This window comes from Haloarcula sp. Atlit-7R, from assembly GCF_003666065.1.
Lineage (GTDB): Archaea > Halobacteriota > Halobacteria > Halobacteriales > Haloarculaceae > Haloarcula > Haloarcula taiwanensis.
Genome location: NZ_QXIK01000001.1, coordinates 605,905 through 657,510 on the forward strand (window position 1 = coordinate 605,905; position 51,606 = coordinate 657,510).

The 51,606-nt window shown below is 61.6% G+C and carries 70 protein-coding genes and 1 tRNA gene (2 of these 71 cut by a window edge); 31 read left to right on the plus strand and 40 right to left on the minus strand.

Annotated elements, in window-relative coordinates:
• The 5 genes from D3D01_RS03145 to D3D01_RS03165 form a co-directional block, all read left to right on the plus strand.
• Window positions 1-379: the final stretch of an ABC transporter ATP-binding protein gene (locus tag D3D01_RS03145; protein WP_121511200.1), read on the plus strand. It extends 959 nt beyond the left edge of the window; only the last 379 of its 1,338 coding nucleotides appear in the window; its start codon lies beyond the left edge, outside the window; its stop codon occupies window positions 377-379.
• The gene (locus D3D01_RS03150) at window positions 372-779 is read left to right on the plus strand and encodes a hypothetical protein (protein ID WP_121511201.1); all 408 of its coding nucleotides are present in this window, start codon (window positions 372-374) and stop codon (window positions 777-779) included. The genes D3D01_RS03145 and D3D01_RS03150 overlap by 8 nt, the downstream gene beginning before the upstream one ends.
• 37 nt (window positions 780-816) lie before the next feature.
• The gene (locus tag D3D01_RS03155; RefSeq protein WP_121511202.1) at window positions 817-1,341 is read left to right on the plus strand and encodes a hypothetical protein; all 525 of its coding nucleotides are present in this window, start codon (window positions 817-819) and stop codon (window positions 1,339-1,341) included.
• A 149-nt stretch (window positions 1,342-1,490) separates the two neighbouring features.
• Window positions 1,491-1,575, plus strand: a tRNA-Leu gene (locus D3D01_RS03160).
• Window positions 1,576-1,860: 285 nt separating this feature from the next.
• Window positions 1,861-2,373: a DUF5813 family protein gene (locus D3D01_RS03165; protein WP_121511203.1), complete on the plus strand. Its 513-nt coding sequence runs from the start codon at window positions 1,861-1,863 to the stop codon at window positions 2,371-2,373.
• 40 nt (window positions 2,374-2,413) lie between these two features.
• On the opposite strand, the gene D3D01_RS03170 is transcribed toward D3D01_RS03165, so the two are convergent.
• Together D3D01_RS03170 and D3D01_RS03175 are read right to left on the minus strand one after the other, a co-directional pair.
• Window positions 2,414-2,644: an Lrp/AsnC family transcriptional regulator gene (locus D3D01_RS03170; RefSeq protein WP_121511204.1), complete on the minus strand. Its 231-nt coding sequence runs from the start codon at window positions 2,642-2,644 to the stop codon at window positions 2,414-2,416.
• 2 nt (window positions 2,645-2,646) lie between these two features.
• Complete coding sequence (locus D3D01_RS03175; protein ID WP_101349259.1) at window positions 2,647-3,333, minus strand: TrkA family potassium uptake protein; 687 nt, start codon at window positions 3,331-3,333, stop codon at window positions 2,647-2,649.
• A gap of 140 nt (window positions 3,334-3,473) precedes the next feature.
• Here D3D01_RS03175 and D3D01_RS03180 point away from each other — a divergent pair, with 140 nt between their 5' ends.
• Window positions 3,474-3,704 (plus strand): Lrp/AsnC family transcriptional regulator, encoded by a 231-nt coding sequence (locus D3D01_RS03180; protein WP_121511205.1) that lies wholly within the window; start codon window positions 3,474-3,476, stop codon window positions 3,702-3,704.
• Window positions 3,705-3,756: 52 nt separating this feature from the next.
• Window positions 3,757-4,077, plus strand: a complete 321-nt coding sequence (locus tag D3D01_RS03185) for a hypothetical protein (RefSeq protein ID WP_121511206.1) — start codon at window positions 3,757-3,759, stop codon at window positions 4,075-4,077.
• On the opposite strand, the gene tmk is transcribed toward D3D01_RS03185, so the two are convergent.
• Window positions 4,074-4,661 (minus strand): dTMP kinase, encoded by a 588-nt coding sequence (tmk, locus tag D3D01_RS03190; RefSeq protein WP_121511207.1) that lies wholly within the window; start codon window positions 4,659-4,661, stop codon window positions 4,074-4,076. The genes D3D01_RS03185 and tmk overlap by 4 nt on opposite strands.
• Before the next feature lie 140 nt (window positions 4,662-4,801).
• On the opposite strand from tmk, the gene D3D01_RS03195 reads away from it, so the two are divergent.
• From D3D01_RS03195 to cofG, 7 genes are all read left to right on the plus strand, one after another.
• A complete protein-coding gene (locus D3D01_RS03195) occupies window positions 4,802-5,725 on the plus strand; it encodes a complex I NDUFA9 subunit family protein (RefSeq protein ID WP_101349255.1) in 924 nt (307 codons plus the stop codon).
• A gap of 113 nt (window positions 5,726-5,838) precedes the next feature.
• The gene (locus tag D3D01_RS03200; protein WP_005536054.1) at window positions 5,839-7,020 is read left to right on the plus strand and encodes a tubulin/FtsZ family protein; all 1,182 of its coding nucleotides are present in this window, start codon (window positions 5,839-5,841) and stop codon (window positions 7,018-7,020) included.
• Window positions 6,998-7,774, plus strand: coding sequence for a hypothetical protein (locus D3D01_RS03205; protein ID WP_121511208.1), 777 nt, complete (start codon window positions 6,998-7,000; stop codon window positions 7,772-7,774). Before D3D01_RS03200 ends, D3D01_RS03205 begins: the two co-directional genes overlap by 23 nt.
• Window positions 7,774-8,400 (plus strand): 2-phospho-L-lactate guanylyltransferase, encoded by a 627-nt coding sequence (gene cofC, locus D3D01_RS03210; protein ID WP_121511209.1) that lies wholly within the window; start codon window positions 7,774-7,776, stop codon window positions 8,398-8,400. Before D3D01_RS03205 ends, cofC begins: the two co-directional genes overlap by 1 nt.
• A gap of 82 nt (window positions 8,401-8,482) precedes the next feature.
• A complete protein-coding gene (gene htr1 / locus D3D01_RS03215; RefSeq protein WP_121511210.1) occupies window positions 8,483-10,069 on the plus strand; it encodes a sensory rhodopsin I transducer Htr1 in 1,587 nt (528 codons plus the stop codon).
• Entirely contained in the window at window positions 10,069-10,779 is a 711-nt protein-coding gene (sop1, locus tag D3D01_RS03220) for a sensory rhodopsin I (RefSeq protein WP_121511211.1), read from the plus strand. Before htr1 ends, sop1 begins: the two co-directional genes overlap by 1 nt.
• A gap of 188 nt (window positions 10,780-10,967) precedes the next feature.
• A complete protein-coding gene (cofG, locus tag D3D01_RS03225; RefSeq protein ID WP_121511212.1) occupies window positions 10,968-12,074 on the plus strand; it encodes a 7,8-didemethyl-8-hydroxy-5-deazariboflavin synthase subunit CofG in 1,107 nt (368 codons plus the stop codon).
• Window positions 12,075-12,276: 202 nt separating this feature from the next.
• Here cofG and cofH read toward each other — a convergent pair whose 3' ends face one another.
• Both cofH and D3D01_RS03235 read right to left on the minus strand, forming a co-directional pair.
• Complete coding sequence (gene cofH, locus D3D01_RS03230; protein WP_121511213.1) at window positions 12,277-13,629, minus strand: 7,8-didemethyl-8-hydroxy-5-deazariboflavin synthase subunit CofH; 1,353 nt, start codon at window positions 13,627-13,629, stop codon at window positions 12,277-12,279.
• A gap of 114 nt (window positions 13,630-13,743) precedes the next feature.
• Window positions 13,744-14,760, minus strand: a complete 1,017-nt coding sequence (locus D3D01_RS03235) for a sodium:calcium antiporter (protein WP_121511214.1) — start codon at window positions 14,758-14,760, stop codon at window positions 13,744-13,746.
• 152 nt (window positions 14,761-14,912) lie between these two features.
• Between D3D01_RS03235 and D3D01_RS03240 the strand changes: the two genes are divergently transcribed.
• Window positions 14,913-15,947 carry a phosphoribosylaminoimidazolesuccinocarboxamide synthase gene (locus D3D01_RS03240; RefSeq protein ID WP_121511215.1) on the plus strand — a complete coding sequence of 345 codons (1,035 nt, stop codon included), beginning with the start codon at window positions 14,913-14,915 and terminating at the stop codon, window positions 15,945-15,947.
• 24 nt (window positions 15,948-15,971) lie between these two features.
• Here the strand turns inward: D3D01_RS03240 and D3D01_RS03245 are convergent, their stop codons facing one another.
• Window positions 15,972-16,955: a formyltetrahydrofolate deformylase gene (locus tag D3D01_RS03245; RefSeq protein WP_101349246.1), complete on the minus strand. Its 984-nt coding sequence runs from the start codon at window positions 16,953-16,955 to the stop codon at window positions 15,972-15,974.
• Window positions 16,956-17,075: 120 nt separating this feature from the next.
• On the opposite strand from D3D01_RS03245, the gene D3D01_RS03250 reads away from it, so the two are divergent.
• The 8 genes from D3D01_RS03250 (at window position 17,076) to D3D01_RS03285 (ending at window position 23,364) form a co-directional block, all read left to right on the plus strand.
• The gene (locus tag D3D01_RS03250; RefSeq protein WP_121511216.1) at window positions 17,076-17,951 is read left to right on the plus strand and encodes a GAF domain-containing protein; all 876 of its coding nucleotides are present in this window, start codon (window positions 17,076-17,078) and stop codon (window positions 17,949-17,951) included.
• Window positions 17,951-18,616 carry a hypothetical protein gene (locus D3D01_RS03255; RefSeq protein WP_121511217.1) on the plus strand — a complete coding sequence of 222 codons (666 nt, stop codon included), beginning with the start codon at window positions 17,951-17,953 and terminating at the stop codon, window positions 18,614-18,616. The genes D3D01_RS03250 and D3D01_RS03255 overlap by 1 nt, the downstream gene beginning before the upstream one ends.
• A gap of 50 nt (window positions 18,617-18,666) precedes the next feature.
• A complete protein-coding gene (gene purS, locus D3D01_RS03260) occupies window positions 18,667-18,921 on the plus strand; it encodes a phosphoribosylformylglycinamidine synthase subunit PurS (RefSeq protein ID WP_121511218.1) in 255 nt (84 codons plus the stop codon).
• A gap of 52 nt (window positions 18,922-18,973) precedes the next feature.
• On the plus strand, window positions 18,974-19,651 hold the full coding sequence (gene purQ, locus D3D01_RS03265; RefSeq protein ID WP_101351395.1) for a phosphoribosylformylglycinamidine synthase I: 678 nt from the start codon (window positions 18,974-18,976) through the stop codon (window positions 19,649-19,651).
• 456 nt (window positions 19,652-20,107) lie between these two features.
• On the plus strand, window positions 20,108-21,067 hold the full coding sequence (locus D3D01_RS03270) for a substrate-binding domain-containing protein (protein ID WP_101349242.1): 960 nt from the start codon (window positions 20,108-20,110) through the stop codon (window positions 21,065-21,067).
• Window positions 21,068-21,099: 32 nt separating this feature from the next.
• Window positions 21,100-21,786 (plus strand): ABC transporter permease, encoded by a 687-nt coding sequence (locus D3D01_RS03275; RefSeq protein ID WP_101349241.1) that lies wholly within the window; start codon window positions 21,100-21,102, stop codon window positions 21,784-21,786.
• Entirely contained in the window at window positions 21,786-22,550 is a 765-nt protein-coding gene (locus tag D3D01_RS03280) for an amino acid ABC transporter ATP-binding protein (RefSeq protein WP_121511219.1), read from the plus strand. Before D3D01_RS03275 ends, D3D01_RS03280 begins: the two co-directional genes overlap by 1 nt.
• A gap of 85 nt (window positions 22,551-22,635) precedes the next feature.
• A complete protein-coding gene (locus D3D01_RS03285) occupies window positions 22,636-23,364 on the plus strand; it encodes a TOBE domain-containing protein (RefSeq protein WP_101349239.1) in 729 nt (242 codons plus the stop codon).
• Between the two features lie 32 nt (window positions 23,365-23,396).
• Here D3D01_RS03285 and D3D01_RS23960 read toward each other — a convergent pair whose 3' ends face one another.
• From D3D01_RS23960 to arcS, 4 genes are all read right to left on the minus strand, one after another.
• A complete protein-coding gene (locus D3D01_RS23960) occupies window positions 23,397-23,558 on the minus strand; it encodes a hypothetical protein (protein WP_198560215.1) in 162 nt (53 codons plus the stop codon).
• Window positions 23,559-23,635: 77 nt separating this feature from the next.
• The gene (locus tag D3D01_RS03290) at window positions 23,636-24,712 is read right to left on the minus strand and encodes an archaeosine biosynthesis radical SAM protein RaSEA (RefSeq protein ID WP_101349238.1); all 1,077 of its coding nucleotides are present in this window, start codon (window positions 24,710-24,712) and stop codon (window positions 23,636-23,638) included.
• A gap of 38 nt (window positions 24,713-24,750) precedes the next feature.
• On the minus strand, window positions 24,751-25,158 hold the full coding sequence (locus tag D3D01_RS03295) for a VanZ family protein (RefSeq protein ID WP_121511220.1): 408 nt from the start codon (window positions 25,156-25,158) through the stop codon (window positions 24,751-24,753).
• A gap of 73 nt (window positions 25,159-25,231) precedes the next feature.
• On the minus strand, window positions 25,232-27,019 hold the full coding sequence (gene arcS / locus D3D01_RS03300) for an archaeosine synthase subunit alpha (protein ID WP_121511221.1): 1,788 nt from the start codon (window positions 27,017-27,019) through the stop codon (window positions 25,232-25,234).
• Between the two features lie 357 nt (window positions 27,020-27,376).
• Between arcS and D3D01_RS03305 the strand changes: the two genes are divergently transcribed.
• Together D3D01_RS03305 and D3D01_RS03310 are read left to right on the plus strand one after the other, a co-directional pair.
• A complete protein-coding gene (locus D3D01_RS03305; RefSeq protein WP_199725366.1) occupies window positions 27,377-28,522 on the plus strand; it encodes an alginate lyase family protein in 1,146 nt (381 codons plus the stop codon).
• A 75-nt stretch (window positions 28,523-28,597) separates the two neighbouring features.
• A complete protein-coding gene (locus tag D3D01_RS03310) occupies window positions 28,598-29,473 on the plus strand; it encodes an NAD(P)-dependent oxidoreductase (RefSeq protein WP_121511223.1) in 876 nt (291 codons plus the stop codon).
• A 12-nt stretch (window positions 29,474-29,485) separates the two neighbouring features.
• On the opposite strand, the gene tgtA is transcribed toward D3D01_RS03310, so the two are convergent.
• The 3 genes from tgtA to D3D01_RS03325 form a co-directional block, all read right to left on the minus strand.
• Window positions 29,486-30,958: a tRNA guanosine(15) transglycosylase TgtA gene (gene tgtA / locus D3D01_RS03315; RefSeq protein WP_121511224.1), complete on the minus strand. Its 1,473-nt coding sequence runs from the start codon at window positions 30,956-30,958 to the stop codon at window positions 29,486-29,488.
• A 119-nt stretch (window positions 30,959-31,077) separates the two neighbouring features.
• Window positions 31,078-31,335: a hypothetical protein gene (locus D3D01_RS03320; RefSeq protein WP_101349232.1), complete on the minus strand. Its 258-nt coding sequence runs from the start codon at window positions 31,333-31,335 to the stop codon at window positions 31,078-31,080.
• A 44-nt stretch (window positions 31,336-31,379) separates the two neighbouring features.
• Window positions 31,380-31,925, minus strand: coding sequence for an NUDIX hydrolase (locus D3D01_RS03325; protein ID WP_101349231.1), 546 nt, complete (start codon window positions 31,923-31,925; stop codon window positions 31,380-31,382).
• Window positions 31,926-32,018: 93 nt separating this feature from the next.
• Here D3D01_RS03325 and D3D01_RS24775 point away from each other — a divergent pair, with 93 nt between their 5' ends.
• Window positions 32,019-32,144 carry a hypothetical protein gene (locus D3D01_RS24775; protein WP_255410414.1) on the plus strand — a complete coding sequence of 42 codons (126 nt, stop codon included), beginning with the start codon at window positions 32,019-32,021 and terminating at the stop codon, window positions 32,142-32,144.
• A 15-nt stretch (window positions 32,145-32,159) separates the two neighbouring features.
• Here the strand turns inward: D3D01_RS24775 and D3D01_RS03330 are convergent, their stop codons facing one another.
• Both D3D01_RS03330 and trmY read right to left on the minus strand, forming a co-directional pair.
• On the minus strand, window positions 32,160-34,244 hold the full coding sequence (locus tag D3D01_RS03330) for a hypothetical protein (RefSeq protein WP_199725367.1): 2,085 nt from the start codon (window positions 34,242-34,244) through the stop codon (window positions 32,160-32,162).
• Between the two features lie 126 nt (window positions 34,245-34,370).
• Window positions 34,371-34,967: a tRNA (pseudouridine(54)-N(1))-methyltransferase TrmY gene (gene trmY / locus D3D01_RS03335; protein WP_121511226.1), complete on the minus strand. Its 597-nt coding sequence runs from the start codon at window positions 34,965-34,967 to the stop codon at window positions 34,371-34,373.
• 148 nt (window positions 34,968-35,115) lie between these two features.
• Between trmY and D3D01_RS03340 the strand changes: the two genes are divergently transcribed.
• The 3 genes from D3D01_RS03340 to D3D01_RS03350 all read left to right on the plus strand — a co-directional run bounded on the left by D3D01_RS03340 (window position 35,116) and on the right by D3D01_RS03350 (window position 37,933).
• Complete coding sequence (locus D3D01_RS03340; RefSeq protein ID WP_121511227.1) at window positions 35,116-35,580, plus strand: nucleoside deaminase; 465 nt, start codon at window positions 35,116-35,118, stop codon at window positions 35,578-35,580.
• A gap of 63 nt (window positions 35,581-35,643) precedes the next feature.
• Window positions 35,644-36,060 carry a cyclic nucleotide-binding/CBS domain-containing protein gene (locus D3D01_RS03345; RefSeq protein WP_121511228.1) on the plus strand — a complete coding sequence of 139 codons (417 nt, stop codon included), beginning with the start codon at window positions 35,644-35,646 and terminating at the stop codon, window positions 36,058-36,060.
• Window positions 36,061-36,412: 352 nt separating this feature from the next.
• On the plus strand, window positions 36,413-37,933 hold the full coding sequence (locus tag D3D01_RS03350; RefSeq protein ID WP_121511229.1) for a hypothetical protein: 1,521 nt from the start codon (window positions 36,413-36,415) through the stop codon (window positions 37,931-37,933).
• 275 nt (window positions 37,934-38,208) lie between these two features.
• Here the strand turns inward: D3D01_RS03350 and D3D01_RS03355 are convergent, their stop codons facing one another.
• From D3D01_RS03355 to D3D01_RS03370, 4 genes are all read right to left on the minus strand, one after another.
• Complete coding sequence (locus D3D01_RS03355; RefSeq protein ID WP_064287542.1) at window positions 38,209-39,279, minus strand: tyrosine-type recombinase/integrase; 1,071 nt, start codon at window positions 39,277-39,279, stop codon at window positions 38,209-38,211.
• A complete protein-coding gene (locus D3D01_RS03360; RefSeq protein ID WP_004964236.1) occupies window positions 39,276-39,506 on the minus strand; it encodes a hypothetical protein in 231 nt (76 codons plus the stop codon). The genes D3D01_RS03355 and D3D01_RS03360 overlap by 4 nt, the downstream gene beginning before the upstream one ends.
• Window positions 39,499-39,825, minus strand: coding sequence for a hypothetical protein (locus tag D3D01_RS03365; protein WP_121511231.1), 327 nt, complete (start codon window positions 39,823-39,825; stop codon window positions 39,499-39,501). Before D3D01_RS03365 ends, D3D01_RS03360 begins: the two co-directional genes overlap by 8 nt.
• Window positions 39,826-39,908: 83 nt before the next feature.
• Entirely contained in the window at window positions 39,909-40,124 is a 216-nt protein-coding gene (locus tag D3D01_RS03370) for a ribbon-helix-helix protein, CopG family (RefSeq protein WP_255410415.1), read from the minus strand.
• 120 nt (window positions 40,125-40,244) lie between these two features.
• Here D3D01_RS03370 and D3D01_RS03375 point away from each other — a divergent pair, with 120 nt between their 5' ends.
• Window positions 40,245-40,562, plus strand: a complete 318-nt coding sequence (locus D3D01_RS03375; RefSeq protein ID WP_121511232.1) for a MarR family transcriptional regulator — start codon at window positions 40,245-40,247, stop codon at window positions 40,560-40,562.
• 3 nt (window positions 40,563-40,565) lie between these two features.
• Window positions 40,566-40,913 carry a hypothetical protein gene (locus D3D01_RS03380; RefSeq protein WP_233563203.1) on the plus strand — a complete coding sequence of 116 codons (348 nt, stop codon included), beginning with the start codon at window positions 40,566-40,568 and terminating at the stop codon, window positions 40,911-40,913.
• A 194-nt stretch (window positions 40,914-41,107) separates the two neighbouring features.
• Here the strand turns inward: D3D01_RS03380 and D3D01_RS23620 are convergent, their stop codons facing one another.
• The 21 genes from D3D01_RS23620 to D3D01_RS23630 form a co-directional block, all read right to left on the minus strand.
• Entirely contained in the window at window positions 41,108-41,251 is a 144-nt protein-coding gene (locus tag D3D01_RS23620; RefSeq protein ID WP_158600425.1) for a hypothetical protein, read from the minus strand.
• Window positions 41,248-41,649 carry a type II toxin-antitoxin system VapC family toxin gene (locus tag D3D01_RS03385; RefSeq protein WP_121303814.1) on the minus strand — a complete coding sequence of 134 codons (402 nt, stop codon included), beginning with the start codon at window positions 41,647-41,649 and terminating at the stop codon, window positions 41,248-41,250. Before D3D01_RS03385 ends, D3D01_RS23620 begins: the two co-directional genes overlap by 4 nt.
• Window positions 41,650-41,865: an antitoxin VapB family protein gene (locus tag D3D01_RS03390; RefSeq protein WP_121303815.1), complete on the minus strand. Its 216-nt coding sequence runs from the start codon at window positions 41,863-41,865 to the stop codon at window positions 41,650-41,652.
• 51 nt (window positions 41,866-41,916) lie between these two features.
• Window positions 41,917-42,573 (minus strand): site-specific integrase, encoded by a 657-nt coding sequence (locus D3D01_RS03395; RefSeq protein ID WP_049938786.1) that lies wholly within the window; start codon window positions 42,571-42,573, stop codon window positions 41,917-41,919.
• A gap of 124 nt (window positions 42,574-42,697) precedes the next feature.
• A complete protein-coding gene (locus D3D01_RS03400; protein ID WP_121511233.1) occupies window positions 42,698-43,492 on the minus strand; it encodes a hypothetical protein in 795 nt (264 codons plus the stop codon).
• A gap of 159 nt (window positions 43,493-43,651) precedes the next feature.
• Window positions 43,652-44,449, minus strand: a complete 798-nt coding sequence (locus D3D01_RS03405; RefSeq protein WP_121511234.1) for a hypothetical protein — start codon at window positions 44,447-44,449, stop codon at window positions 43,652-43,654.
• Window positions 44,450-44,735: 286 nt separating this feature from the next.
• The gene (locus tag D3D01_RS03410) at window positions 44,736-45,392 is read right to left on the minus strand and encodes a hypothetical protein (RefSeq protein WP_121511235.1); all 657 of its coding nucleotides are present in this window, start codon (window positions 45,390-45,392) and stop codon (window positions 44,736-44,738) included.
• A gap of 112 nt (window positions 45,393-45,504) precedes the next feature.
• Entirely contained in the window at window positions 45,505-45,957 is a 453-nt protein-coding gene (locus D3D01_RS03415; protein ID WP_121511236.1) for a hypothetical protein, read from the minus strand.
• A complete protein-coding gene (locus D3D01_RS23625) occupies window positions 45,954-46,130 on the minus strand; it encodes a hypothetical protein (RefSeq protein ID WP_158600427.1) in 177 nt (58 codons plus the stop codon). The genes D3D01_RS03415 and D3D01_RS23625 overlap by 4 nt, the downstream gene beginning before the upstream one ends.
• Window positions 46,123-46,410, minus strand: a complete 288-nt coding sequence (locus D3D01_RS03420; protein WP_064287529.1) for a hypothetical protein — start codon at window positions 46,408-46,410, stop codon at window positions 46,123-46,125. Before D3D01_RS03420 ends, D3D01_RS23625 begins: the two co-directional genes overlap by 8 nt.
• Entirely contained in the window at window positions 46,403-46,531 is a 129-nt protein-coding gene (locus tag D3D01_RS24780) for a hypothetical protein (protein ID WP_255359460.1), read from the minus strand. Before D3D01_RS24780 ends, D3D01_RS03420 begins: the two co-directional genes overlap by 8 nt.
• A complete protein-coding gene (locus D3D01_RS03425; protein WP_121511237.1) occupies window positions 46,528-47,148 on the minus strand; it encodes a hypothetical protein in 621 nt (206 codons plus the stop codon). The genes D3D01_RS24780 and D3D01_RS03425 overlap by 4 nt, the downstream gene beginning before the upstream one ends.
• On the minus strand, window positions 47,149-47,664 hold the full coding sequence (locus tag D3D01_RS03430; protein WP_121511238.1) for a hypothetical protein: 516 nt from the start codon (window positions 47,662-47,664) through the stop codon (window positions 47,149-47,151).
• The gene (locus tag D3D01_RS23385; RefSeq protein WP_147439894.1) at window positions 47,664-48,311 is read right to left on the minus strand and encodes a hypothetical protein; all 648 of its coding nucleotides are present in this window, start codon (window positions 48,309-48,311) and stop codon (window positions 47,664-47,666) included. Before D3D01_RS23385 ends, D3D01_RS03430 begins: the two co-directional genes overlap by 1 nt.
• Window positions 48,312-48,315: 4 nt before the next feature.
• Window positions 48,316-49,203, minus strand: coding sequence for a hypothetical protein (locus D3D01_RS03440; RefSeq protein ID WP_121511240.1), 888 nt, complete (start codon window positions 49,201-49,203; stop codon window positions 48,316-48,318).
• Between the two features lies 1 nt (window position 49,204).
• Entirely contained in the window at window positions 49,205-49,672 is a 468-nt protein-coding gene (locus D3D01_RS03445) for a hypothetical protein (protein WP_121511241.1), read from the minus strand.
• A complete protein-coding gene (locus D3D01_RS23390; protein WP_129756001.1) occupies window positions 49,669-49,872 on the minus strand; it encodes a hypothetical protein in 204 nt (67 codons plus the stop codon). Before D3D01_RS23390 ends, D3D01_RS03445 begins: the two co-directional genes overlap by 4 nt.
• A gap of 19 nt (window positions 49,873-49,891) precedes the next feature.
• The gene (locus D3D01_RS03450; protein ID WP_058992721.1) at window positions 49,892-50,695 is read right to left on the minus strand and encodes a hypothetical protein; all 804 of its coding nucleotides are present in this window, start codon (window positions 50,693-50,695) and stop codon (window positions 49,892-49,894) included.
• A gap of 3 nt (window positions 50,696-50,698) precedes the next feature.
• Complete coding sequence (locus D3D01_RS03455; protein ID WP_058992723.1) at window positions 50,699-51,160, minus strand: hypothetical protein; 462 nt, start codon at window positions 51,158-51,160, stop codon at window positions 50,699-50,701.
• Window positions 51,160-51,474: a hypothetical protein gene (locus D3D01_RS03460; RefSeq protein ID WP_058992725.1), complete on the minus strand. Its 315-nt coding sequence runs from the start codon at window positions 51,472-51,474 to the stop codon at window positions 51,160-51,162. Before D3D01_RS03460 ends, D3D01_RS03455 begins: the two co-directional genes overlap by 1 nt.
• Before the next feature lie 3 nt (window positions 51,475-51,477).
• Window positions 51,478-51,606 carry the 3' portion of a hypothetical protein gene (locus D3D01_RS23630; protein ID WP_155120719.1) on the minus strand. The gene runs 27 nt beyond the window's last position, so 129 of the gene's 156 nt are visible here — the last part of the coding sequence; its start codon lies beyond the right edge, outside the window — the gene reads right to left on this strand; it ends in the stop codon at window positions 51,478-51,480.

A 51,606-nucleotide genomic window follows, 5' to 3' on the forward strand; every position in this document is an offset into this window, starting at 1 on the left:
GATCCGAGAGTTCCGTGATGTCATTCGCGAGCGGTCCCGCGCGGAACAGTCGCTCGGTGAGCGGCTCAAGGAACGGCTCGGGTTCGACACCGTGTTGGCTGACGGCGAGGAAATCGTCGAGGAAGAGTTCAGCGACGTGGACCTCCCGCCGGACGTACGAGAGCACGTAGAACAGGCTGCGACGTATCTCAGTGATGGGGACCCCGATGCTGCACGGGCGTACCTCAAGGAAGTGTTCGGCGGTCGATGTGACACCGAAACACCGCAGTACTACGATGTCGACGACAGACGGATGAGCTTCTGTCACCGGCACGCACAGGAGCACGTCTCCCCTGGCGACGAACTGCGCCAACGTGGCTACGACACGCACGATGGATAACCTGGCGGGAAAGGTACTCGATCTGCTGTGGTACGCCATCAGCGTAACGCTCACAGCGACGCTTATCGGCGGCGTACTCTCACCGCTTCGCGGCGGCGGCTGGGTGACAGTGAAGTTCGTGCTGTTTTTTATCGGCTTCGCGCTGTTTGGCTACGCTTCGGTTACGCTGTGGCGTGCGCCGTCTCTCGATTCCGACGACTCGGACGACTCCGCCGTGTCGTTTGGCGTGTCGGCACGGGAGCGGACACCGTTCGAGTCGATGCTGGCTCGTGTCGTCCCGCCCCTCGATACGCTCGCTCCGCCCGAAGACCGGCTCTCGCCGCCGGTGAAGCTCTTCGTTGCGAGTCTGTTCGTCCTCGGGCTCTCCCTGAGCATGGAAGTCATCTTCGGCGTCCAGTGACACCACCATTTACCTCCCGCGGGCGTAACGACAGGGTATGGTAAAGACAGGTGGCGAGGGGACAGACGACCTCGAACGGCTTGCCGCTGGTTCTGACGCCCGTAAGGCATCGTGGAAACAGACGTTAGAGGAGACACAGGCGCTGGCGGACCAGCGGCGTTCTGACGGCCGCGAGGCAGTCGTCGTCCCCGCCGGGGATGCGGGTCTACAGACAGTCGACGACGGTGGCAGCCTCGAACTCGTGTTCGTTATTCCGGGCAACAAGGCCGAAGGCGTGACGCGACTGGTCGAATCGAATCCCCTCGAAGCGTACGACGTGTACCGGCGAACAGTCGGAGAGCAGGTGTTTCTGGCCGTCGAGTATTTCGATCCGGACGCCGCTTCGCTGTTCATCGCTGGCGCGTACGAACTCCGGGACGCCGGTAACGCGGTGACTGCTGCGAACGACGGGGCGACGTTCCAGACGTTGCTCAGGAAACTGGACGGGACGCCGGTCGCATCGTTCGACCACGCAGACCGGACGAAGTTCCTCCCGACCGACAGGCTCCCGGTCGAGGAGTAGGGACAGGCGTCAGAGAGTACGCGACAGTTGAACAGTGTGTCACGGTCGCTATCGAACTTCACCGGCGTGCCTGCGATAGGACACGATGGCCCACCTCGCAGTCCAAGACCGAAAGGACCATTCACTAGCCCCCGCAGAGTTCAATCTGCGCGAGGGTAGCCGAGCTTGGCCAAAGGCGGTGGGCTTAAGACCCGCTCCCGTAGGGGTCCGTGGGTTCGAATCCCATCCCTCGCATTCTGCGACGAGTGAACACGAGGAGCGGTGCAAACGGGATGCGAACTACGGACGGGAGAGCGATTCGGGTGAGGAGAGTGCGCTGTTCACCGGACGCTGTGGCTTGTGCACAGTTGGCCACAGACTTCACAGGAGCAACGCTGACCGCTTATGTGTGACACACTCGACAGTCTATGTGGCACAGCCGTGTCGGTCACAGATCCGGGTGCGGCGATGACAGATGCTTCGAACGGAGAGAGGGCGGACACGACGCGTTTTTGCACGTCTGTGGCCTATACCGGCGTAATGACTGACGTGCCAGACGACGTTGCCGAAGCGTTCGACCGACACGATGCGCTCGTCCCGGCCGGGGATAGCTACGCTGTCGAGACGACGAACTTCGACGCTCGCGTAACTGCGACCGAGGGCGAAGAGTGGCGGACGAACTACGAGGTGACGGTCAGAGCGCCGTCGCTGCAGGCCGCGACAAGCGACGAGGTCGGTGCTGCCGTCGTCGATGGCTGGCTTGAGACGCTGGAGCGGCGGCTGGAGGACGCGCCGAAAGCGACCCGAACTGCTGTCGAACTGGACGAGTACAGCGTCGTCGAGGACGGCGAGCAGGTCGTGGTCGCGTTCGAGTACACAATGGGTGGCGAACGGCAGGCCGCAGACGTCGCAAAGACCTTCGTCGAGTACGTCGAAGGGACGTACGTTGAGGGCGTCATACCCGGTTACGACTACGTCGGTGTCGTGGCTGACCTACTCAATTCGGCGAGTACCGGTGGCAGTGACGGCTCTCGTGGCGGGACACCGCTATAGTGGGGCCGTGCCGAGTACGGCATACAGATAACGCTCTGTCTCAATCCATCGCGATATACGTCTGTGTCGTTTCGACGCCCTGAATTTCTTGAATGTGCGTCGCTGCGACATCCTTGACTTCAGCGGGCGTCTCCACGTTCACTTTCGTTATAAAGTCGACGTCACCGGCAACGATGTGTGCCTCGACAACACCGTCGACGGCTTCGATATCATCCTTCAGGCGGTCCGCGTCACCGGTGTGGGCTTTGACCATAACGTATGCAATGACCATGTTCAGGCACCTCCAAGCGCGGTTGCGCGCTCTGATTCGCCAACGACGATGCTTCGGACATCCGAAAGCGTCTCGAAGTCGGCCAGTATCACGACTCGGTCACCGGCCTCTAGCGTTTCGTCCGGGTTGGGAATGGCGAGCGGGGCCTCGCCTTTCCCGTGTGCCATCAGCCGGGAATCCGACGGCAGTTCCAGTTCCGACAGCGTGTACCCCTCCATCGGCGATTGCCGCTGGATGGTAAACTCCACGAGCTGGAGGTTCTGTGCGATATCGGCGACTGCGCGGATGTTCCCGCCCAGCAGCGCATTCTTGGCGGCGATAGCGCCCAGTCGTTCAGGGTAGATTACCTCGTCGACCTCGGAAGCGTAGCGCCGGTAGATCTCTTCGCGGTAGTCCTCGTCGATGCGCATGACGGTTCGACAGCCGTGTTCTTTGGCGATCATACAGGCAACGAAGTTGTCGTTCAGGTCGCCGGTGAGCGCGCCGAGTGCGTCGGCAGCTTCGAGATCAGCGCTGCCGAGCGTCTCCTCGATAGCGCCATCGCCCGCAATCACCTCGAAGCCAGCCGTTCGCGCGCGCTCGACTGCGTTCTCATCGCGCTCGATGAGGACAACTTCGTGGCCACTCTCTTGCAGGACGCGAGCCGTCCGCAGTCCGACACGACCTGCACCCACGATAACGAATCGCATACACCCTCCTATGGGGCGGGGGTGAATAAAAGTACCCACCCGGTGGAACCACCGGACGCCTTGACCACGCCGTCAAACAATACAGCCGTTGTTTTTTCCTGACGGAACCTTTTTCGTGCCATGACACGACACACCATAATATGGTTAGCGCGTTCATTATGGTCAAGACGGCTGCCGGCAAATCCGAAGACCTCCTTGCGACAGTTCGAGACGCCGAAGGCATCACTGAGGCACACATCGTCGCCGGGCAGTACGACATCATCGCCGAAGCGACAGGTACCGAGGTGTACGACATCATGCAGTCGGTCTCGGGTCACATCCGAGACCTCAACGGCGTCGACGACACGCGCACGTACATCTGTTTGGAGTGAGCGCCCCGCGTTGTTCCGACACCGCAAAGGGACTTGCCGCCCTACGGCGAACATGGTCAGTGTCGCCGGTATTATCGGCCTGCTCGTCATCGTGCTGGTCAACAGTGCTGTGACGGCGCTCATGACGCGCTTTTTCCGCGTCCGCTTGCACACTCGGTGGGGGAGCCTCATCTACTCGCTGCTCCTCTGTCCGGTAGTCATGGTCGTCATCCTGCTGGTGCTGAGTGGCGTGTTCAGTCTCGGTGCGAACCTCGGGAGTCAGACCGCTGTCCTCCTCGTAACTATCGTTATTCCACTCGCTACCGGGATGACGTTCGATTACTTCTGGATGCCCGCTCCCGACGAAGTCGAACTACCGGCGTCGATGGACTAATCGAGAATCGCTGCTCGGACCTGTTCGTACACAGCATCCGGGTCGGCGGTTGCGTCGACGCGAACGAACCGCTCCGGGTCGGCTTCGATTAGTCGCTCGTAGTTGTCACGCACCGTTGTGAGATACTCTGCCGTCTCAAACTTGTTCGTCGCGCCGCTTCGCTGTGCGGCGGTTTCTGGATCGAGATCGAGATACACAGTCCGGTCCGGCGGCCGGGTCCAGGGCGCGTGGACCTCGCGAACGTACGACAGCGGGTCGTCCAAGGTCTCACTCGCTTCGAGTGTCGCACCCTGATAGGCGTACCGAGAGTCGCTGTAGCGGTCGGAGACAACGAGCCGGTCTTCGCTGAGTGCCGGTCGGACCGTGTCCGAGAGGTGTGCAGCGTGGTCAGCCGTATAGAGAAACAGTTCGGCCAGCGAGTCCGCGTCGTCGTCGTTAATAGAGCGCTGGACGGCGTCGCCGTACCAGGTATCGGTCGGCTCGCGCGTGAACACAGCCTCGCTGGGGACGGCGTTGTCGCGCTGGAGCCGCTCCCACACGGTCGTCTTGCCGCTCCCATCCAGTCCTTCGAGCGTGACGAGCATACCTCACAATCTGTGTGGGGGGACGTAAGCGCCCCGACCTGAACGGTGCATCCGTAGCCTGACACAAGTGACCGGACTGCGGGCCCGTCGACCAAACAAATACGCTCACCTTTACGGTTCTACCAACTGTATTGGAGTCCATGGATGTACTTGTCGTCGGCGGGACCGGATTCATCGGACAACACCTATGCCGTGAGCTCGACGAGCGAGGGCACACCGTCACTGCGCTGTCTCGGTCACCAGAAGACGCAACACTACCAGACGGTGTCGAAACCGTCTCCGGGGACGTCACAGACTACGGGAGTATCGAGAGCGCGTTCGAAAATCAGGACGCGGTGTATTATCTGGTCGCACTGTCGCCCCTGTTCAAACCGGACGGCGGCGACAAGATGCACGAGCGCATTCATCTCGGCGGGACGGAAAACAGCGTACAGGCCGCAGAAGAGCACGGCGTCGACCGGTTCGTCCAGCTGAGCGCACTGGGTGCAGACCCCACCGGCGACACACACTACATCCGGTCGAAGGGAGAGGCTGAGCAGGTTGTTACGGAGTCTTCGCTGGACTGGACCATTTTCCGCCCGTCGGTCGTCTTCGGTGAGGGCGGTGAGTTTGTCTCCTTCACGAAGCGCCTCAAGGGGATGTTCGCGCCGGGTGTCCCGCTGTATCCGCTTCCCGGCGGCGGCAGACAGACGACGTTCCAGCCGATCTGGGTCGGTGACCTCGTGCCGATGCTCGTCGACAGTATCGAATCCGAAGACCACGTCGGCGAGACCTACGAGGTCGGTGGGCCGGAAGTACTGACGCTCAGAGACGTGACCAATCAGGTGTACGATGCCGAGGGGTCGTCAGTAAGCGTCGTCCCCCTTCCGATGCCACTAGCGAAGGTCGGGCTCTCTGTCTTGGGAAGTGTCGGGTTCCCGATGGGTGCCGACCAGTACCGGTCACTCAAATTCGATAACACGCCAGCGACCAACGAAATAGATGCATTCGGTGTCAGTAGTGACTCTCTAACGACACTCAGCGGATATCTCAGGGGAGAAGCGCCAGCAGTAGCCACTTCCTAAAGAGAATTGTGTTAGATAGTATTGATTTTCAATCCTGGCTTTCAGGGCTGAGAGCCGGGCAAAACACTTATACTCGCCATCGCTCTTTGACCCTTTAAGCGGAGAACCATATAATGAAACTGGCGATGATCGGCTTCGGGCAGGCCGGTGGCAAAATTGTGGACAAATTCCTCGAGTACGACAAGGAAACCGGCTCGGGAATCGTCCGCTCGGCTGTTGCGGTCAATACAGCAAAAGCAGACCTGCTTGGGCTAGAACACATTCCGGAAGAGAATCGAGTGCTCATTGGCCAGGCTCGCGTCAAGGGCCATGGCGTGGGCGCGGACAACGAACTCGGCGCGGAAATCGCCGAAGAGGACATCGACGAGGTGCAGGGTGCGATTGACAACATCCCCGTCCACGAAGTCGACGCCTTCCTCATCGTCGCCGGCCTCGGCGGCGGGACGGGGTCGGGCGGGTCGCCGGTCGTCGCAAAACACCTCAAGCGCATCTACACCGAACCGGTGTACGGTCTGGGCGTCCTGCCGGGCAGCGACGAGGGTGGCATCTACACCCTCAACGCCGCTCGGTCGTTCCAGACGTTCGTGCGCGAGGTGGACAACCTCATGGTGTTCGACAACGATGCCTGGCGACAGACCGGCGAGTCCGTTGAGGGAGGCTACGACCACATAAACGAGGAAATCGTCCGCCGCTTCGGCGTGCTGTTCGGAGCCGGTGAGATCGAGGCCGGCGACAACGTCGCCGAAAGTGTCGTCGACTCCTCGGAAATCATCAATACGCTCGACGGCGGCGGCGTCTCCACCGTCGGCTACGCCTCCGAGGACGTCGAGGTGTCTTCTGGCGGCGGCGGCCTGCTCTCGCGGTTCAAGGGCGACGACTCGTCCGACGACGGAATGGATACGGCCAACACCACGAATCGTATCACGTCGCTCGTCCGGAAAGCCGCGCTCGGCCGACTGACACTCCCCTGTGAGATCGAGGGTGCAGAGCGTGCCCTCCTCGTGATGGCAGGGCCGCCGGAGCACCTGAACCGGAAGGGAATTGAGCGCGGCCGGAAGTGGCTTGAGGAGCAAACCGGTTCGATGGAGGTCCGCGGTGGCGACTATCCGACCAACGCCCCGAAAGTGGCCGCATCCATCCTGCTGGCCGGCGTCCACAACGTTCCGCGAATCAAGGAACTCCAGCAGGTCGCCATCGAGGCCCAGGACAACATCGACGACATCCGTAACCAAAGCGAAGATAACTTAGAGGACTTGGTCGAAGACGACGAAGATGAACTTGATCCGCTGTTCTAACAAGACCGTCGCACTCCTCTGTGTTGTCGCGCTGCTCGCGACTGCCGGCACAGCGAGTGCGTTCTCTGTCTCTGCCGACGGGGTGCCGACCGAGAGTGCCGTCGGCGAAGAGGTGTCGGTGACGTACACGATAGACGACCCGTTTACCGATGCGCCGAACGAATGGACACTTGCCGGTTCGACCGAACTCCAGAACGTTAGCTGGACGGTCACCGTGTTGCGTGCTGGGAATCAGGTGAATCAAGAGACCTACGGCGACCAGTCTTTCGAACAGGATCTGGAAATCGATAACAACGGTGACCAAGTCCGCGTCGAACTCGTCGGCACGACGCCAGCCATCTCGAATTACGCGTACGACCCGGCACAGAACTATCAGGTCGCCTCGCTCAGTCGAATCAGCGGCAACAACGAAGAGGAGTTCCGCAGCGACACCGCTCACCACTACACCGAAGAGAGTCAGGCCGCGAGGCAAGCGATCGACGACGCACAGGCTGCAATCGACGCGGCCGGTGGGAACGAAAACGCCGAAGAACTGGTCAGTAGCGCCATCTCCTCATACGAGAACGGGAACTTCCAGAACGCCCAGGACCTCGCCGGGCAGGCTGAGAGTCAGGCACAGCAGGCCCAGCAGAGCGCCCAGACCCAGCGAACGCTCCTGCTGGTCGGCGGCGGACTTGTCGTCCTCCTGTTGCTGGTCGGTGGCGGCTACTACGCGTACACGCAGATGAGTGAGGACGAGTACTCCAAGCTGTAATGCGTCTTGTCGTCCCCGTCTCGGGGTCTGCCCCCAAAACGCGGCTTGCGTCTGTTCTGTCTCCAGCCGAACGCCGTGATTTTACTGAAGCCATGCTTTCAGACGTCGTCGACGCAGTGACAGCGGCGGGCCACGAACCCGAGATCATCTCGACAGCACCGCTTGACTGTGCCGTGCCGGTCACCGTCGACGACCGCGGACTCGACGCGCTCGTCAACGACCTGCTCGCGTCGACAGTGACTGACGGCGAACGAGCGCTTGCCGTCGTGATGGCCGACCTCCCGCTCGTGACTCATGAGAGCATCGAGCGACTGCTCGCTCCCGAAGCCGACGTGGTGCTGGCCCCGGGCCTGGGCGGCGGGACGAACGCCTTCGTCTGTCGGCACCCCGAATTCAGGGTCGATTACCACGGCGCGTCTATCCGCGACCATCGGGAGACCGTCCGAGACGTGGGAGCCAGCGTTACCGAAATTGACTCGCGGCGGCTCGCGACCGATATCGACGAACCGGATGATCTCGCAGAGGTGCTGTTACACAGCGACGGCGCGGCCGCGGACTGGCTCACACAGTCAGGGTTCGAGCTGACAGCCACCGATGGGCGAGTCGACGTGCAGCGATCTCGGTAGTTTGGACCAGTCTCCGCCGCCGTAATATCAATCCTGATACTCCCGAGTTTACATTTAGGTAGTCTCAGACTACTATTCATATGTGACTGTATCTAGTGTCAAGCAGAGCTATGGGGCCAAGCTCGGTGTCGGATACATCGCAACGGCTACCCTCCTTATCACAGTCGGGGTGGTAACACAGGATGTCGCATCAACAGTCGTCGCCGGCATCGCCGGCTTACTGACACTTGGCTCGATCAACGCAGCCGAAACGGTCGCGAGCATCACTGAGTTATCAGCACAGACACAGCGGGTGGCAGACGGGGACCTCGATAGCGAAATCGTCTCGACGCGGACCGATGAGTTCGGGGACCTTGCTGACTCCATCGAGCAAATGCGCGTCTCGTTGCGCGACCGACTGTCAGAGATGGAGGCTGCGAGGGCGGACCTCGAACAGGCACAGATTGACGCAAACGAGGCACAGGCCGAAGCAGAGGCCGCTGAGGAGGAAGCACGGGAACTCGCCACAGCCTACCAGGAAATTGCAACAGCGTACGGGACGGTCATGGCAGACGCCGCAGACGGCGATCTCACGCAGCGTGTCGATGTGGCCACTGAGTACGACGCTATGGAAACCGTCGGCCAGTCGTTCAACAGGATGATGGACGAGCTACAGGAGACAATCGAGACGGTCACCGCCGTTTCCGAGCGTATCACAACCGAAACTGACGAGATTACCGAAACGAGTCAGCAAGTCCAACAGGAGGTAGACGCGGCTGTGGAAACGGTTGCCGATATCCAGACGCAGGCAACCGATCAGCAGACAAAGCTCGAATCAGCTGCAGCCGATATTCAGGACGTGAGCGCGTCGGCAGAGGAAATCGCCGCGACAATTGACAGCCTTGCCGACCGGAGCCGTGAGGTCGAGGAGGCCAGCAACGACGCCCGGGCAGCCTCAGAAACAGCCCTGACAGAGATGGACCGGATACAGGCTGATGCAGCTGAAGCTGTCACACAGGTCGAGACCCTCCAGCAGCGAATGGCCGAGATAACCGACATCGCGGACATCATCTCCGAGATCGCAGAGCAGACGAATATGCTGGCGTTGAATGCGTCGATAGAGGCCGCTCGCGCTGGTGGACAGGGCAGCGGCGCGGACGGGGATGGGTTCAGCGTCGTTGCCGACGAAGTCAAGTCACTCGCTGAAGAGACGCAGTCACGGGCTGACGAGATAGCAACGGTCATCGCTGAGGTCTCTGAGCAGACAGAAGAGGTGACAGCCTCGATACAGGCGACCGAAACGCGAGTCGAAACTGGTACTGAGACCGTTGAGTCGGCCCTGTCGGAGATTGCGACAATCGCGGAGGCCGTCGACGACATCTCAGCATCCATCGAGGAGATGCGACAGACGACCTCGGAACAGGCAGACACCGTGCAGGCGACGGCCGACTCGATAGAGGTTGTCACTGAAGCAAGTGCGGAGACGGCGACTACTGCAGAGGAAATGTCGACACAGATCCGTCGGCAGCGGGACGTCGTCAAGTCGATCTCCGACTCACTCGATTCCTTCCGCGAAACCGCGGTTGACGACCTCGAATCCCGGGTGCGACTATTTACTGTTGACACAGATACTACGGCGGCGAGCCACAGACGCGTCGCAGGGTCGCCGTCAGTCGGGGGTGACGACTGATGGACGCCGTTGCAGTCGTGTACGGGATAACCGCCGCGGGCTTTGCGGTCGGTGTCGCTATCGTCGGGTTCCTCTATGCGTCGCTTGAGGGGTCCGACGAACGGTCGGTTCTGGGGGCGTTGGCGCTTATACCGGCAGTTGCAGGCCTCTCGTACGTTGCGATGGCGTTCGGTATCGGCACCGTAACCATTGGTGAGACGACGCTTGTCGGGTTCCGATATCTCGACTGGGTGGTGACGACGCCGTTGCTCGTCGGATTTATCGGGTATACTGCGGGCGCGTCGAGACGGGCGATTGTCGGGGTTATGGCGGCGGACGCCCTGATGATACTTGCAGGCGTCGGGGCGGTTGTCACTGCTGGAACACTGAAATGGGCGCTGTTCGGCCTCTCGGCGATGTTCCACGTCTCGCTGTTTGCCTACCTGTACCTCGTCTTCCCGCGCTCAGTTCCGGACGACCCACAGCGTATCGGTCTGTTTAGCCTCCTCAAGAACCACGTCGGGCTGCTGTGGATCGCGTATCCGCTCGTCTGGCTTGCTGGCCCCGAAGGACTTGGGTTCGCGACCTACGTCGGTGTCAGCATCACCTATGCATTCCTCGACCTGCTGGCGAAGGTCCCCTACGTGTACTTCTTTTACGCCCGACGGCAGGTGTTCGCCACGAAACTGCTTCGGGAGTCGGGCGACGCCACAGTAACGCCGGCGGACTGAACAGGTACGACCACAGAGGTATCGTCGACCACGCGGTACTTCGGCGCGGATACCGGTTCACAGGTGCTCGGCGTGTAGCGACACACTGATTCTGTTGCCGCGCGCCCTGTTTCGACCGCCTACAACTACTGGCACAGGCTATCACACACGACTGAAACTTTTTATCCATAGGGTGCAGACCCCGGAACGTGATACCCGGCACGGACGCGTACGACATCGCCATCGACATTCCGGACGATGACGTCGAGCGCCTGCTGTCGGTGATGCCCGAGGACGTCGGGGCGGCGTCAGCACTGTCTTACTGCCGGAACGTGTTCCTGCCGCTGACGACCGCGTGCCGATACACCTGTACCTACTGCACGTACTACGATCCGCCGGGAGAGGCCGAGCTGATGGACCCAGATGAAATCCGGGAGACGTGTCGCCGGGGGGCCGACGCCGGCTGCACCGAGGCGCTGTTCACCTTCGGCGACGACCCGGACGGCCGCTACACCGAGATACACGCCCAGCTCGCCGCGTGGGGTTACGACTCCATCCACGAGTATCTCCGCGAAGCCTGCAAAATCGCGCTGGAAGAGGGGTTGCTCCCCCACGCCAACCCGGGTGACCAGACGCGCGACCAGATGGCTCACGTCGCCGACCTGAACGCCTCGATGGGCGTCATGCTGGAGACGACCACCGAGGTGCAGGCCCACGGCGGTCCACGAGCAAAAAACCCCGGCCAGCGGCTCAACACCCTCCGAGTGGCTGGCGAACTCGGCGTCCCGTTCACAACGGGTATCCTCGTTGGGATCGGCGAGGACTGGCACAACCGCGCCGAGAGCTTGCTCGCTATCCGCGAAATGCACGAGCGGTATGGTCACATTCAGGAGGTTATCGTCCAGCCTGTCGTCGAGAACGAGCGATGGCGGAGCGGCTCCCCCGACCTGGCGACGATGCGCCGGGTGACGGCGATGGCCCGCGCGGCCCTGCCCGAGGCGGTGTCCGTTCAGGTCCCCCCGAACCTTGCGCCCGCCCGTGACCTGACCGACTGTGGCATCGACGACCTGGGCGGCGTCTCCCCAGTGACGGTCGACCACATCAACCCAGAGTACGAGTGGCCCGCTCTACAGGAGTTGACTGCCGTCGCCGAGGCCGCCGAGGTGCCACTGACAGAGCGGCTACCGGTCTACGACCGGTTCGTTGATAACGGCTGGCTCTCGGATCCCATCGAGGCGGCCATCGAGGCTGATACCGACGCCGGCGAACGGTTCCGGTCGATACTGAACCGGGGCGAGAATCCGGGAGCCTCATGAGACTGCCTGTCGGTTTCTTCGCGTGAACTGCCGTTACAGTCGGAGCAGATCCCGGACACCAATCACCTAGTCGTCTAGGCCATAGCTACACATACACTGGCACACCAATATATATCATGCCTGGACGTGCCTCTGACAGCAGTTCCAGGCAAAATACTCTACCACAATGGCCACGGCCAGTGCCCAGCCGTGGTCTACTACTTCAGTCGAGTAACGGCGTTCCGTCAGCTTGTGGTCCGAGTTGCGGGCCGAGCACGTCGGCGTCAGGGTCGATGACGCGGCGCTGTTCGTAGTCCGTCGAGCGCTCGACGGGCGTCCGGCCGATAGCGGAAATCATATCGGCGTACTCCTGAAACGAGCGGAACTCGCCGTAGTCGCCGCCGGCGCGCTTGGTAATCTCCTCAGAGAGGATTGTCCCCATGAAGTCGTCGGCACCGCAGGTGAGCATCTTCAGTCCCTGCGTGTCGCCATATTTGACCCACGAGGCCTGAATGTGGTTGATGTTGTCGAGGAACAGTCTGGAGACAGCAATCAGCAGTTCGTCTTCGTCGACCGTTGCGCCGCCGTCAACCATGCCGCGCTCGTACAGCGGCGTTTCCTCGTGGACAAAGGATAGCGGGACGAACTCCGTAATCGCGCCGGTCCGGTCCTGCAGGTCGCGGATACGCTTCAGGTGCAGCGCGCGATGGCGTTCGTTCTCGACGTGGCCGTACATCATCGTCGAGGTCATATCGAGACCGACCGACGCGGCCGCCTCCATCGCTTCGAGCCACTCGTCGGTCCCAATCTTACCCGGACAAATAACGTCACGGACCTCATCGACGAGGATTTCGGCGGCGGTGCCGGGGACACTGTCGAGCCCGGCCTCTTTCAGCCGGCCGTACACCTCCTCGTAGGACCAGTCGGTGCCGCGGCGGGCGTGATAGGCCTCCTCCGGCGTCATTGAATGGAGGTGGACGTCGCCGACGTTCATCGCGCTGAGTTGTTCACAGTAGGTGGCCGGGTCTTTCTCGTACTCCGCCGGCGAGCGGTAGTTCAGGTCGCCGCGGTCGCTGGTCTCCAGTATCTCTCTGTGTTCGTCGTCCAGCGCGAGCGCGGGGTGGAGTCCCGACACCGAGCAGACCTCGTAGATGCCGCGGTCGAGAGCGTCCTGAACGATTTCGCGGGACTCGCTCGGCGTCTTCGTGAAGCCGCCGTGGTCCTCCTGATACTCGCTCCGGAACTGCTCGGAGCGGTCCTTGAAGTTACAGAACAGACAGCCCGTGTTACAGGCCGTCGTGACGTTGTTGTTGAGGTTCGCGACGAAGGTGACCTCGTCGCCGACGACCTCGGCCCGGCGGCGGTCAGCCGCTTCGAGCACCTGCTCTTTCCGGTCGTGGTCGATGCCGTCCCGGTCGGTGCCCGTAGTAAAGAGTTCGACTGCGTCGTCGACTGTCAGTCGCGTCCCGTTTCTCGCCTTGGCGAGCGCGTTCTCGAACGACTGGTCAGTCGTCGGACGGTGCTCGAACTCGGTGGAGCCGTCCGGGGTACCGACGGTCTCTGGGACGTCCGGCATTGCTGGACAGGAGGGAAAGAACGGTCAAAAGCGTATGGGTACGCACACGGTCCACAGGGTCGACAGGACCCCGTGTTTCGGGCGACACGGGGCTGCGGTTCCGGGACCGCTGCATCAGGTCGGTAACACGCCGCCGACCCAGCCCGCAGTCTCGACGATAACCCAAGCGACGAAAACCGCATAAGCGCCGAGCAGCGCATACGATTCGAGTTCGCTCAACACGAGGTCGGTCCGGAGGACGGTAAACAGGAGAATCGTCGCCCCGGTCAGGACGCCGAACATCGGCACAGCCATCGCAAAGTCGACGGTCCACGTACCGGCAATGAGAACGCCAAGCGGGATGGCGACGAGCAGGTCGAAGGTGTTCGAGCCGAGCACGTTTGCGAGCGACGTGACCCCGCGGTCGTCGCGGGCTGCTTTAATACTGACAAGCGTGTCGGGGAGGCTCGTCGCCGCCGCGAGAATCGTCACGCCGAGCAGAAACTCCTGAATGCCGGCGGCCCGGCCAATGACGCCGACTGCGTGGACGAGATTCTCCACGGCCACGAGGATGACAGCCAGGCCCAGCAGGAGGAAGAGCCACTCCCGCCCGACCGAGATGTCGGCAGTCCAGTCCTTTTCAGGGTCGTGGTCGGCCGTATCCTGATACTGGATGAAGACGTACAGGCCGTAGAGCGCGAGCGGAATCGCCGCCAGCGGCCGCGTGATGACGCCAGTGAGTGTGGCCTCGCCGGGGTAGTAGATGACCGCAAGCGCCATCGTGATGAGCAGGACCGAGACGGCGAGCATGTAGAACTGCGCCTCTTTGTAGACGAGCGTCCGGCTCGCTTCGAGTTGGTCGTCCGTGGCGATGCCCGCAGCAGCGGGGATGATGAGGATGTTGAAGATAGCTGAACCGACGATTGCACCGACGCCGAGCGGCATCGACCCGCCAAGCGCCGCGACGACGACGGTCGCGACCTCCGGGAAACTCGACCCGACAGCAACGATTATCGCACCCTGGACGACTTCGGGGAGGCCGTAGTACGTCGCGAGCCGTTCGCTCGACGATTCGAGCCAGTCGCTGCCTTTCCAGATTGCGACCGTCGCGGCGACGATGATCGCAGCCTCGACCAACAGACTGGGAGCCATCAGCCAATCAGTCGATGGCCCGACGGAAAACGTTGCCTTCCGAGCGCGAGTGATACTGCCTGTAGCGAATTTCGCTACCGCGAATACCTTGAAAATAGTTACAGCCAACAGTATGAGAAACGTCTTTGTCCCCGGCGCGAAAGGCGGGCACAATGACGAGCGTCAAGGACTTCCGCGTGGACGAACCGGCGACGGCCGAGGAACTGGGCCGCGGTGCGTTCGTGTTCACGGACGACTACTCTGTATTCGACTGGGGGAAGATGCCGGACCAGATCCCCGACAAGGGCGCGTCGCTGTGTACGATGGGCGCGTACAACTTCCAGCTACTGGAGGAGAACCACGTTCCGACACACTACGAAGGCGTCAGGCTCCCCGGCAACGACGAAGTGGTAGACCTCGGCGAGGCGCTGTCTGCCGACGCCGCCCCCGAAGAGATGGTCATCGAACTCACGCAGGTCCCGGACCTCCCGTTCGAGGGCGGTCGCTACGACTACGACGCCTACCACCGGGGGGCCGACGAGAACTACCTCATTCCACTGGAAATCGTCTTCCGGAACCGCGTGGGCGTCGGGTCGTCACTTCGGTCTCGGACCGAGCCCGCAGACCACGGCCTCGACTACGACACCTGGCCCGAGGAGGTCGTTGACCTGGACAGGCCAATCGTCGAGTTCTCGACGAAATACGAGGAGCAGGACCGCTACCTCGACCGCGAGACGGCCGACCGCATCGCCGGGACGGCCGACATCGACCGGCTGGAAGAACTGGCCCGGGCGGTCAACCACATCGTCACCCAGCAGGCCGCCGAGGCCGATCTGGTCCACGAAGACGGGAAGATCGAGTGCCTGTACTACGACGGGGAGATCCGCGTCGCCGACGTGGTCGGGACGTTCGACGAGAACCGCTTCTCCTACGAGGGCCAGCAGGTCTCGAAGGAGGTCATCCGCCAGTACCACAAGCGCACACAGCCCGAGTGGGTCGCGGCTGTAAGCGATGCCAAACAGCAAGCCGACACGGACGGCGTCGCCGACTGGAAATCTCTCTGTGCGGAGTCGCCACAGCCGCTCGACGAGAACGTGATTCAGGTCGCGCGGGACCTCTACTGTGCCGGCACGAACGCCTACGTCGGGGGGAGCGTGTTCGACGCGCCATCACTCGACGAGGCCGTCAGCGCCGCGAGCGAACTCTGAGTGATTTAAAAGGATAGCGCGTTTTCAGTCGTCAGCCTCGATTTCACCGTCGTCCTCGGCAACAAACTCGCCGAGGCCGTCGATGGGACGGTCAGGGTTCAACTGGTCGAGTTTCTCCGGCGCGCCGAGCTGGGCTGAGGTTTCCTCGGGATCCCGCAGTTTCGTCCGGCCGCGGTGGACGCTCACTTCATCGTTGAGGTGGAGCTTGATCGCCTCGATGAGCGCCTCAGCTTCCAGCGGCTGACCGATCTGCTGAAGTTCCGCCTCAGTGGCGTCGTCGGGGACGTTGAACGCTCGCTGAGTGATAATCGGCCCCTGGTCCAGGTCGGTCGTCACGTAGTGGGCGGTGACACCGGCGATGCGGACGCCCTCCTCGATGGCCTGCATGTACGCCGACGCGCCAGGGAAGGCGGGCAGCAGGCTCGGGTGGACGTTGATGATGCGGCTCTCGTAGCGGAAGACCACGTCCGGCGAGAGGATACGCATGTAGCGGGCTAGCGCGATGAGGTCGGCATCGTACTCCGCCAGCAGGTCGAGCAACTGGTCCTCGTCGGGCGTGCCCTTCTCGTCGCCGATGTCGTGGAAGGGCACGTCGTACTTCGCGGCCAGCGGTTCGAGGTCGTCGTGGTTCCCGATGACCACCTCGATGTCGGCTCCGAGATCACCGTTGGCCCACGCCTCGAACAGCGCTTCCAGACAGTGTGACTCCTTCGTGACGAGAACGGCGATGGTCTGTGTCTCGCGGTCGGCCGGGAATCGGACCTGCACGTCAACGCCGAGTTCGTCGCCGAGTTCTGTGAGGTCCTCGCGGAGTTTCTCCTCCGTTGTCACCATCTCGGACGTGTCGACGCGCATGGTCATCCGGAAGACCCCCTCCCGGACGGCCTGGTCGAGGTCCTCGATGTTGATACTGCGCTCGAACAACAGCGAGGTCACTTCGGCGATGAGGCCCGTGTCGTCCTCACCGACGACCGTAATCTCAGTCAAATCGCGCGTCACGATACCCACCTCCGGACAGCGTCGTGATTCATTTGACGCAGAGTCGGCAGTCCCACGGCAAAAGCCTTCGTTTTCCACCGAGCGTGGACACCAATCCTTTGTGTATCCGTCTGTGAGTGTACGGTCGTGATGAGTGATTCGCCGACCGTTCTCTGTGCCCAGCCGGACGCTGGCGAGCGCGCAGAGACGGCCGACGCACTTGCCGACGCCGGACTCGCTGTCAAGGAAGTCGGGTCCGTCGAGACGCTGACCGAAGCACTTGACCGGTCGGTTGACTGTGTTGTGACGGCCTTCGACTTCCCGGACGGCGACGGGTTCGACGTAGTAGACGCGGTCCGTTCGGTAAACCCGGCCTGTGTAGTGGCTCTCTATACGGAACACGCACCGTCAGACCTCCCCCGCGGCAGTCCCGAGCAGGTCGTCGAATACGTTCCGCGAACGGTCCCAGAATCCCGAGAGCGGCTTGCAGATGTCGCGGCCATGGCTGCCGCCGAGATAACGCAGGCAGCCTATCCAGTTCCAGAGACCGAGACCGAACGGCTGGCAGCCGTCCAGCGGTACGATGTCGACCAGCTGGCAGCGACCGACGCGTTTGACCGGTTGACGGCACTTATGACCAGCCACTTCGACATCGACGTGGCCTTCGTTGGCCTCATGGACGAACACGAGGAGCGGTTCGTGGCGTGTGAGGGAGCCAACTGGCGGACTCTCGCCCGCGAGGACACCATCTGCACCCACACGATTCTCACAGACGAGACGATGGTCGTCGAAGACACCCACGAAGACCCACGCTTCGCCGAAGTCGACGCGCTGAAACAGCTCGATATCAGGTCCTACGCCGGCGTCCGACTTACAGACAGGGAGGGGAATGCAATCGGTGCCGTCTGTTGCACCGACAGCGAACCACGGCGCTACACGCAGGCAGAACTAGACGACCTCCAGCGGTTCGCTGACGAGGTCGAGGAACAACTGCTGTTGCGACGCCAGCTGCAGGGGGATGACTGATGTCACAGCGACAAGACGAGCCGTACGCGTTCGACGGACTGCCGCTGAATCCGGTCGAACCGGGGACGAGCCTGCTCGTAACCGGCCCTGTTCTGAGCGGAGCGCGGGAGATGGGACTGCGACTGCTCTGTAGCTCCGACGCCGACGGCGGGACCGTCCTCGTCGCGACGGACAGCGACGCCACGACGATATTGGAGGATTTCGAGCGCCACGGCGGCATCCTCGACCGCGACCGGGTCCGCGTCATCGACTGCGCACAGGAAAGCGGCGAGCTGCCGGAAGACAGCGTTTCGGCGGTCAACACGCCGGCGGACCTGACCGGCATCGGTATCGAGTACTCCGGCCAGTACGAGTCGACGTACGCCAGCGGCTACACGCGGGTCCGGACCGGTATCATCACGCTGACGCCGCTGCTCGTGTACAGCGACGACGTGCGGGCGGTGTACCGGTTCCTCAACACCATCACCGGTCGGATCGGAACCGCAGACGGTCTCGGCGTCTGCGTGCTCGACCCGGACGCTCACGGGGAGCAGGTCGTCGAAAGCGTGGCACAGTTCTTCGACGGGCGAGTCGACGTTCGCGCCGACCGGGAAGACTTCGAACTCCGCGTGACCGGCCTGCGCGACCAGTCGACCGACTGGACGCCGCTCAGTGCCGGGACCTGAGTGTCGGGAGAACACAAGCGTTTTCTCTACTGCCCGCTCGCTTGCCAGTAATGACTGCCTTTACCGCGACCGTCACAGTCCGGCTCAAGCGGGGCGTCCTTGACCCCGAGGCCGAGACGACACAGCGCTCGCTGGAACGCCTCGGCTTCGAGCTGAACGACCTCCGTTCGGCGGACGTGTTCGAACTGGACCTCGACGCCGACAGCGCCGAGGACGCGGCCGAACGCGCCGAGGAGATGGCCCAGCGACTCCTCGCGAACCCCACGATCCACGACTACGACATCGAGGTGGCACAGGCAGAATGAGCATCGCCTCGCAACTGACGGCGATGCTCTGTTCTCACACGGAGTGGTCACTGTGACTATCGCCGTCATCCAGTTCGGCGGCTCGAACTGCGACCGTGACTCCGTCCAAGCGCTAGAGTCGCTGGACTTCGACGCCGAACTCGTCTGGCACGAAGACGGGCTTCCCGAGGACATCGACGGCGTTGTCCTCCCCGGCGGCTTCTCCTACGGCGATTACCTCCGTGCCGGCGCGATGGCCGCCCGCTCGCCCATCATGGCAGAAGTCCGCGAAGCCGCGAGCGAAGGAACGCCGGTGCTTGGCATCTGCAACGGCGCACAGATCGGCTGTGAGTCATCGCTGACTCCCGGCGCGTTCACGACGAACGAGAGCGCTCGCTTCCAGTGTGAACACGTCCACCTGCGCGTCGAGAACGCCGACACGCCCTGGACCAGCCAGTACGAAGAGGGAGAAGTCGTGGAGCTCCCCATCGCTCACGGCGAGGGTCGGTACGAGATTTCCGACGAACGGCTGGATGAACTCGAAACCGAGGGCCGGATCCTGTTCAAGTACTGCGACGAGAACGGCGATGTCACACCCGAGGCGAACCCGAACGGCTCGAAGCACAGTGTGGCCGGCGTCACCGGCGAAGCCGAACACGTCGCTGTCATGATGCCCCATCCGGAGCGGGCAACACTGTCGGACCTCGGTCGGACTGACGGCCAGGGCGTGCTCGCGGGCTTCGCCGAGTAACGTTCACGGACCTGCCTGTCATCGCGACGGTTTCCGATGCGACTGTTCCGGGCTCGAACAGCCGTGTGGCTATCTGGGGTTGTTTCAAAGGGGAAGGGACCAGCGGAGCGTGTGACATCGTCCGGCGGCCCCTATAGTGGCTTTGGCGGTCAAGCCGTATAAATACACGCGTACCGGAGTGGAAGTGAAATCCAAGCGGACAAAGCATTTGGCTGCGGTTGATGGCAGTCGAGTGCGTCAGCCACTCGCATCCGCTCTGCTCAACTGTTCATCGCTGACGGAACAGCGGTCACCACTCGATTCGTGTCTACCGCAAGTGGCTACATTGTCGCAGGTGCTTTGTAGGACGACGAGCCACGGGGGGCCGCTATCGCTTTCCACAGGTGGACCTAACAGAACGGATGCAACGGTTTATTCAGCATAAATTATATTTGCTATTAGGTCAACGATGTATCTATGCCGATACAACGAAGAGAGTTCATTGCGGCGATAGGGACCGGGGCGTTAGCAGCTACCGCCGGGTGCGCCCAGTCCGGGGAAAGCAGTGGCCAGACCGAAGCGGCAGCGGAGTCCGGAGGAGGCAGTCAGCCAGGCGTGTCGGGCGAGACCCTGACGCTTACGACGACAACAAGCACGTACGACACGGGCCTGCTTGACGAGATTCACCCCGATTTCGAAGAAATGTACGGGGTGTCCGTCGACGCGGTCGCACAGGGGACCGGTGCGGCCCTCGAGTCGGCCCGTAACGGTGACTCGGACATAGTGATGGTTCACGCCCGCGGCCTCGAAGACGAGTTCATGCGCAACGGGTACGGGGTCAACCGCCGAGACCTGATGTTCAACGACTTCGTCATCGTCGGGCCTGAAAGTGACCCGGCAGGGATTCAGGGCATGGGCTCGGCGACCGAGGCGCTGACTGCTATCGCCGAGTCGGAGGCCCAGTTCGTCTCACGCGGGGACAACTCCGGCACCCATACGAAGGAACTCAATCTCTGGGAGGCCGCGGGGACCGAGCCGGGCGGGGATTGGTATCAGGAGACCGGGACTGGGATGGGGGAGGCACTGAACATCGCCAACCAGCAAGGCGCGTACACGCTCTCGGACCGCGGGACGTACATCTCCCAGCGCTCGGAGATCGACCTCGTTATTCTGGTGCAGGGGCCAATCGAAGATGGACCAGAAATCCTCGCAAACCCATACGGGATTATGGCAGTCAACCCCGGCATCCACGACAACGCGAACTACGACCTGGCGATGGCATACATCGGGTGGATTACCAGCCCAGACACCCAGGACGCGATTTCGAACTATCAGGTCAACGGGGAGCAGTTGTTCTTCCCTGAAGCCGTCTCCGAAAACCCAGACTTCCAGCAGTACGTTCCAGAAGGCTGGAGTAGCAACTCGTCTGACGAGTAAGCGTGCCCCTCGAGTCAGTCGGATACCTGCCGATGGCCGTGGTCGACCTTCCGTTCCGGGACGGCTACGTGTCGAGTATCACGTACGTGTCGCTGTACGTGAGCATTATAGCTGTGACGCTGAGCACGCTGTTCAGCATCCCGATTGCTATCGTGATGGGGCTGTCCGACTTTCACGGCAAGCAGTTCGTGAAGTCAGTCATCAACACGGGGATGGGGTTTCCCAGCGTGGTCGTCGGCCTCGTCGTGCTGTTCACCGTCTCGAACCAGGGGCCGCTGGGGGAGTTGGAGCTGATATTCACCAAAGAGGCGATGATCATGTCTCAGTTCGTCCTCGCGACGCCGCCGATTACCGCCATCAGTCTCGCCGCCATCAGTAGCGTCGACGACAACGTCCGCGACGCCGCACACGTCCTCGGCGGAACACGCCTCGACGTGGCGCTGGTCGTGCTCAAGGAAGCCCGATACGGTATCGCAACGGCAGTGCTTGCGGGCTTTGGCCGCGCCATCAGCGAAGTCGGGTCCGTGCTCATCGTCGGCGGGAACATCACGAGCGCGAGCGGCATCTCGAAAACACGGACGCTGACGACCGCGATTCAACTCGAAGCCCGGCAGGGACAGTACGAGACGGCGATGATTCTCGGGGCCGTGCTGGTCACGCTCGTGTTGACGATCAACGCTATTGTCATCCGACTCGGCGATCAGGGGGTCCAGCGATAATGCTCGAAGTCACGGACGTGTCCCACGCCTACGGGGCCAACGACGTGTTCAGAGACCTCTCTGTCGGGGTCAATCCCGGAGAGGTCGTCGCCGTCATCGGCCCGTCGGGCGTCGGGAAGACGACGTTGCTCCGACTGCTCGCGTTCTCACTGGAACCGGACCAGGGGACGATCACCTTCGACGGCACGGACGTGTGGGCCGTCGACGAGGCGACACGGCTGTCGTTGCGCCGACGCATCGGAATGGTGTTTCAGGAGGCGAGCTTGTTCGACGCGCCGGTCGCTCGGAACGTCGAATACGGGCTTCGAGTCCGCCGGTCGTGGGCCGCCCGACTCCGGCACGAACTCCAGTCGGTAGTTCGCTCGAACGGCACCGCGAACGCCGTTTGTGAGGCCCTCGATGTTGTCGGGCTACGCGAGAAGATGGATCAACACGCGGACTCACTCTCGGGCGGGGAGGCACAGCGGGTGTCGTTCGCCCGTGCGCTGGCCTACAACCCGGACCTGCTCCTGCTCGACGAGCCGACATCGGACCTCGACCCGCGAAACACCGCAGTTATCGAGGACGCGATTGCAGAAGCTCGGAACCGGGGTATCGGTGTCGTGGTGGCGACACACGATATGCACCAGGCGGAGCGGGTCGCCGACCGGGTCGCAGTGCTACTCAACGAGCAGATAACCGAAATTGCCCCGACAGAAGAGATTTTCCAGAACCCGTCGGACCACCGCACACGGAAGTTCATCTCCGGCGAACTGGTCTACTGACCGCTTCGTACTCTACTCCGATCCCCGGTGGGAGGCAGCGCTGATCGGTGGCAATACCTTTATCAGGGAACGACTATGTCAAAATATGGACGCGACTGCGGACGTCGAAGTGCAACTGGGGCAGGGCGACGTGGCGCTGACCGCCCGCGACCGGACGCTCCTGCAAGCGGTCGCCGCCCACGGGTCGCTGAACGCCGCCGCTGACGCGCTGGGCCGGTCCTACGCCCACGCCCAGCGCCGCATCGTGGAACTGGAAGACGCGTTCGGCCCGCTGGTCGACCGCAGTCGCGGCGGGAGCGGGGGTGGCGGCAGCGAACTCACGGACGCCGCCGAGCAACTGCTGGCCCGCTTTCAGCGACTGCAAGCGGAGTTCGACGGGGTAGCGACGGCAGCGGAGACAGTCCTGCAGGGGACGGTCGTAGACAGGGACGGGGAACTGGCGACCGTCGAGACCCCGTCGGGGACGGTCCGGGCTATCGTCGACACCGAGGCGGGTCCCGGCGACGCGGTGGAGGTCGGCATCCGCGCTGACTCGGTGACGCTGAATGCACCGCACGAGGCTCCCGAGCCAGCGGGGACGAGTGCGAGGAATCAATTCGCGGGCACCGTCGAGCGTATCGACGAGGGAACCGCTATCGCGCTGGTCGATCTGGCCGTCGACCCCGACACGACGCTGTCGGCACTTGTGACCGACACAAGCCTCGAGAAGCTCGACATCACTGCCGGCTCGGAGCTTGTCGCCTCGTTCAAAGCAACCGCGACCGTTGGCGTCATTTCCGCTCTCGACCAGTCACGGGCGGATGGGTCATCGTGAGCGAGCGGGGTGCGGTGGCTCCAGCGGGTGCCTCAGAGACCCCAGCCGGACGGCAGCAGGTCGGACTGACAGGTACTGCAGGCGACCATCCCATCGCCGTCGATACACTGTCGCTGTTCACCGCACAGATCACACTCTGTGACCGTCCCGCGCGTGTTGAAGCTGCGCCTGTCCGGGTCACCGTTCGGGGTCATATCGAACAGTATTATGCGCGAAAGACGGATAAGCGTTGGTCGACAGGGCGTCACACGGATTCCGGTGCTCGGAGGCCCTATCGAGCGAGCGGAAGCGAGTAGCTGCGCTCGCGTTCGATGACAGCGTCCCACGTCGCCTCGCACTCACAGGACACCTGCTCGAACACCGACGGGTCCTGCCGGAGGTCGAAGTCCTTGATGGCCCGCTGGACCTTGTCATCGCACTCGCCGCAGTTGTGCGGGCCGCGGTCGCTGCCGTGGCCGACCGGGTCGGAGACGACGATGACGTCCTCGTCAGCGGTCGATTCTAGCACGTCGGCGACCGACCAGAGCCACGGCGGTCGGTAGCCGCCGTCGTGATACAGCTCCTCGACCATCGTGTATCGCTGGACGTTACAGGGGTTCATCGAGACGGTGTGACAGCCGTCGACGGCGGCACACCGACGCACCGACCGCTTCATGTCCTCGACGGCCTCGGCTTCCGAGAGGAACGGCGGTTTCATCAGCAGATACGCCTTGACGCCAGCGCCGGCCGCCTGTGCCGCTTCGGAAGCGTCCTCGAAGTCAGCGAAGTCGAAGTACTTGTTCACGCAGTCGTGTCGGACGCGGTCGGTTGCGGTCTCGAGGCCCACCGCCACGTCGGTCTCTAGGCCTACGTCGACGAAGTCACCGACTGTCTCCTCGTCGACGAAGTCGGGCAGGGACTCAACGACGATGCGCTCGCGGTCGGCGAACGTCTCGGCGATAGCCTGACGCGTCTCCGCCGGCACCTCGCGCTCGTCGAGGAAGCTCCCGGAGGTGTAGATTTTGATGAGTCCCGACGGCTCGTCGGCGTTCTCGGCCTCGTGGTCGAGGCAGTGCTGAATCTGGGCCATCAGGTCCTCGTGGGCGACGCTGCCGCCCTCGACGCTCTCAGCGACGTAGCCACACATCGTACAGCCGCCGGCGCGCGCCCACCGACAGCCGCCGGTGTTCAGGATGATGGTCAGGCTCTGGTAGACGCCGTCGGGTGTGTTGTCCTCGTCGAGCCACACGCGAGTCGGCTCACGAGGGTCGTAGGTGGAGTCGTTGCGCGACCGGATGTCACGCATCACGGAGTTGTGGGCGTCCATGCCCTTGCCCTCCTCGTAGACCTCAGGACTGGGCTTGCTCATTGAAGCGGGATAGCCGATGAGCGCGTAAAGCCGCTTCGTTACTGCCGGGATTGTGGGTCGGTTTGGTCGGAAGGTGCGCCGGTTCGGTGGGTTACAAGCCACGCCAACCCGGCCAGCGCGGCCCCAAGGGAGTTCGCGAAGAAATCAGCGCCGCTCGTCCCACGCGAGGGGACGAGCCCCTGAAGAAGTTCGACGCCGGCCCCGTAGCAGATAGAGATTGCCACGAGTGCGACAACTGTGGTGGCACGGTGGGCGCGTCGGCCCCACGCGAGCAGTACCGCCAGTGTCCCGTAACTCGCCGCGTGAACCCACTTATCCAGTGTGAAACCGAGGAGCGCGGGGACCTGCTCGCCCGCCCCTTCGGGCACCGGGAGAAGCGAGGTGACGAGTAATAACAGCGAGAACGTAACTGCAGGCAGGTAGCGGCAGACTCCCGGTACAGTCATAGTGGCGGTTCTGTCGTTCGGTAAATAAGTCGCATGGTCAGGTGACGGTAGTACCCGACGCCAGCGGACCGTGTTATCGCTCGTCGACGTGGCGCATCTGCACTGCGATGCCCCGCGTCGAGGAGCGCATCTCCGGCCCGCTCATCTGGGCGCGGCCGACGCCGAAGGCCGCGTCGCCCTGAATCACCACGTCGTCGCCGACGCGGATGTCGTCGCTGGCGTCGGTGATGCCCGGCGCAAGCACCGAACCGTGGGGGACGAACGGTTCGATTTCGACGGTTTTCGTCGGTACGTCGCTCTCGACCCAGCGGCGCGCCCCGGCGGTCGTAAGCGAGAGGACGCCGTACTGCTGGGCGAGCGCCGCCAACTGCTCTCCGTCGGCGTCGTCGGCCCGCAGTTGCGGGTATCGGCCCTGCGTCGAGAGGTCGTCGAACAGTTCGTCGCCCGCGCCTTCGCCGAACTGGTAGTCCGCGACAGCGCGGATGGTGTTGTGCTCGCGCTCCCGTTTCGGGTAGCGGTCCCAGCCCTCCAGTTCGGCGGCGAGGTTCCCCAGCGAATCCGCCGTCGTCGGGTGGTCGGTGACCGTGTACGTGAACTCCAGTCCCAGTGAGTCAGCGACGCGCTCGCAGATGTCGCGGTAGCCCTCCCCGGGTACGTGGGCGATAATCTCGGGGTAGTCGGTGCCTTCTAAATAGCGTTCGAGCACGCGGCTGACGAACTCGATTTCGGTGGCGGTCCAGTTGCCCGTCACGACGGAGTCGTAGTGCTGGGCGGGGTAGGTGAGTTCAAGTTCCTGCGGGACGACGCCGATTGGCGAGGTCATCGAGACGACGTGGGCGCGCCACTTGATGGCGTCGTGGTACTGCTTGTGGCTCTGGGAGTCGCTGTAGGGCTTGCGCGCCGAGCAGGGCACCAGCACGAGCGGGCGGTCGTCGAACCGCGGGACGTAGCGGTCGGTGACCCGCTCGGCGAACCGCTGGATTTCGACCCGCCGGAGCGAGTCGTCGCTGGCCGCCGAGAGGTCGGCCCGCCGGATGAGCGGCGTGCGCTCTTCGAGGTAGCCGTACCCCTGGTCAAGCCGCCGGAACGTCGCGGTGAGCCAGTTGTCCTGTCTGGCCTGCCCTTCGACATAGTCACGGAGGCGACCGTCGCGAATCCGGCGGCGAACGCGCCGGAGTTCCGCGGCCAAGGCGTTGACGTTGTGCTCGACGCAGTCCTCGCGGTCGAACGCCTCGCGTGGCTGCTGGCAGGCCGGACACGAACAGGGGAGTTCGTCGAGGTCTTCGAGGAAATACGCCTCATCAGTCGTGAGATACCGGCCTTCGGTCCCGCGGACGACGGCGCGGTCGGGGTCCACGAGGTCGACCCCGGCATAGGCGAGCGCGGCGACGTTTCGCGGCGTGGCGACGCCCGGGAGATAGAGCGCGGTGTCTGCGGGGATAGCCTCACGGACGGTCGTGACGGCGTCGACGAACGCCGAGGCGTGTCCGACGTAGCCGGGCGCGCCGGCCAGCACGTAGGCGTCGCTGCCGTGGTCGGCCGCGGTGTCGGGCGAGACGACGGCCGCGCTCGGGAACGCGACATCGGGATAGTCGACGGCGAAAGCCTCTGCGACTTCGTCCGGCGTTCCGGCGGGCAGGCCGCGGTGGGGGAGGACGGTGAGCAGGGACTCGTCGCCCTCGGGGTCGTCCTGTGGCGTCGGCCAGCGGCTGCCGGCGTCGTCGAGGACGTGTCGACAGTCGCCCGGCGTCGCCGTGTCCACGTCGTCGACCAGCGCCGGCGTCGTCACGGGGTCGGCGAGGCGCAACGCACCCACTCGCGCGGCGCTGTCGCGCTCGTGGACCTCAAAGTAGTCGGTCATGCAATGGCGTCGGCCACGCGCAACCAACTATCTTGCCTTTGAGCCAGCGCCGTCGACGGGACCCGTAGCTCTCATGTCGCCGTGTCAGCCCGGTCGGCACGCGTCACCCAAACGGGGCGCTATCTGCCGATTAACCGCATCCTAACTAACCATGTCGGGGACAGTTGGTCACCCGTGCAGCGACAGACTCGACGAGACGTGTTGTTCGCCTTCTCGGGGACAGCCGTGGCGCTGAGTGGCTGTTCGACCGACCTTTCGTCGGGAGACACGGACGCCAGAGCCGCCCCGCAGGAGACCGAACCGACGCCGACCGAACCAGCAGCGGTCACCGAACCGGCAGATGACAGCCGGCCCGCGATGTTCGTCCACCTCGACACGCTGTCCGCGATACGGTCCCGCGTCGAGGACGGTGACAGCCCGTGGACGGAGGCCCACGAAGCCTTCATGGAAGACGTTCGCGAGGCGATGGCCGCCGCCCCGGAGAGCGTCACGGACAACGGCGACGGCCACGAGTTCAAGACGAAAGGACCCGAAGACCCCACGGAACGCAAGGACTACGTTGCCGCCATCAGGACGGGTGACCGCATCCGTGACCTCGGCCTCGCCTACCAGTACACCGGCGCGGACCAGTACGCCGAGAAGGCAATCGAGCTGCTGGACCACTGGTTCCTGCGTTCGGAGACCTACATGGCACCGGTGAAAACGAACGGCATCGAACAGTTCATCACGCTCCCCAAAATGTGGTGGGGCGCGGAACTCGTTCGAGGCCATGAGGCGTGGAACAGCGACAGCGTCGGCACGGAGGCCGACCTGCGGGCGTGGGTCCGGACGTTCCTCGACGACGTCGGCCACGGCATCCCGACGGCGATGGGCCAGCAGAACATCTTCAACTGGAAGGAGATGACCCACGCCGCCGGGTCGGTGTATCTCCGGGACTGGGACCGGTTTCGGGACGCGATACAGCGGAACCGCGAAGACGGTTTCAGACAGCTCCGCGAAGACGGTCTGCTGGAAAACGAAATCATTCGCGCGTCGAGCCTGGCGTACTCACTGTACGCGGCGAAGGCACTGGTCACCGCCGCGGAACTCAGCCGTCTCTATGCCGACAGGCTCGACGGGCCCACACTGTACGAGTATCAGAAGTTCGCAGGCGACAGGGGTGCTATCGAGCGTATTCTCGACGCCCACGCGCCATACGTGGCCGACCCGGCGGCCTGGGAGGCGATGGGCGAGGACGACCCCGACCGGTTCGTCAACAGTGACGGCTTCCCCGCCAGAAAGCAAGAAGCTGCGTCCTCGCTGTACGAGGTAGCCTACTCGTACTACGAGAAAGACACGTATCTGGAAGCACTCAAACAGAGCGGCCAGCCGGTCAAGAACGTCCCGACGTACGTCTCGGCGCAACAGGCGGCAATCGACAACCCCGACCGACCGCATCGGGACGAACGTATCCTCGGCTGGACGACGTTCACGCACGGTGAGCGGTTCCGGCTCGACCTGTAGCGAGTCAGATAAGCACCGTGCCCGGTGACACGGCGACACCGCCACGTTTTGGATGCCAGCGACGACAAGTCCGGTATGGATGTTGTCGTGACCGGCGGCCGGGGGAGTTCCGGGCGCTGGGTCGTCGACCGGCTCGCCGAACCGCACGACGTGACCGTACTCGACCGCCGCCTCCCGGACGGCGGGGGCCATCCGGACGTCGACTACCGGGCGCTTGACCTCACCGACGCCGGGAGCGTCTTCGACTCGCTCACCGCCATCGACCCCGACGCGGTGGTCCACTGGGCGGCGATTCCGGTGGCCGGGACCCACCCCGGCGTCGACCTGTTCCGGAACAACGCGCTCGCGGCACACACCGTCCTCTCGGCGGCCGGCCGCGTCGGCGCTGACGTGGTCCAGGGCTCCTCCGACGGTGCGTACGGCTTCTTTTTCGCCGAGGAGACCCCTGTGCCGGACGAGCTTCCGATTACCGAAGCCCACGCGCGCAGACCCGAAGATGACTACGGGCTCTCGAAGGTCGTCACCGAGGAGATCGGGAAGGCAATCGCCCGCCGTGACGGCGTCTCGGTGGCCTCGATTCGCCCCTCGTGGATACAGATTCCCGGCGAGTACCCCTGTCGGGCCCCGGAGTACGTCGACGACCTGGCGGCCGGCGCGGGCAACTACTGGTCGTACGTCGACGTGCGGGACGTGGTCGACCTCGTCGAGGCCGCGCTCGCGGGCGCGGTCGAGGGCCACGAGGCGTTCAACTGCGTCGGCCCGGACAACGCGCTCGGTCGGCCGCTGGTCGAACTCATGCGGGAGCACTACGGCAGGGTTCCGGACGACTGCACGGTCGAGGGGGACGCTGCAGCGTACGCGACGGCGAAAGCCACAGCGATGCTGGGCTGGGAGCCGACCCGTTCCTGGCGAGAGGCGGCAGACGAAGACGTGGACGTACCGAGAGTCTGAGGCGGGTGGCGCTCAGTCGCGGGCGTGCAGGTCCCGCAGGCGGACGCGGTCGGGCACGCGGTCGAGCGCCGTCGCCGGCCAGTCGTCGTGGACCAGCGTGAAGGACACGTCGGGGTGGAGGTCGACCAGCCGCCGAACACCGTCCGCCGCGGCCTCGTAGGCCGCCCGGTCGGTCCGGTCCGGGACCTCCGCGGTCAGGGGGTACGTGTCCGCGAGTTCGCGGGGATACGGGCCGAACGGCGGCAGGACGCCCCAGGTCTCGTCGTACTGTGCGCTGGAGCTTCCTTCGGTCAGCAGGACCTCGTCGCCCTCGACCGGGAGGCGCTCCAGTCGGTCCTGATGGCGTCGGACCTCGGGCCGGCGAGCGCTTTCATTCGAGGTGTAGAAGAACGCGTCCTTCGAGACCGGATCGGTGCGTTCGAGTTGCTCGGCGTGGTCGAGCAGCGCGCGGTAGCCGTCGAGCATCGCCGGATGGCCGCGGGCGCGACTGTCGACCAGTTCCATGAGGTTGCCCGAGCGAATCGCCTGCTTGACCGTCCGGATTTCGCCGTAGGTGACATGCAGGTTGTGCCGGGCGAGCAGTTCCTCGCGCCCGTCGGCGTCCATCGCGTCGAGTTCAGCCGGCGTGTGGTCGGTACAGACCGGGCAGTGACACGGGAAGTGACTCAGTTCGTCAAGCAGTTCCGTTCCCTGCACCGTGAGATACCGGTCGTCGCGGGCGTACAGCGCGTACGCCGCCGAATCGAACAGGTCACAGCCCAGCGCCGCTGCCATCGCAAACATCATCGGGTGGCCCGCGCCAAACAGGTGGACCGGGCCGACCTCCCCTAGCCCGCGCTTGCAGGCCGCGACGACATCGGCGAGGTCGGCGTAGCGGTACTCGTTCATCAGCGGGACGACGGCTCCCAGCGGGAACACGTCAAGTCCCGTTGAGACAGCGTCCGCTGCGGCCCGCTCTCGCAGGTCCGGGTAGGTCGCCCCCTGGACTGGCGCGCTGACGAGCATCTCGCCGGTGTCAACGGTGGCAGCGTGTTCGAGCCGTTCCTGTGTCGTTTTGAGTTCCTCAGTCGCCTGCTTGCGGTCCACATCGGGCGGCGTCGGGATATCTACCGGCGTCCCGATGTCCGAGCCGATCTCGTGCTGGAACTCCAGAATCTCCTCGGTGGTCACGTCGATGTCGCCGTACTCGGCAAGCTGGAAGGAGCCCGAGTCGGTCATAATTGCCCCATCAAACCCGAGCAGACCGTGCAAGCCCTGCTCCAGCACCGGCTCGCGGAGGTCGTCAGAGCCATGCAGGATGTAACTGTTCGTGATGAGTATCTCCGCCCCGAACTCCGACGCCAGCGTCGCCGGTTCGACCGTCTGGACGTGGGGGTTGACCACCGGCAGGATAGTCGGCGTCTCGACGGTGACGCCGGCCCGTGGCACCGTTAGCTCGCCCAGCCGGCCCGCTGCGTCGTACTGGCGGACCTCGAAATTCGTCATTACACGTCGTCGTCGGTCGGCGCGCCTAAGCGTTGTGTTCGCCCGTGACTGGCTATTCGTCGCTGGCAGCGGCCAGAACGGCGGGAGGGTCGAGCGACGCCCCAGCTGGCACAGCGCCGCTATTCGTCGGGCTGTTCCGCCCCGCCGGGTACCAGTTCACGCTCGGGCCGGTAGACGGTCCCGGAGTCTTCGTCGGCGACGTACGCCTGTGACGTCCGGAACATATCGACCACCTCACTGCGGGACGCGTAGGCGTCTTCGACGAGTTGGTTGAGCAACTCCGCCCGCGAAATCGGCTGCCCGGTCCGACGGCGGACGGCCGCGCGCAGTTTATCCAGCCGGCGCTCCGTCTGTTCGTCGAGTGCAATCGAAGCCATATGATAGACGATACCACTCCACAGGATTTCAAACTGTCGTCAGTTCAGCGCTCGAACAGGGCATAGTACATGATACCGACGGCGGACCGACTGTCACGGAGCGTGCCGTCTCGCACTGACTGGACCAGCGAGTCGAAGTCGGCAGTGTCGACCCGAATCGATTCGTTGTGGTCGAGGTCTTGATCGGCCGTGGACTCACAGCCGCGTGCGACGTAGTAGTGGAACACGTAGTCGGTGTTTCCGTTGGCCGGTTCGCCTGTGTAAAGGTGGTCGAGCGACGCCGCTTCGTAGCCGGTTTCCTCGCGGAGTTCGCGGGCAGCGGCGACGCTCGGGTCGTCATCTCCGTCTTCCATCGTCCCGGCCGGCAGGCCGCGATTGACCCGGTGGACCGGCTGTCGCCACTCCTCGATAACGACCACGTCACCGTCGGCGGTGAACGGAAGCACGATGACGCTCTCGCCGTGCTGTACGTAATCGAACTCTCCCTCCGTGCCGTCGGGCAGGCGCACGTCCTCACGGATGACATCGAACCCCGGACAGGCGTAGGCGGTTTCGGCATCGAGCGTCTCCCAGGTGAGTTCGTCGTCCATACCAGCAGTGTGACCCCCACCGCCAAAATCAGCAGGGGTCCACGAGTATGCAGGCACTAGACCGATACAGCGTGGTGTGGCAATGTATTTGAAATGAGGATATCGACCATCGGCCTCTTGCTCGGCGTCGTATTGTTTGTTCTCCCAGTGCCTGGCACGTTCATCGCCGGGGGACTGGTACTCGTCGCGGGCGCGCTGGCGCGGTGGTTCGGCCTCTGAGAACGGGGCGGGAGCTTACAGTTTGTCGGCGGCCTGTGCCTGCTCGGCCCGACGGTCGGCCTGTTCGAGGCGTCGCCGGGCCGCGTTCGACAGCGGGTCCGAGAGGTCGTCGCCGGCGTCCTCGATTCTGGCCGCGACGCGCTGGAGCCGGTCGGCAACGGTCTGGAGTTGCTTGTCAGCGTTCCCGCGGTCACCCGCTTCGGCGCGTTCCGTCGCCCGCCGAGCAGCCTCGACGACAGCGGCGAGCGCCCGTTCGAGACCCTGGATAGCGTTCTCGGATCCACCACCGTTTCCGGGGTTGTCGTCATCGTCCATCTCGTCGAGTACCGCTTGGCGCGTCTCCGCTGCGATGTCGACAAGGAACGATGCTAACGAGGCTTTGCCAGTTCGGGGCTGTTCGATTCGGGCGGCAACGTCCGCGGCGGGGTCGGGATTCACCCGGAACGCACCGATCTCGTCGTCACGGTCCCGGACCTCCGTCGTGTACGCGCCACCGCCGTGGACGTAAACGGCGTCGGGTTCCGACAGCGGGGCGTCGTACAGCCGACCGGCGAAGTCGTCCTCGACGGCGAGGTCCGTGAGGTCGCTGTCGGCTCCCGACGGGTCGACTTCGAGACGGGTGGCGTTCTCGCGGGCGACGAGCGGCACCTCGCCGTCGACGCCGGCCCGCGTCGGCCCCTCTGCGTCGCCGGTTTCCGGAACTGACACCGACTCGCTGTGTGGCGCGACACCGGCCCCGTTGACGGTGAACCGATGTTCACCCGCGGGCACGTCCTGCACCACGGCCAGGCCCGCGAAGGTCGGGACGGCCTCGGGGTCGCTCTCCAGTAGGGCGACGGACTCAACGGCGGTGTCTTCGGTCGTAAGCCCCTCGTTCTCGGGCGCGTCGTCGTTCGAGACAGCTTCCGAGAGGCTGGCGACGACGGTGCGTATCTCCGCCGGCGCGCCGATGGCGTCGTAGCGCTCGGCCAGCGCCGCCCGGTGGTTCGGCTCGGAGATGTCCGCGGCGGGGTTGTCGTACCGGGGCTGGTCCCAGGGCGCGCCGGTCGTCGTGATGTGGCCCGCGACGGCGTCCTCGGCGAACTGGGGCACGGCGAACTCGAAGCTCAACTGCGGCCCGGTGAAATCGGCGATGTGCTCCAGTTCGCTGCTCGATACGAGGTCGTACTCGATGTCCGGGTCGGCCTCGCCCCGGTCGGTGTGTTGGAAGACGAGGCCGGTCTCCCGCGTCGGCAGGTCCGTCGGCGGTGCCGAGAGGCTGTCGAACGAGCGGAGGGTCAGCCGCTCGGGAACGAGGTCCTTGCGGCTGACCGACGGCAGCCGCTCGTGTTCGTACAGCGGCGCGCCCTCGTACTCCGGCACGAGGTAGGGGAGCCGCGAGCCCTCGTCCCGCGGGAGCCCGTAGGCGACCGGAATCTCCGCGAGGTCTTCGATGGTCTCGACGGCGCTGTTCGTGATGTCCGCGAACCGGTCGCCCTCCGGCAGCCGGGTGAACCGGTCGCGGGCGTCGTTGACCGACAGCGCGCTGGAGTGTGAGCCCAGTTCCGAGAGGATGCGCGGCACCATCTCCGGGTCCGGGTCCAGGAACTCGTTGTTGGGCACCTTCCGGGAGTGGGAGCTGGCGACGTACAGCTGCGGGTCGCCCGACTCCGTGTCGACGAACACGTGCAGGACCTCCCAGTCGTGCCAGTGGAAGTTCGTCGTGAACTGGTCGAACGCCGAGTAGAACCAGAACTGGACGACGGCAAGCGACGACTGCTCGTACTCAACGACGTGGTAGAACACCGTCGGGGCCGGCGGCTCGCCGTCGGTCATCCGCTCATGGTACCCGTCGAAGGCGTCGAACCCGTTGACGACGGTCTCCCCGTCCTGTTCGCTGGTGTAGGGCCGCGGGTCCGTCGGGAACCACGGCTCCGCCCGGTCGAAGTATAGCGTCGGCGCGAACCGCTGGGCGAGCTCCGCGGCACGGTCGCCCTCGACTGTCGAGGCCGCGTCGTCACTTTCGCTTTCGAGCGCCGAACAGCCGGCGACCGACGCGACACCGGTCCCGGCGACGGTCTGCAGAACCGCACGACGGGACAGATGTTCCCGGTCGGTCATCGGTCCCGCACCGCTTCGATACGTCGTCGGACAGCGCGACCCGTCGCTGTCTCCGAACCCAAGAATTCCATACGCCATTCAGCGAACCGCCGATAAAAACCCTTCTGGCGGTCTCCCGGTGTCCAGTCAGTACTGCTCAAACCCCGCCGTGTCCAAGTAGTTGTGCGCGACCGTAATCGAGTGGTCGGCATGGAGGGCCCGTGGCCCGAGTGAGACGCGCTCGTCGGCCCGGTCGGCCAACAGCGCCGCTTCCTCATCCCGGAAGTCGTGGTGGTCCGAGAGGACGAACACCGGGTTCGACGGCGGTGCAACGTCGACGACGGGGTCGCCGTCCTCGTGTAGCTGGACGACGGTTCCGCGGCGTGCCACGTCGTCGAGTGTCCCCTCGAACCCCCGGCGTGTGAGCGACACGCCGGGCGAGGTTTCGACCGGGATGTGACCGATTGCTTCCGCGCGCTCTTCTAGGGCCTTGCGCATCAGCGCTGCCGTGGACCGTTCGTCGGGGTTCAGCCGGCGGAGGTCGCTCCCGTCGAACGTGACAGTGTACTCATCCGCCAGGATCAGGTGAACTCGAACGTCTTCGCGGATGGCGTGGCTCAGGAAGAACGCGCTGGTGACACATCGACAGAGCACGTCAAGCCGGCCGGCAGCGCCGGCCAAGTCGTCGAGCGAGAACTCCGGCGTCGTCGGGGCGTCGTGGCCGATGATGACGAACTGGCGCATACGGGTCCGAAGCCGGTCAGAGACTTACGTGCATCGACCGCGAAGCCGACTGCACTCATTCGTGTCGACGAGGGGTCAGAGACCGCGTGTGTCCACTGTTGAGGTCACCCTGCCGTGCCGATTTTCCACTGCGGGTCGAAACGCCGTTATGCCCGTTTCAGCGTTCGACGAGTTCGACCACGAAGCGCATATGCAACGCGCGTTCGAGCGGGCTCGGGCCGCTGTCGACCGCAGCGACCGGCCGTTCGGGTCTGTGCTCGTTCGTGACGACGAGATCGTCATGGAGGCGTCGAACCGCGTCCGCACTGAATCGGATGTGCGACGCCATCCGGAACTCCAACTGGCGCACCGAGCAATGCGCGAGTGTGACTCGGACGAGCGCGCGGAGATAGTGCTGTGCACGAGCACCGAGCCGTGCCCGATGTGCGCCGGCGGACTCCAGTACGCCGGCCTCGGCAAAGTCGTGTACAGCGTCAGCAGTGAGGAGATGAACCGTTTCAGCGGCCACGAGGTGTCCGTTCGCTCTGGGGAAATTCTTTCCGGCGTCACCGAGGTCGTGGGGCCAATATGTCAAGAGGAAGGACTGGCAATTCACGAGGACTTTGACTGGTAAGGCCAGTTCGGCACCGATTGCGGGAGTCAAATGACTTATGATGTGCGTTTGCTAACTAATGGTATGAATTCACTTGACACATCTGTCGAGCAGGTGATGACAAAGCCAGTAAAAACCGTCGACCGCGAGCTTTCCGTCCGAGACGTTTCGAAACTCCTTGCGTCGGAGGCGGTCGGTTCTGTCGTCGTCGAAACCGAATACGGGCAGGGCATACTCACGAAAACGGACATCATTACCGGCCTCCGCGATGGCATCGACCCGGATACGACGCCGGTCGGTGACCTGATGACAACGCCCGTGAAAACCATCGAAGCTGGTGCCCCGCTAGAGGAGGCAATCGATACGATGGTCGAGCATAGCATCAAGCGACTCGTGATCGACGGACAGACCGACGGCGTCGGTATCCTCACGACGACAGACGTGATGCAGGAACTGTCGCCCGACCTGGACCGCGTCGTCGAGATGTTCGCCGAAGGGTGACAGTCACAGGTCGAGAGGTGTGGGAATCGTTTAGCTAGCCAGCGCGTAGCGGTCGCAATGACTGGCATCCATGCTGGACCGGCGACAGGCAGGCGAACGTCTGTGTACAGTGTTGCCACCCGTACCGCGAGATACAGCGTCTCACGAGCATGGTCAACCGCTGTCCGACGTGTTTCGAAGCAGCACCGTCTGGCGGTCACACAGAGGGCACTGTAGGTAACGTCAGTGAGAAGTGTCACAGTCCTCGCCATCGATGCGGCGGGCGAGTATCGACGGATCCAGATACCGGAAACGCTACAAACGCTGTCTAAGCGTCCAGAAAGGGTTTATCAGGAGCGGCGAATCGCTACCTGTGCGCAGACGTGCCCTCCTCGCGTCGGTCCCGGGAGCGCTGGCCGGATTCACCGGCTGTTCGTTCGGCACTCTTGACTCAGACGAGACTGGTGACGTAACGCCCGCCCCGCGCCCGACGCAGTCAGCGACCGATGCGAACGACAGCGGGACAGCGACGCCGACAGACGCCGGCGACCCGCCGCGACCGGACGACCCGACGACTGTCATCGAACTGGAAACCGGGCCGCGAACCTACGCCCTCAGTTCGCCGGGACTCCACACCGACGACGGGGCGCGAGTCGGACTCTGGTTCGACCAGACGGCGACCGACGACCATCCGGCCACGATTCGCGGCTGGCTCCAGAACGGCAACGAGTTCGAGAACACGTTCAGGATCGAGCGGATCCCAGGCGTCGGACAGACACTCAGCCGCCAGCCCGGCAGCTACAGCCACGAAGCCCGCCTCCATTTCGCGCCCACGGATAACAACGACCTCGCCGACGAAGTGCCCTCACTCGGCCGAACAGACGAGGGATACTGGCGCGTCAACGACATCGGGCCGTGGATGCCTGACACCCACCGACTGGCCCCTGGAGAATGGGTCCAGCTGGAGTACGCCCTTGTCGGCGAGCCGGGTCAGTTCGAGCGGCCGACCGGGGCCTACGAGTTCCGCGGCCGGGACGGCCCACTCTCGGTCTCCGTCTGGGATACGCGAAGACCCGGCCCGGAAACAGAGTCCAGGTTCACTGGCCGCTCGCTCCCGTCGTTTCCCGACGACGACGGTATCCAGTGGTTCCACAACGCAGATAAGACGACCCCGGCCTTCGTTCGGCCCAGTACTGAGCGGGCGGAACTTGATGCACAGGTCGGTTTCGAGATGGTCAATAACAGCCACGAACGACTGCAATGTGGCCACTGGAACCTCTACAAACTCGCCGATGCCGAATGGTTCCACATCGCACCAACAGTCCACACCGCGGACTGTCGCCTCCTGTCACCGGGCCGCCAAGAACAGTGGGGACTCCGGGCGTTCAACGGCCAGGCAGTCAGATGCAGCACCGGCGACTGCCACTGTGACGGCCTCACGCAGGCTTACCTCGGCGGCGGCGAGTACGCCGTCGTCGCCGGCTACGGCCACGCGACGGCCAGCAACGGTGCGCTGTTCGAATTGGTCGGCGACCGCGCTACCGTGACGCCAACCGACAGCGTGTCGACGGCGCGCGACGGCGACACTGTCACCGTGACGACTGGCCGTCACGGCGATGGGGCACGTCCTGCCGACGCGACGTTCTCGCTGACTCGCACCGACAGCGCGGGCGAGCGGGTTCTCGCCGAACAGGTGATGGCGAGCGATCGGTTCGCCACGTCGGACGGCGGGCTTCGCAACGCACTCCCGTTCCTAACAGACGATGTATCCCGGGTCGTTGTTGAGACTGACGAGCGGGCTGTGGACGACGTTCTCGGATACGATTCCAACAGTCGACGGTTCCAGTTCCGCGGACAGGCGTACGAGGCCACGCGGGGCCGGGTCGACAGCTGATACGAGTGTGGTGACCTCTTTGCTTCTCAGTACCGTAGTTGAAAAAGTGGGCCGGCGCGAATGTCGAACACGGGAAGACGGTCGCTCACTTCGTTCGCGCTGCGACTTCCCTGCTCGAATTCTCGGAGCCATTTCCTCACAACGGACACTCGTCGCTGTCGCTCCTCGTGATTGCGTTGCGATAGAAATGGGCCGGCGCGACGCGGAACTAACCGATTTCGTAGGATGCTCATACTCGGTTCGCTGTCGATTCGTCGCTGATGGGTCAGTTGGTATCATTGGGTGAACTCCAGTTCGTTGATGAGTGGTCGGCGGCGGTCCTCCATCCGGTTGCGAAGCCGTCGCCGCCGCTGTTCGGGGTCTGCCTTGTCGTAGTGGTCTTCGATAGTACTCACCGAGGAATTGACGCGCTCCGCTACGTCTTCCGGCGGCCATCCTCGGTTTAGGTGCCACGTAATCGAACCCGTCCGAATCTGATGTGGGGACCGGCTCGACGGGCACTTGCTGGCGTGGGCGTACTCGTTCCAGTCGCACTTCTCGATGTCCTTCTCGTGAGGGCACATCCCGTAGCTGCACGGGAGCGTGGCGAGGTAGCTCCACACTCGAATGGTGTTGGTCGTCGGCCGTCCACTCGCGCTCGCCAGTAGCGGCTGACGGCCATGCTCGTCCCGCACATCGTACCGACGGCCGTTGATGTACGCCTCCAGCGCGTCGGCCGTCTCTCTTGGAAGCGCCACCGGACGCTCACCCCGGCGCTTGTTCTTCAGCGGGGTGTCCGTCTCCGGTCGGTGGCGGAACTCGACGTAGGGACTACTTCCCAGCTCCGTGTCCCGCAGGTCCAGGGCCCGCAGGCCGCCCTGTCGAGCGCCAGTGTTCCACGCGAGTTCAAGGAACGCGTGTTGCCGAGTTCCGTAGTCTCTGTCGCTCTCACGGTAATAGGACAGCAGTGCGGCTGCTTTGTCGGCAGCAAGTTTCGTATCGTTTGACCGGTCCTCTGGGTCAAGGTCAGGAATTCGGATTTTCTCTGATAGACCTTGGTCGACCGCTTCGAGGTCTTCGAGGAACTCGAAGAGCATCTTCAGCGTCCACATCTCGCCTTCGAGCGTGGCCGGCGCGATCTCCGCGCTCCGCATCTCGTAGTACTCGTCGAGGTCGTAGCCACGCAGTTCCCCGACCGTCTCTATACCAACGGAGTCGCACCACTCGACGAAGAGCTTCAGCCGGTACTCCCAGCCGTGAACGCTCTTCTCCGTGGAATCTGACCGACGGCGTCGGAGGTAGCGCTGGCAAGCCTCGCGGGGAGATAGCTCTGTAGGGTCGCCCCGCCGTCTACCGCCGCGCGTCATGCCTCTAACTCACTAAGTTCACTCTGGTCGTCGGGGAGCTGACGACGAACCTGCGGCTGGATGTTACGGAAATCGTCGGCCCATTCCTGCATCTCGCTGCGGACCGCTTCGACCTTCTCGCGCAGTTCCTCAACGCTGTCAGCCGAGACCTTCGCCTTCATCTTGTCGCGGTTGTTGCTGTCACCGCCGCGAGTAAGCTCGACTGTGAGGCTATAGGCGTCAGTCACCGGCAACCACCACCTTACCGCCGGAGTCGTCGGCGCTAGCTTCCTCTCGCTGCTCGTCGTGGGCCACGCGCTTCGCCTTCACGTACTCGCCGTCCGTTCCGGCGTCGTAGTACTCCGTCCGCACCTCTCGAATCGCCTCGATCTTGTGCGGTGGAAGTTTGACACGGCGGTCACGCCACTCCGTGAGGCGCACCCAGCCGCTTTCGAGCGTCTGGTAGTCCGCGACATAGACGACACCTTGGCCCCGAATCTGGACCATTGCCGGCGTGTACTCCGGGTGCAGTGGCAGGTCCTCAGGGTCGATCTTCTCGCCGTTCATGGGCCGTCCTCCGTCGCGTCGTCACTCTCTTGGTCGTCGGTACCCTCGTCCGATTCGGGGGCCTGCGAGCTACTGGACATAGTTTAGGCGGCCCCCTCGACGTTCTCGTTCACTTCACCGTTCTCGTCCCGGCATACCACAGGTTCATCCACACCGTCGAAAGGCGTGCTGTGGTGGTCGCGGACAATCTCACGAACGTACTCAGAATAGCTTACACCGTGTTCATCGGCCTGTTCAGCAATCTTGTCGTCCATCCACCGTGGTAGTGAGATGGACACAGAGAGGCTTTTGCGCACCATTGCGTTAGTTATCAAATAACGCCGCGTTCATATAGATTACGGAAGTTAGTATTAGAGCGCAAATATCTAATAAGAGCGATTCACTGCTATAATCACGCCCGGTGTTGATAATTAACCAAGATGCGATATTCCGGTGGCTGGATGGTCTTGGCAGACGACAGAATCTTAGAGTTCATCAGAAACGAAGGCTCTGGAAGCCCGAAAGTGATGGCAGACAGCGGATATGTCCGCTACTCACGGGGATACATCTCCAAGCGCTGTAGAAAACTGGTTGAACACGGTCTATTGAACGATTTGGGAAATGGTGTCTATACTATCTCTGAACGCGGTGAGAAGTACTTAGACGGTGAAATAGACACGTCTGAAGATAGGCCAGATGAAATCGAGTCGCACAGGGACAGTGGCCCCTCCGCTGGTGAGAACCACGAACAGGTGTAACTGATGATCGGAAAGAAGTCGGCTTCCTGGATGAATCAGATAGACGAGCGTATCATGGAGTGGATTCGTGAGAATGGGTTTGCATCACCAAGCATCCTCTCACGAGAACGTGGATTCGATGTCTCTTCCGGCTATATTCGGGACAGGTGCAGGTGGCTCCAGTACGCTGGACTGCTTGCACCCGTCAGTGGTGATCTATACGACCTGACGAGCGAGGGAATCCTGTATCTGAAAGGCGAACTCGATGCAAGCCATTGCCCACGACCAACCCCGAGTAAGGTCTTCGAGGACCGGTATGCAACACCACCAGACTGGGTGGAGGCAGGCGTGAAATTCACAATTCGTCTATAGTAGTATGAACCAATGTTCCACTAGGCGAGCAGCCGCACATTGCTGACCTTTCATCGATACAAACAGAGAACTTCAAATTCAGGAATGCAAGCTTTCTCTATCGTAAAAACCTGCCGTATGATATGTTAAACGACCAGTCCTGTGAAAGATTACGGCATCGAATCTGGAACGTACGTAATGGTGATCGTACTAACTCAGTCGTCTAACGGATTCCCCGCTTCTTTCCGGAGCAGAGAACGAATATAAGCATCCATTGTAAGATCATCCGGTTTCGAGTCTTCCAGCGAGTCGTATGTCTCTGGCATCATCGAGATTGTCACTTGGAGCGTTGTCGTCATTCGGTCATCACCACGTCCACGTCGGTAAGTTCTAGAAGAGGGTCCTTGTCGAAATCATTCTTGTTGTGGGTGATGAAGGTGCCACCCTCGGTGTGTGCGGTAGCCAGATTCAGGAGGTCCGCGGAGTCGAGAGTCACGCCTTGGGACTGTAGTTTCTCATCGAGATAGGCGGCTTCGAGAGCGGTGTCCGACGTGAACGGGAGTATCCGGTCAAGACTTGACCGGAGATGCTGTTGCTCTTGAAGCATATCGCTCCTGCTGTCGTGGCGCTGAAACGACTCCCATGCGACGTGAGAGGGGATCGTCCATTCGTCGGTGCGGTACTGCTTCAGATGCTCAACCACCGCTTCCTCAGAATTTCGGAGTTTGACCAAAATATCTCGGTCGAGGACGATCATTTACCGGCGGTCCTCCAGCGATTCATTCAGACGTTTGCGGGCTTCATCCATTTCCTCGATATCTTTCTCGTCGACAGAGGGCAGTGACTCAGCTATTGCTTCTACGTCTTTCTCGCTTCGACTGAGGCGGTCCAGAAGGTCGTTGAAGCTTTCGTCGTCCCGCTTCAGGTCACGTAGTCGTTCTTTCACTTCGTCGGTGACGCGGATAGTACTCATATGTATACGTTGTGTACAAGAGGTTGGTATCTCTTTCGGTGACTGAGAGAATTAGTCCGCTGTATGGTGAGAGGCCGGCGGCATCGTACCTGGATGTACCACCTCCGCGCTCTCGTCGCCGCCCTCGAGGAAGTCGACCTTCCCGCGCTCTCGTCGAATCGCCTCCGGGCTGAACTCACCGAGGTAGTGCTTCCTGAACGTGTCCCAGTCCTCCCAACCTCCGAAGGACATCACGACCGACGGGATCACACCCTGTTCCAGTAGGTACGTGCCCCAAGTCCGGCGGAGATCGTGAACGTCGAGGTACTGCCAACCCCTGTCGCCGGTTTCTTCCTCCAGTTCGTCAGCTGCACGCCGGACCCAGCGGTACACAGTTGACCCAGCCACGTCCAGCAGCGGCTCGTCGTCGTCCTGCTGGTACGCCAGCGTCTCCGCGATGGTAACGACTTCCTGCGGGACCGGCGGCTCTCGATACTTGTCTCGCTTCGCGTAGCTTTCCCAGACTCGGATGTGATCGCCAGTCGGTCCGTCGACGAGGTCTTGCGGACATACCTCGATGATTTCCGAGCGCCGGAGTCCGACCCGACCGGCGAGCAGGAACGCGAGTCGCTGGTGTGGTGTCTCGGCCTGCTCGATGAATCGCGTCAGTTCGTCGTCCGAAAGCCACACCCGCTTCCCGTCGTCGTTGTCGTAGTCCTTCAGCCTCATGCACTCGTTCCCCAGTTCTATTGCAAAACATCTAGTTTTTTCGGTCAACTCGGGGGGCAACAGGGGTCAAATAGAGCGCGATTGCACCAGAATACCGGGTTCTCGGGCACGAGAGAGAAATTCTCTATCTGTCAAACGGGATTGTTGCTACAGTTCCTAATCCTAATGCGAGGTACCATACTACCCAGATAGCTAGCACAATCAGGAATAGGCAGAATGCACCCAGTGATAATAACATAGCAAAAGCAAGTGCGATTGAACTGTAGTACTCAACCCAGTATGCTAACGGAACACCTTTTGAAAACTCTACAGCAAAATCTAATCCAGAGAGTGCTTCTGGGTACTTTTCAAAAATTAATCCGATGATAAATATCTCAATAATAGACATTATAGTCCTGAACACGGGTGGTCGAAAATCGAACTTATCATCCATTCTAACTCCAAGGTGGATTGGTGTTGCGGCAGAGATAATTCCTGTCGTAAACCCTACTAAATATAGAATTATAACAAGATAAATCGCCCAGAAACGAGGAGAGTTTGTTATTACAGACGTGATGATAAACATAAGGGGCAGAAAGAAGGCTGTAAAGGCGATAAGTCCAATAGAGTCCCAGAGCCAATTTTTGCGTATTTTAATACAGAGCTTCACACAAATCAAGAGGGCTAGAACTGCCACAATAGAGAAGCTGGCAACAGTAGCAAAATTATTGACTGCTTCCAGTTCAGTATCAACCGAACTATTCGCTGTGTCTAAGTACACGCTGAGTGCTGCAAAAATACCGATGAGAGTAAATAGGTGCCTATTTGTTTTTATAAACTGGTCCAATTCATCTATCGGAGAGTATAGAAATGGATAGAATATCTTCTCGATGAATAATTCAAGGAACCCTTTTTCAAGATAATCAATATTGTCCGACACTGAATTATCATATACTTATGCCTTCTATTAAATCTACATCAGTGTAGTGTGATTTTCTGAGTAATGTTAGGTTAGTGAGTCAGATATTGGAGTTCGGCTACAAGCTGAAGTCAATCAGCGAATATATACAGTTTGAGTTTATTACCGGATGGCAATGAATCAATTTTGATTGGGATTCAATTCATTATATAAAAGCGCAAAAACGACGAAACCACTCCATATGTAGGGGATCGCAGACAGATATGAGGTAGCCGTTACAAATGGGAGCGATAAAGATATCAGTATTCGATAGAGAACGAAGACAAGCCCGGCGACAATCAGAAAGAATGCACCTGCGGTAAAGGAGGTGATAAACCAGTCATTCATTACATTGCTGAGGCCATCGCTTGGGATTGTGTTGTGTGTAAATAGAGAGTACATGATTTTATACACAAGAATAGCCGAGACAATGTAAAAATACCAAACCGGCTCAAGATTTTCGACAAAAATCCACCAATTTAGATTTGTGTTGATCCACTGCCGGAGCCAGTCCGTCAGGCCGAAATATAATAAAGTGGATAATAACAGTGGTAGGCCAACAGAAGAGGTGTATTGCAAGGCCGCTGAAAATCCTTGGACAAGATTTGCGCTGGGGTCAGAAATAGGAGATATACGTATATTCATCGCCAACACAGAAGCGGCTAAGAGTGGTAATCCACCAAAAATCAATAGTGCCGCAAATTGCGTAACTGAGTTGTCAAGTGTTAGTACCATTTGAACACCCACTCCCATCCCCCCAAGAAGTATTGCGCTAAATCCAAGAAACAAAATTTGTATTTCAATCGGCAGCTCTTTTTCATCCTGAAGTTGTTCTAGCCCCCCATGGAATCTAATTAAAAGTTCGATGAGAACTGCTAATGCAGGTGTAATAAGCCCGACAAACTGAATTATCTGTAGTAGTGTTGATTGCTGAACCATCTTTTAGGACACAACATTAGCCCTTGGAATAGGTGTAATGGTATTCTGTGGTTCAATAGCAGATACGCGCTGTGTCTCTTGTAACACTTGCAGGGTGTATATGGAAAATTTCAATACCTTAACCAATCATCGTTCATACATAGAACTTGGTTACTGTAGTTCAGACGACTGAATAATGAATCATAATGCTTCCCGAGCGTGAGCTTTCAGGCACAAAACGTCCGACTCTGAACGCAGAAGCGGACACAGATCGACTAGGTTACTGAATTCTCGGGTAGGAAAGAAACTATTCTGTCTCTAAGTTTTTTTCACTGGGTTCGGGATCAGTGCTTAATTCCTCCAGACCGCTATCTTGTGTCTTTAATAGATCCTCAGCAGCTTGGTTCACCTCCTCAGAATCAAGATCTTGCTTCTCCAATGCGAGTTTTAGCCTCTTGAAATTGGTTACTAAGTTAGCCATCTCTTGTTTCCGCTCGTCAAGTTCGTCTTTGAGTTCTCTGTTTCGTTGTTTTAGGATAGTGCGATCAACCTCATTTTGCACCTCTTCTACCTCTGACTTATTTGAGGTTCCACTACTGGAAAGGCTCCAAACTAAGATTGTGAGTATCAACAAGATGAAAAAGATACCAAACCCACTCGCAGTAGCAACGATAGGTAACGAGAGAGAGACGACCCCTTCAAATACGACCGAAAACAGTACGTAGTACAGGTTTATTGCGATTGCTATTAGGGCAATGACAAGGGCTTGAATACCAAGTGACTTCCCAAAAGAAGAGGCAGAGTTTCCAACGATATGTGCTAGTGGACCTTCTAGATTGCTCTCATCACGATACATTCCGACAATAAAAATAATCGCAGGAATCAGTAGACTGATAACCACTAAAAAAGCTTGAGAAACTTCGAACCCAGACGGTCCACTTGACTGAAGAAGCATACTGTACATAAGCGAAAGGAGAAGTTGAGGTCGAATAATATTTTCCCAAGGACGGGTGTGAACAGAGCCATTCCGAGTGTAGAATTCTCGTCCAAGAAAGATACACAGAGAAGCCGGACACTCAGAAAACCTCGTCCCACGGGATTTTGTGCTGCTTCCCCATTGAGTGACCCGAACGGTTCCATCCGCCCCGATCTTGAACGAGGTTGTTCACCGTCGACGGCCTCATGCGCGTGATTCGGAGTACGCCGTCCGTCTCATCGAGGAACACAAACGCGTACCATGCCGTCGCCTGTGCGTCCGATGCGATGAAAGAGCGCGTCTGTCCTTCCCAGACACGAAAGCGACCGTCGCCGGGATACCTGTTGCCGACTGTCGTTGATGTCGATTTGACCTGATATTTTGTCGCCCTGCTGGGGTGTCTGAGGTCCCACCAGTCCGGGTCAAGCGATAGGCCCTCCAAGCCGTACACCTCAGCCACGATCTCCTCGGCAACGTCGCCAAACGACTTCGACCGCTGTAGTCGCTCCTGTCGAGTCCGAGGGAGCGACCGGATATCGAGAACTTCCGTCATTCGTCACCACCACCAGTCGCCGCCTCGAAGCGTACTATCTCTGCTGGCCGCAGTCCTAACCGCTTCGCTAGCCACGCGATTCCCAGCTGGGAGAGCGCCGCACCATCGGTGACAGCCAACGTGACACAGAACCAGATGAGAGCGCCCAACTGTACCCACGTCAGGTCAGGCATCGCTCTCACCTCCGTCCGTTGCCTTCGGTGGGTAGATACCTTCGTCAACGAGCGCCCGGCGGTGTGACCGGACATCCTCGACGAGCCCGGCGTCGTCGATCCCTTCCTCACCTCGGAGAACACGGACGGCTTTCTCTGCGGTTTCGTGGGCCGCTTGCGCCTCGTTGCGCGTCTCCTCGACGTAGCCGACCACGCGGCGGCCGACCCAGCCCGTGATACCGACCACGAGCATCGATGAGACGCTGACCGCCCATGCCGCTGCGGTGTACGGTTCAACCATCAGCGTCCCTCCAGATTGCCACGGCGCCAACGACGACGGCGATGAGTAGCAGCGTTCCGGGCACACCAAGTGTACCGGTCAACGCACCGAATACCTGCCCCAGTAGCCGTGCTACCGTCATCGAAGCACCACCACCGCAACGACCGCGAGGGCTGCGAGCGTTGTCTGTGGGGCAGTCAACGGCCCGACCGCCGGCAGCGTCGGGAACCCATCAGGTAGCAGGGCAGGCGGAGACTCTGGCCCGGTGTTCTCAGGCGGCGGGTCACTGCTTCCGTCAGGCGGATCGCCGTCACTGATAGGTGGGTACGTGGGTTCGTCGTTCGGCTCATCGCCGGAGTCGGGTACACGCTTCTCGTAGACGTGCATCGTTCCATACGTCGTCGTCTGCTTGTCCCACGACGGGCCGCCAAGCAGCTGCACACCGAGTTCGTAGTCGCCCGGAATCAGGTCGAAGTTCTCCTGTAGCCTCTCCCACGGAACCCGATTCGAGATTGTAGCCGTCTGTCCGGCTTCAATCGTCTCAGTCTGACTCTGGACATGGGTATCACCGAATGTCCAGATGACCGCTGCCTCTCGTTCCTTGAACGAGGTGTTCGTCACTTCGGCCTGTAGCTGTGGCTCGTATTCCTGCCGTCGGTCGACACGCGGATCGTCGGGACTGTACACAGCGAACGAGGTCGTTCCGACTGATTCCAGTACGAGCCCGCCGTCTGGAATACCGCCAGCGAACGTCACCATTCAGATCACCACCAGCAGCACGACGGCTAGAGCGAACCCCAGCATCACCTGCTGGGTCGTTCCGCCAAGCGCATCTGCGATATCGCTAATCATCTCTGTCAGTCGGTCACCTGTCGTCGGCAGGGCCGGGTCCTGTGCATCAGAGTGAACGGTTACCTCCGCCGCCCGCTCTTCTGCAACCGTGTCATTCGGAACTTTCAGCACTTCCGCGGTGACACTGTGTTCTCCACTACCCAGCGTCACTCGCTTGGTCACCGTCTTCGGGGCGCTATTGCCGTCAAGGCACTTCGTTTCTCGATGGACTTCTTGCCCGTCGACGTAGATGACGACCGGCGTCCGCCATCCAGTGTTGAACTGGAGTATCCCGCTCTGACACGTCCCATCCTGCGGGGCAATAATCGAACTCTCGTTTCCGACTGTGACCGTCACGGTGAACGATTCGTCTGGGCGGGCCTCGCTCGGTACGTCTATACTGTCGATATACGGCTCTGATTGGTCGATATTCAGGTTCACCATTATCCTAACATCCCTCCGAAGTCTGCCCCGGTCCCAGCGTACAAACCCTTGATCTCGACCGGGTCGAGAACGATCTCAGCGCGGTCATCAAGCGGGCCGATAGGCTCCTGTAGTGGGTTCCCATCAGCATCGATAGCCGGTGAGAACCATGTGTACTGAACTCCGTTAGGACCACCGTCCCGGCGCGCTACGCCCATAAACTGGCTGTACGTCGTAGCAAGACACGGGAGGTCACCCTGTGCGCTACCGTCGATAGCGGCCGCTGTCGGGAACACACCAGCCGACATCACCCATTCAACTTCGGGTAGTGGATTCCCGTCTGGATCCACCACCGAAACTCTCACAGGCCGGAATGCTGCGGGAATAAGTACCCCACTCCGGTTGGTGCTGGTGGCGTGGTCCCGAGAACGGGTGACCCGTGGCCGGTCGAGGGAGACGGTGATCGTATCCGCTCGGTCACCGGGCCGACGTGGGCGTGGCCGTATCGTGTCGGTCGTCGCACCAGCCGCGACAGCCGCCGCCCGTTGCGGAGCTGGATGCTCCGTACTCAGTGTTTCCCCGTCAGCAGCGGTTCCCGTCCTCGCCGGGATTGGGCGCGTCTGGCTCCCTGCGGTTGTCCCGGCCGATGCTTCAGTGTACGTCGCCATCGGATTACCTCATCCCGATACCGACCTGCGCGACGTTGTGGGCCTTCAGGAGCTTGTACAGGTTGTTCGCCCCGCTATCCTGTATCGTGTCCTCGTGGCTTGCGTCCTGACCGCTTTCCTCCCGAATCCACAGGTCGTGGGTCCCGATGATTGCATCGTTGTTGCGGTTGTTCCGATACTGCGAACTGGCAACGACGTTGTCGGTGGTAGTATAATTCGCGTAGTTGTTGTCGGGATTCACCATTCCACGGCCATGGTGTGTGCTTCCCGACTGCGTGCCGCTCATCGCCGGGAGGAAGTTTGTCCACTGCCTCTTTTCTCTATTATCGTAGTCGGCGTTGAACGCCTGTGCGTGCCATAGGGTCACGTAGTTACTTTCGCGGTTGGCCGCAGAGTCGAAGTCCCATGTCTTCGAGAGTTCAGCCATTCCGATGGCGATATCTTCGTCGTTACCGTCACCCTCGTTCCGTTCCGCGTAGAACGCCCATCCCGAGTCTGTGTAGTCCATGTAGTAGCTCACAGAGTGGGACATAGACATACGCTCACCCCCACGGTCGTCGGGAGCGTACGCCATCGGATCGTCATATCCGTCGTTTCCAGTCTTTTGTGCGACATCGTTGGCGTAGCGGTCTGCCCATGTCGTGTTCGCGGTATCCCACGAGGGACCGGATTCCATGGTGATGCCACCGCTGTATCTGTTATCTCGGATTTTGAGACGGTGGTTCTCGCCGTTCGGCGTCTCCAGCACGAACCACTCACCCGTAGTGAGCGGAGTCGCACCGCCGTTGGCTGATGTGTCGATGATACTCCAGCCACTGATACTGTCGATGTTGTCGCGGAGTGCCGCGAGCGCTTCGCCCCAGGTAACTGCGTTTGGTCCTGTAAACGTCATTTTACTTGAGTGCCAGCACGTTCAGGGAGGTACTGGCGTCTCCCTCGGTCATCTTCCGATACCACAGCTTTGAGGCACCCAGTCCGCCCGGCGGAGACAGAGAGAACGGCGCGTCCGACGGGGTCAGGGGGATGAACCGGTCAGCCTTATTTGTCGCCTTGAACGCGACAACTATCGGGGAGTCAAATCCGTAGACGACGACGGTATCCGCGGCGAAGTCCCACGAAACCGTCTGTTCGTCGGTATCGTCAACCGGAACGCCGGGTTCGCTGTAGTACACCGCTTCCGAGTCGCCTGAAACGTTCTGGTCGATGTCGTCGCCCCGCATCTCCATCAGCAGGGCCGCCAGCAGCGCGTTCGTTTCGTCTTCGAAAGCCTCGTACAGCACGTTCCTCGGTGCGCCGGGGAAGTACTGTTCAAGCAGATCGTCTATCGGCGTATCTGTCCCGATGAGTCCGTACCCGCTCATATCGACTGCCCCCGAATCAGTGCCAGCACGGTCGCAGCCTGCACTAGCGAGGTCAACAGCGACGAGAACGGCGCTATCAGGTCGGCTACTACCCGGGCCTTCTCCGCAAGCCCTGCAAGCACGTTCCCGCCGCTGTCACACGGGCAGCCAGTATCGGTACTGCTGCTATCTGGGTCGTCAGTGTCGTGTAGAATCACCATGTGTTGGAACGGTGGCCCGTTAGGCCACCATGGTCTGGGTCACCTTTCGCCGGAGTTCAGCAGCCTCTTCATCCGGTCGAAGAGGCCGCTGATTCACCGGGATACTCACCTCGACGTTCTCCGCGTCGGCTGCCTCGACAGCCGTGGCGAACTCTGTGTCGAAGAACAGCAGGTCCATGTTGAACTTCGGCGGGAGCACACCGCGCATCCCGCTGTTGCGTCCGTCCCATGTGATCTGGCGGTCCGTCTCCGGCGAATCCGGGTTCGAGAACGCCCATGTGATACTGTCTTCGCTCTGAAGTTCCTGCGAGACATTGCCCTTCCCGCTGTTGCGCTTCTGTATCTTCGTCAGCCCGTGGCGCATCACCGCGTAGAAGGCGACTGAGACATCACCGTTCCCAGTCGTCTCTTTCAGCTCTGCCGACGCAACGAAATCGCCGTCAGTCCCGAACGTGCCCGTGTACTGCGTGTCTGTGCTGTCAGTAATGAGCGTATCCGGGTCACCGTCACCGTCGCTGTCGAAGTAGCCGACGAGCGAGGCGTCAGTCGTGTACTCGCCGGCAGTCACGTCGTCCATGTAGTCGACGATCGGGGCCTCGGGAGTGAGGTCGACCGTGGTAGTGTCGCCCCCTGCTGCCGTCGCTGTCTGTTTGCCGACGAGTGCTACCACTAGCGGCATCCCGACTGGAACCTTCCAGACCTGCGTGCTCGGGACCTTCGTCGTCGCGACGATTCCCTCTGAACCGGGCTGGTAGCTCTTGAAATCGAACATCTCGGAACCGAGGTAGACCGTCTTCCCCGGCCGTGCGTTGGCTCCGCTCATGGTCTACCGGTTGTCCACCTGCATGGGGTAGTTGAAGAACAGCGTTGCCGGGTCGACCACGTCGGGGCCGTTCACCAGAAGTGCCAGCTCGTCAGCGTCTTCCAGCGTCAGCCGCCCATTTGGAACTCGGTCACGGAGGAACCGAACCCGGCGGCGCTGTGCGTTCTCGCCGGACTGCTGGTCCTTCAGCGACAGCGTGTTGAATGGAGAGACGGCGAACTCGCTGATGACTGTCCACGAATCCAGCGGGTCGTTTGGTTCCCGATAGCCGAAGCCGATCTTCGTCGAGCGCGAGACGTTGCCGCCGTCCTTGGCTTCAACGTCGAGAATCGCCGGCGATCCCTGTGCGATAGAGATAGCGATTCCCTCCGGCACGTCCCAGGTCGTGATCGGCGTCGGCGTACCCGCGACGTTCTCCGAGACTGTCGCGTACTGGAGTTCCGTGCTGAGTGTTTCGTCGGTCATCAGTTGGCCCTCCGTGCAGCGTCGAAGCTCTGGACACCGAGCATAGCGAAGCCGATTCCGATACCGATAGCGAGCATCCCGAGCGAGCCCCGAAGCGGGCCGACCCATGCTGCCGCGATGAGCCCGAGCCCGATGAGCGAGAAGGCCCCGCCGGTCACCATCGATGCAGAGCCAAGGTCACCCTCAAACACTGCATTCGATACATCCACCAGTCGATCCTCGATGTTGATACCTCCTGCCGACATCAGAACGGGAAGCCCTGCCGCCGCGCTGGCACCGATAGCAGCGTTCCGTTCAGAGACTTGTAGTGCCATGATTCAGATGATGAAGTAGCCCGCGATGATTGCAGCCCCGAACCCGCCCACAGCAGCGATTCCGATGGGCGTTTTCAGGAACTCGACGATACCATTGGACCCGGAGCTACTGGGTGACCCACCCGACTCCGA

What these genes read in the sequence shown, in the direction of transcription:
- D3D01_RS03150 (WP_121511201.1), top strand. Translation starts at nt 372, where the DNA reads ATGGATAACCTGGCGGGAAAGGTACTCGATCTGCTGTGGTACGCCATC.
- D3D01_RS03155 (WP_121511202.1), top strand. Translation starts at nt 817, where the DNA reads ATGGTAAAGACAGGTGGCGAGGGGACAGACGACCTCGAACGGCTTGCC.
- D3D01_RS03165 (WP_121511203.1), top strand. Translation starts at nt 1,861, where the DNA reads ATGACTGACGTGCCAGACGACGTTGCCGAAGCGTTCGACCGACACGAT.
- D3D01_RS03170 (WP_121511204.1), bottom strand. Translation starts at nt 2,644, where the DNA reads ATGGTCATTGCATACGTTATGGTCAAAGCCCACACCGGTGACGCGGAC.
- D3D01_RS03175 (WP_101349259.1), bottom strand. Translation starts at nt 3,333, where the DNA reads ATGCGATTCGTTATCGTGGGTGCAGGTCGTGTCGGACTGCGGACGGCT.
- D3D01_RS03180 (WP_121511205.1), top strand. Translation starts at nt 3,474, where the DNA reads ATGGTTAGCGCGTTCATTATGGTCAAGACGGCTGCCGGCAAATCCGAA.
- D3D01_RS03185 (WP_121511206.1), top strand. Translation starts at nt 3,757, where the DNA reads ATGGTCAGTGTCGCCGGTATTATCGGCCTGCTCGTCATCGTGCTGGTC.
- tmk (WP_121511207.1), bottom strand. Translation starts at nt 4,661, where the DNA reads ATGCTCGTCACGCTCGAAGGACTGGATGGGAGCGGCAAGACGACCGTG.
- D3D01_RS03195 (WP_101349255.1), top strand. Translation starts at nt 4,802, where the DNA reads ATGGATGTACTTGTCGTCGGCGGGACCGGATTCATCGGACAACACCTA.
- D3D01_RS03200 (WP_005536054.1), top strand. Translation starts at nt 5,839, where the DNA reads ATGAAACTGGCGATGATCGGCTTCGGGCAGGCCGGTGGCAAAATTGTG.
- D3D01_RS03205 (WP_121511208.1), top strand. Translation starts at nt 6,998, where the DNA reads ATGAACTTGATCCGCTGTTCTAACAAGACCGTCGCACTCCTCTGTGTT.
- cofC (WP_121511209.1), top strand. Translation starts at nt 7,774, where the DNA reads ATGCGTCTTGTCGTCCCCGTCTCGGGGTCTGCCCCCAAAACGCGGCTT.
- sop1 (WP_121511211.1), top strand. Translation starts at nt 10,069, where the DNA reads ATGGACGCCGTTGCAGTCGTGTACGGGATAACCGCCGCGGGCTTTGCG.
- cofH (WP_121511213.1), bottom strand. Translation starts at nt 13,629, where the DNA reads ATGCCGGACGTCCCAGAGACCGTCGGTACCCCGGACGGCTCCACCGAG.
- D3D01_RS03235 (WP_121511214.1), bottom strand. Translation starts at nt 14,760, where the DNA reads ATGGCTCCCAGTCTGTTGGTCGAGGCTGCGATCATCGTCGCCGCGACG.
- D3D01_RS03240 (WP_121511215.1), top strand. Translation starts at nt 14,913, where the DNA reads ATGACGAGCGTCAAGGACTTCCGCGTGGACGAACCGGCGACGGCCGAG.
- D3D01_RS03250 (WP_121511216.1), top strand. Translation starts at nt 17,076, where the DNA reads ATGAGTGATTCGCCGACCGTTCTCTGTGCCCAGCCGGACGCTGGCGAG.
- D3D01_RS03255 (WP_121511217.1), top strand. Translation starts at nt 17,951, where the DNA reads ATGTCACAGCGACAAGACGAGCCGTACGCGTTCGACGGACTGCCGCTG.
- purS (WP_121511218.1), top strand. Translation starts at nt 18,667, where the DNA reads ATGACTGCCTTTACCGCGACCGTCACAGTCCGGCTCAAGCGGGGCGTC.
- D3D01_RS03270 (WP_101349242.1), top strand. Translation starts at nt 20,108, where the DNA reads ATGCCGATACAACGAAGAGAGTTCATTGCGGCGATAGGGACCGGGGCG.
- D3D01_RS03275 (WP_101349241.1), top strand. Translation starts at nt 21,100, where the DNA reads ATGGCCGTGGTCGACCTTCCGTTCCGGGACGGCTACGTGTCGAGTATC.
- D3D01_RS03280 (WP_121511219.1), top strand. Translation starts at nt 21,786, where the DNA reads ATGCTCGAAGTCACGGACGTGTCCCACGCCTACGGGGCCAACGACGTG.
- D3D01_RS03285 (WP_101349239.1), top strand. Translation starts at nt 22,636, where the DNA reads ATGGACGCGACTGCGGACGTCGAAGTGCAACTGGGGCAGGGCGACGTG.
- D3D01_RS23960 (WP_198560215.1), bottom strand. Translation starts at nt 23,558, where the DNA reads ATGACCCCGAACGGTGACCCGGACAGGCGCAGCTTCAACACGCGCGGG.
- D3D01_RS03290 (WP_101349238.1), bottom strand. Translation starts at nt 24,712, where the DNA reads ATGAGCAAGCCCAGTCCTGAGGTCTACGAGGAGGGCAAGGGCATGGAC.
- D3D01_RS03295 (WP_121511220.1), bottom strand. Translation starts at nt 25,158, where the DNA reads ATGACTGTACCGGGAGTCTGCCGCTACCTGCCTGCAGTTACGTTCTCG.
- arcS (WP_121511221.1), bottom strand. Translation starts at nt 27,019, where the DNA reads ATGACCGACTACTTTGAGGTCCACGAGCGCGACAGCGCCGCGCGAGTG.
- D3D01_RS03305 (WP_199725366.1), top strand. Translation starts at nt 27,377, where the DNA reads ATGTTCGTCCACCTCGACACGCTGTCCGCGATACGGTCCCGCGTCGAG.
- D3D01_RS03310 (WP_121511223.1), top strand. Translation starts at nt 28,598, where the DNA reads ATGGATGTTGTCGTGACCGGCGGCCGGGGGAGTTCCGGGCGCTGGGTC.
- tgtA (WP_121511224.1), bottom strand. Translation starts at nt 30,958, where the DNA reads ATGACGAATTTCGAGGTCCGCCAGTACGACGCAGCGGGCCGGCTGGGC.
- D3D01_RS03320 (WP_101349232.1), bottom strand. Translation starts at nt 31,335, where the DNA reads ATGGCTTCGATTGCACTCGACGAACAGACGGAGCGCCGGCTGGATAAA.
- D3D01_RS03325 (WP_101349231.1), bottom strand. Translation starts at nt 31,925, where the DNA reads ATGGACGACGAACTCACCTGGGAGACGCTCGATGCCGAAACCGCCTAC.
- D3D01_RS24775 (WP_255410414.1), top strand. Translation starts at nt 32,019, where the DNA reads ATGAGGATATCGACCATCGGCCTCTTGCTCGGCGTCGTATTGTTTGTT.
- D3D01_RS03330 (WP_199725367.1), bottom strand. Translation starts at nt 34,244, where the DNA reads ATGACCGACCGGGAACATCTGTCCCGTCGTGCGGTTCTGCAGACCGTC.
- trmY (WP_121511226.1), bottom strand. Translation starts at nt 34,967, where the DNA reads ATGCGCCAGTTCGTCATCATCGGCCACGACGCCCCGACGACGCCGGAG.
- D3D01_RS03340 (WP_121511227.1), top strand. Translation starts at nt 35,116, where the DNA reads ATGCCCGTTTCAGCGTTCGACGAGTTCGACCACGAAGCGCATATGCAA.
- D3D01_RS03345 (WP_121511228.1), top strand. Translation starts at nt 35,644, where the DNA reads ATGAATTCACTTGACACATCTGTCGAGCAGGTGATGACAAAGCCAGTA.
- D3D01_RS03355 (WP_064287542.1), bottom strand. Translation starts at nt 39,279, where the DNA reads ATGACGCGCGGCGGTAGACGGCGGGGCGACCCTACAGAGCTATCTCCC.
- D3D01_RS03365 (WP_121511231.1), bottom strand. Translation starts at nt 39,825, where the DNA reads ATGAACGGCGAGAAGATCGACCCTGAGGACCTGCCACTGCACCCGGAG.
- D3D01_RS03370 (WP_255410415.1), bottom strand. Translation starts at nt 40,124, where the DNA reads ATGGTGCGCAAAAGCCTCTCTGTGTCCATCTCACTACCACGGTGGATG.
- D3D01_RS03375 (WP_121511232.1), top strand. Translation starts at nt 40,245, where the DNA reads ATGCGATATTCCGGTGGCTGGATGGTCTTGGCAGACGACAGAATCTTA.
- D3D01_RS03380 (WP_233563203.1), top strand. Translation starts at nt 40,566, where the DNA reads ATGATCGGAAAGAAGTCGGCTTCCTGGATGAATCAGATAGACGAGCGT.
- D3D01_RS23620 (WP_158600425.1), bottom strand. Translation starts at nt 41,251, where the DNA reads ATGACGACAACGCTCCAAGTGACAATCTCGATGATGCCAGAGACATAC.
- D3D01_RS03385 (WP_121303814.1), bottom strand. Translation starts at nt 41,649, where the DNA reads ATGATCGTCCTCGACCGAGATATTTTGGTCAAACTCCGAAATTCTGAG.
- D3D01_RS03390 (WP_121303815.1), bottom strand. Translation starts at nt 41,865, where the DNA reads ATGAGTACTATCCGCGTCACCGACGAAGTGAAAGAACGACTACGTGAC.
- D3D01_RS03395 (WP_049938786.1), bottom strand. Translation starts at nt 42,573, where the DNA reads ATGAGGCTGAAGGACTACGACAACGACGACGGGAAGCGGGTGTGGCTT.
- D3D01_RS03405 (WP_121511234.1), bottom strand. Translation starts at nt 44,449, where the DNA reads ATGGTTCAGCAATCAACACTACTACAGATAATTCAGTTTGTCGGGCTT.
- D3D01_RS03410 (WP_121511235.1), bottom strand. Translation starts at nt 45,392, where the DNA reads ATGTACAGTATGCTTCTTCAGTCAAGTGGACCGTCTGGGTTCGAAGTT.
- D3D01_RS03415 (WP_121511236.1), bottom strand. Translation starts at nt 45,957, where the DNA reads ATGACGGAAGTTCTCGATATCCGGTCGCTCCCTCGGACTCGACAGGAG.
- D3D01_RS23625 (WP_158600427.1), bottom strand. Translation starts at nt 46,130, where the DNA reads ATGCCTGACCTGACGTGGGTACAGTTGGGCGCTCTCATCTGGTTCTGT.
- D3D01_RS03420 (WP_064287529.1), bottom strand. Translation starts at nt 46,410, where the DNA reads ATGGTTGAACCGTACACCGCAGCGGCATGGGCGGTCAGCGTCTCATCG.
- D3D01_RS24780 (WP_255359460.1), bottom strand. Translation starts at nt 46,531, where the DNA reads ATGACGGTAGCACGGCTACTGGGGCAGGTATTCGGTGCGTTGACCGGT.
- D3D01_RS03425 (WP_121511237.1), bottom strand. Translation starts at nt 47,148, where the DNA reads ATGGTGACGTTCGCTGGCGGTATTCCAGACGGCGGGCTCGTACTGGAA.
- D3D01_RS03430 (WP_121511238.1), bottom strand. Translation starts at nt 47,664, where the DNA reads ATGGTGAACCTGAATATCGACCAATCAGAGCCGTATATCGACAGTATA.
- D3D01_RS23385 (WP_147439894.1), bottom strand. Translation starts at nt 48,311, where the DNA reads ATGGCGACGTACACTGAAGCATCGGCCGGGACAACCGCAGGGAGCCAG.
- D3D01_RS03440 (WP_121511240.1), bottom strand. Translation starts at nt 49,203, where the DNA reads ATGACGTTTACAGGACCAAACGCAGTTACCTGGGGCGAAGCGCTCGCG.
- D3D01_RS03445 (WP_121511241.1), bottom strand. Translation starts at nt 49,672, where the DNA reads ATGAGCGGGTACGGACTCATCGGGACAGATACGCCGATAGACGATCTG.
- D3D01_RS23390 (WP_129756001.1), bottom strand. Translation starts at nt 49,872, where the DNA reads ATGGTGATTCTACACGACACTGACGACCCAGATAGCAGCAGTACCGAT.
- D3D01_RS03450 (WP_058992721.1), bottom strand. Translation starts at nt 50,695, where the DNA reads ATGAGCGGAGCCAACGCACGGCCGGGGAAGACGGTCTACCTCGGTTCC.
- D3D01_RS03455 (WP_058992723.1), bottom strand. Translation starts at nt 51,160, where the DNA reads ATGACCGACGAAACACTCAGCACGGAACTCCAGTACGCGACAGTCTCG.
- D3D01_RS03460 (WP_058992725.1), bottom strand. Translation starts at nt 51,474, where the DNA reads ATGGCACTACAAGTCTCTGAACGGAACGCTGCTATCGGTGCCAGCGCG.